This is a genomic window from uncultured Algimonas sp. (assembly GCF_947498175.1).
Classification (GTDB): domain Bacteria; phylum Pseudomonadota; class Alphaproteobacteria; order Caulobacterales; family Maricaulaceae; genus Litorimonas.
This window is the reverse complement of sequence record NZ_CANMJB010000004.1, coordinates 111339-169009: the sequence shown is the minus strand read 5'-3', so window position 1 is coordinate 169009 and position 57671 is coordinate 111339. Positions and strand designations below refer to the sequence as shown.

General features: G+C 63.8%; 53 protein-coding genes and 1 riboswitch (2 of these 54 cut by a window edge). Of the genes, 38 read left to right on the top strand and 15 right to left on the bottom strand.

Annotation, left to right across the window (positions count from 1 at the left end; all coding sequences use genetic code 11):
• Positions 1–1050, top strand: partial view of a DUF2254 domain-containing protein gene (locus Q0718_RS07835; protein ID WP_298915970.1) — the 3' portion only. The gene continues 291 nt to the left of window position 1, outside the view; only the last 1050 of its 1341 coding nucleotides appear in the window; its start codon lies beyond the left edge, outside the window; it ends in the stop codon at positions 1048–1050.
• A gap of 9 nt (positions 1051–1059) precedes the next feature.
• Here Q0718_RS07835 and Q0718_RS07830 read toward each other — a convergent pair whose 3' ends face one another.
• Positions 1060–1434 (bottom strand): response regulator, encoded by a 375-nt coding sequence (locus Q0718_RS07830; RefSeq protein ID WP_298915967.1) that lies wholly within the window; start codon positions 1432–1434, stop codon positions 1060–1062.
• A 151-nt stretch (positions 1435–1585) separates the two neighbouring features.
• Here Q0718_RS07830 and Q0718_RS07825 point away from each other — a divergent pair, with 151 nt between their 5' ends.
• A complete protein-coding gene (locus Q0718_RS07825; RefSeq protein ID WP_298915964.1) occupies positions 1586–2086 on the top strand; it encodes a CreA family protein in 501 nt (166 codons plus the stop codon).
• 250 nt (positions 2087–2336) lie between these two features.
• On the opposite strand, the gene Q0718_RS07820 is transcribed toward Q0718_RS07825, so the two are convergent.
• On the bottom strand, positions 2337–3371 hold the full coding sequence (locus tag Q0718_RS07820; protein WP_298915961.1) for a hypothetical protein: 1035 nt from the start codon (positions 3369–3371) through the stop codon (positions 2337–2339).
• Between the two features lie 251 nt (positions 3372–3622).
• Here Q0718_RS07820 and Q0718_RS07815 point away from each other — a divergent pair, with 251 nt between their 5' ends.
• Complete coding sequence (locus tag Q0718_RS07815) at positions 3623–3796, top strand: PLDc N-terminal domain-containing protein (RefSeq protein ID WP_298915958.1); 174 nt, start codon at positions 3623–3625, stop codon at positions 3794–3796.
• 50 nt (positions 3797–3846) lie between these two features.
• Positions 3847–4224, top strand: coding sequence for a hypothetical protein (locus Q0718_RS07810; protein ID WP_298915956.1), 378 nt, complete (start codon positions 3847–3849; stop codon positions 4222–4224).
• A gap of 145 nt (positions 4225–4369) precedes the next feature.
• On the opposite strand, the gene Q0718_RS07805 is transcribed toward Q0718_RS07810, so the two are convergent.
• Together Q0718_RS07805 and Q0718_RS07800 are read right to left on the bottom strand one after the other, a co-directional pair.
• Positions 4370–4816, bottom strand: coding sequence for a DUF4112 domain-containing protein (locus Q0718_RS07805; RefSeq protein ID WP_298915953.1), 447 nt, complete (start codon positions 4814–4816; stop codon positions 4370–4372).
• Positions 4817–4898: 82 nt separating this feature from the next.
• Positions 4899–5315, bottom strand: coding sequence for a hypothetical protein (locus tag Q0718_RS07800; RefSeq protein ID WP_298915950.1), 417 nt, complete (start codon positions 5313–5315; stop codon positions 4899–4901).
• A 151-nt stretch (positions 5316–5466) separates the two neighbouring features.
• Here Q0718_RS07800 and Q0718_RS07795 point away from each other — a divergent pair, with 151 nt between their 5' ends.
• The 19 genes from Q0718_RS07795 to Q0718_RS07705 all read left to right on the top strand — a co-directional run bounded on the left by Q0718_RS07795 (position 5467) and on the right by Q0718_RS07705 (position 26156).
• Positions 5467–5781, top strand: coding sequence for a PRC-barrel domain-containing protein (locus tag Q0718_RS07795; protein WP_298915947.1), 315 nt, complete (start codon positions 5467–5469; stop codon positions 5779–5781).
• A 97-nt stretch (positions 5782–5878) separates the two neighbouring features.
• Positions 5879–7141 carry a putative DNA modification/repair radical SAM protein gene (locus tag Q0718_RS07790; protein ID WP_298915944.1) on the top strand — a complete coding sequence of 421 codons (1263 nt, stop codon included), beginning with the start codon at positions 5879–5881 and terminating at the stop codon, positions 7139–7141.
• Between the two features lie 8 nt (positions 7142–7149).
• A complete protein-coding gene (locus tag Q0718_RS07785) occupies positions 7150–8589 on the top strand; it encodes a UdgX family uracil-DNA binding protein (RefSeq protein WP_298915941.1) in 1440 nt (479 codons plus the stop codon).
• A gap of 23 nt (positions 8590–8612) precedes the next feature.
• On the top strand, positions 8613–8987 hold the full coding sequence (locus tag Q0718_RS07780; RefSeq protein WP_298915939.1) for a DUF983 domain-containing protein: 375 nt from the start codon (positions 8613–8615) through the stop codon (positions 8985–8987).
• A gap of 113 nt (positions 8988–9100) precedes the next feature.
• Positions 9101–9225: riboswitch (SAM riboswitch) on the top strand.
• A gap of 65 nt (positions 9226–9290) precedes the next feature.
• The gene (locus Q0718_RS07775) at positions 9291–10250 is read left to right on the top strand and encodes a homoserine O-succinyltransferase (protein WP_298915937.1); all 960 of its coding nucleotides are present in this window, start codon (positions 9291–9293) and stop codon (positions 10248–10250) included.
• On the top strand, positions 10247–11386 hold the full coding sequence (locus Q0718_RS07770) for a PLP-dependent transferase (RefSeq protein WP_298915934.1): 1140 nt from the start codon (positions 10247–10249) through the stop codon (positions 11384–11386). Before Q0718_RS07775 ends, Q0718_RS07770 begins: the two co-directional genes overlap by 4 nt.
• A gap of 305 nt (positions 11387–11691) precedes the next feature.
• Positions 11692–13371, top strand: coding sequence for a dihydroxy-acid dehydratase (locus Q0718_RS07765; RefSeq protein WP_366523851.1), 1680 nt, complete (start codon positions 11692–11694; stop codon positions 13369–13371).
• Between the two features lie 172 nt (positions 13372–13543).
• Entirely contained in the window at positions 13544–14563 is a 1020-nt protein-coding gene (ilvC, locus tag Q0718_RS07760) for a ketol-acid reductoisomerase (RefSeq protein WP_298916555.1), read from the top strand.
• A 283-nt stretch (positions 14564–14846) separates the two neighbouring features.
• Positions 14847–16586, top strand: a complete 1740-nt coding sequence (gene ilvG, locus Q0718_RS07755; protein ID WP_298915930.1) for an acetolactate synthase 2 catalytic subunit — start codon at positions 14847–14849, stop codon at positions 16584–16586.
• Positions 16587–16588: 2 nt separating this feature from the next.
• Positions 16589–16894 carry a hypothetical protein gene (locus Q0718_RS07750; protein ID WP_298915928.1) on the top strand — a complete coding sequence of 102 codons (306 nt, stop codon included), beginning with the start codon at positions 16589–16591 and terminating at the stop codon, positions 16892–16894.
• Entirely contained in the window at positions 16887–17192 is a 306-nt protein-coding gene (locus Q0718_RS07745) for an ACT domain-containing protein (protein ID WP_298915925.1), read from the top strand. Before Q0718_RS07750 ends, Q0718_RS07745 begins: the two co-directional genes overlap by 8 nt.
• The gene (locus Q0718_RS07740) at positions 17189–17407 is read left to right on the top strand and encodes a hypothetical protein (protein WP_298915922.1); all 219 of its coding nucleotides are present in this window, start codon (positions 17189–17191) and stop codon (positions 17405–17407) included. Before Q0718_RS07745 ends, Q0718_RS07740 begins: the two co-directional genes overlap by 4 nt.
• Positions 17404–18951, top strand: a complete 1548-nt coding sequence (locus Q0718_RS07735; protein WP_298915919.1) for a 2-isopropylmalate synthase — start codon at positions 17404–17406, stop codon at positions 18949–18951. The genes Q0718_RS07740 and Q0718_RS07735 overlap by 4 nt, the downstream gene beginning before the upstream one ends.
• A gap of 163 nt (positions 18952–19114) precedes the next feature.
• Positions 19115–20509 (top strand): 3-isopropylmalate dehydratase large subunit, encoded by a 1395-nt coding sequence (gene leuC, locus Q0718_RS07730; RefSeq protein WP_366523850.1) that lies wholly within the window; start codon positions 19115–19117, stop codon positions 20507–20509.
• A 168-nt stretch (positions 20510–20677) separates the two neighbouring features.
• Positions 20678–21274, top strand: coding sequence for a 3-isopropylmalate dehydratase small subunit (gene leuD, locus Q0718_RS07725; protein ID WP_366523849.1), 597 nt, complete (start codon positions 20678–20680; stop codon positions 21272–21274).
• Between the two features lie 72 nt (positions 21275–21346).
• Positions 21347–22438: a 3-isopropylmalate dehydrogenase gene (gene leuB / locus Q0718_RS07720; protein WP_298915913.1), complete on the top strand. Its 1092-nt coding sequence runs from the start codon at positions 21347–21349 to the stop codon at positions 22436–22438.
• Complete coding sequence (gene ilvA / locus Q0718_RS07715; RefSeq protein WP_298915909.1) at positions 22428–23945, top strand: threonine ammonia-lyase, biosynthetic; 1518 nt, start codon at positions 22428–22430, stop codon at positions 23943–23945. The genes leuB and ilvA overlap by 11 nt, the downstream gene beginning before the upstream one ends.
• A gap of 196 nt (positions 23946–24141) precedes the next feature.
• The gene (locus tag Q0718_RS07710) at positions 24142–25395 is read left to right on the top strand and encodes a YadA-like family protein (protein WP_298915906.1); all 1254 of its coding nucleotides are present in this window, start codon (positions 24142–24144) and stop codon (positions 25393–25395) included.
• Positions 25396–25658: 263 nt separating this feature from the next.
• Positions 25659–26156: a hypothetical protein gene (locus Q0718_RS07705; protein WP_298915903.1), complete on the top strand. Its 498-nt coding sequence runs from the start codon at positions 25659–25661 to the stop codon at positions 26154–26156.
• 27 nt (positions 26157–26183) lie between these two features.
• On the opposite strand, the gene Q0718_RS07700 is transcribed toward Q0718_RS07705, so the two are convergent.
• The 8 genes from Q0718_RS07700 to ahcY all read right to left on the bottom strand — a co-directional run bounded on the left by Q0718_RS07700 (position 26184) and on the right by ahcY (position 35222).
• Positions 26184–26618, bottom strand: coding sequence for an HIT family protein (locus Q0718_RS07700; protein ID WP_298915900.1), 435 nt, complete (start codon positions 26616–26618; stop codon positions 26184–26186).
• Between the two features lie 362 nt (positions 26619–26980).
• Entirely contained in the window at positions 26981–28195 is a 1215-nt protein-coding gene (locus tag Q0718_RS07695; RefSeq protein WP_298915897.1) for a GNAT family N-acetyltransferase, read from the bottom strand.
• Positions 28143–28691 carry a hypothetical protein gene (locus Q0718_RS07690; protein ID WP_298915894.1) on the bottom strand — a complete coding sequence of 183 codons (549 nt, stop codon included), beginning with the start codon at positions 28689–28691 and terminating at the stop codon, positions 28143–28145. Before Q0718_RS07690 ends, Q0718_RS07695 begins: the two co-directional genes overlap by 53 nt.
• 38 nt (positions 28692–28729) lie before the next feature.
• A complete protein-coding gene (gene ptsP, locus Q0718_RS07685) occupies positions 28730–31018 on the bottom strand; it encodes a phosphoenolpyruvate--protein phosphotransferase (RefSeq protein WP_298915891.1) in 2289 nt (762 codons plus the stop codon).
• 142 nt (positions 31019–31160) lie between these two features.
• Complete coding sequence (gene rimM, locus Q0718_RS07680) at positions 31161–31694, bottom strand: ribosome maturation factor RimM (RefSeq protein ID WP_298915889.1); 534 nt, start codon at positions 31692–31694, stop codon at positions 31161–31163.
• Positions 31695–31745: 51 nt separating this feature from the next.
• The gene (locus Q0718_RS07675) at positions 31746–32420 is read right to left on the bottom strand and encodes a methyltransferase domain-containing protein (RefSeq protein ID WP_298915887.1); all 675 of its coding nucleotides are present in this window, start codon (positions 32418–32420) and stop codon (positions 31746–31748) included.
• Between the two features lie 95 nt (positions 32421–32515).
• Entirely contained in the window at positions 32516–33715 is a 1200-nt protein-coding gene (gene metK / locus Q0718_RS07670; RefSeq protein WP_298915884.1) for a methionine adenosyltransferase, read from the bottom strand.
• 97 nt (positions 33716–33812) lie between these two features.
• A complete protein-coding gene (ahcY, locus tag Q0718_RS07665) occupies positions 33813–35222 on the bottom strand; it encodes an adenosylhomocysteinase (RefSeq protein WP_298915881.1) in 1410 nt (469 codons plus the stop codon).
• Positions 35223–35359: 137 nt separating this feature from the next.
• Between ahcY and Q0718_RS07660 the strand changes: the two genes are divergently transcribed.
• The 13 genes from Q0718_RS07660 (at position 35360) to Q0718_RS07600 (ending at position 49509) form a co-directional block, all read left to right on the top strand.
• A complete protein-coding gene (locus tag Q0718_RS07660) occupies positions 35360–36364 on the top strand; it encodes a glycosyltransferase family 2 protein (RefSeq protein WP_366523848.1) in 1005 nt (334 codons plus the stop codon).
• Between the two features lie 27 nt (positions 36365–36391).
• Positions 36392–37183, top strand: coding sequence for an SDR family oxidoreductase (locus tag Q0718_RS07655; protein ID WP_298915878.1), 792 nt, complete (start codon positions 36392–36394; stop codon positions 37181–37183).
• 5 nt (positions 37184–37188) lie between these two features.
• A complete protein-coding gene (locus tag Q0718_RS07650; RefSeq protein WP_298915875.1) occupies positions 37189–38946 on the top strand; it encodes an alkaline phosphatase D family protein in 1758 nt (585 codons plus the stop codon).
• Positions 38947–39209: 263 nt separating this feature from the next.
• The gene (locus Q0718_RS07645) at positions 39210–39647 is read left to right on the top strand and encodes a tRNA (cytidine(34)-2'-O)-methyltransferase (RefSeq protein WP_298915872.1); all 438 of its coding nucleotides are present in this window, start codon (positions 39210–39212) and stop codon (positions 39645–39647) included.
• Positions 39648–39656: 9 nt separating this feature from the next.
• Positions 39657–40598, top strand: coding sequence for a hypothetical protein (locus Q0718_RS07640; protein WP_298915868.1), 942 nt, complete (start codon positions 39657–39659; stop codon positions 40596–40598).
• Positions 40595–40990 carry a nuclear transport factor 2 family protein gene (locus Q0718_RS07635; protein WP_298915865.1) on the top strand — a complete coding sequence of 132 codons (396 nt, stop codon included), beginning with the start codon at positions 40595–40597 and terminating at the stop codon, positions 40988–40990. The genes Q0718_RS07640 and Q0718_RS07635 overlap by 4 nt, the downstream gene beginning before the upstream one ends.
• The gene (hemF, locus tag Q0718_RS07630) at positions 40987–41844 is read left to right on the top strand and encodes an oxygen-dependent coproporphyrinogen oxidase (protein ID WP_298915862.1); all 858 of its coding nucleotides are present in this window, start codon (positions 40987–40989) and stop codon (positions 41842–41844) included. Before Q0718_RS07635 ends, hemF begins: the two co-directional genes overlap by 4 nt.
• A 215-nt stretch (positions 41845–42059) precedes the next feature.
• A complete protein-coding gene (locus Q0718_RS07625) occupies positions 42060–43211 on the top strand; it encodes a hypothetical protein (RefSeq protein ID WP_298915859.1) in 1152 nt (383 codons plus the stop codon).
• 192 nt (positions 43212–43403) lie between these two features.
• On the top strand, positions 43404–45068 hold the full coding sequence (locus tag Q0718_RS07620; RefSeq protein ID WP_298915856.1) for an AMP-binding protein: 1665 nt from the start codon (positions 43404–43406) through the stop codon (positions 45066–45068).
• A gap of 1 nt (position 45069) precedes the next feature.
• Positions 45070–46008 (top strand): NAD(P)-dependent oxidoreductase, encoded by a 939-nt coding sequence (locus Q0718_RS07615; protein ID WP_298915852.1) that lies wholly within the window; start codon positions 45070–45072, stop codon positions 46006–46008.
• Between the two features lie 46 nt (positions 46009–46054).
• Entirely contained in the window at positions 46055–47197 is a 1143-nt protein-coding gene (locus Q0718_RS07610) for an alkane 1-monooxygenase (RefSeq protein WP_298915849.1), read from the top strand.
• Positions 47198–47234: 37 nt separating this feature from the next.
• Entirely contained in the window at positions 47235–47786 is a 552-nt protein-coding gene (locus Q0718_RS07605; RefSeq protein WP_298915846.1) for a DUF1993 family protein, read from the top strand.
• 181 nt (positions 47787–47967) lie between these two features.
• Positions 47968–49509 (top strand): DEAD/DEAH box helicase, encoded by a 1542-nt coding sequence (locus tag Q0718_RS07600; RefSeq protein ID WP_298915843.1) that lies wholly within the window; start codon positions 47968–47970, stop codon positions 49507–49509.
• Here the strand turns inward: Q0718_RS07600 and Q0718_RS07595 are convergent.
• Positions 49506–53117 carry a mechanosensitive ion channel domain-containing protein gene (locus tag Q0718_RS07595; RefSeq protein ID WP_298915840.1) on the bottom strand — a complete coding sequence of 1204 codons (3612 nt, stop codon included), beginning with the start codon at positions 53115–53117 and terminating at the stop codon, positions 49506–49508. The two genes, Q0718_RS07600 and Q0718_RS07595, sit on opposite strands and share 4 nt — an antisense overlap.
• A gap of 64 nt (positions 53118–53181) precedes the next feature.
• On the opposite strand from Q0718_RS07595, the gene Q0718_RS07590 reads away from it, so the two are divergent.
• On the top strand, positions 53182–54999 hold the full coding sequence (locus Q0718_RS07590; RefSeq protein ID WP_298915838.1) for an ATP-binding cassette domain-containing protein: 1818 nt from the start codon (positions 53182–53184) through the stop codon (positions 54997–54999).
• A 43-nt stretch (positions 55000–55042) separates the two neighbouring features.
• Here Q0718_RS07590 and Q0718_RS07585 read toward each other — a convergent pair whose 3' ends face one another.
• On the bottom strand, positions 55043–55654 hold the full coding sequence (locus Q0718_RS07585) for a YceI family protein (RefSeq protein WP_298915836.1): 612 nt from the start codon (positions 55652–55654) through the stop codon (positions 55043–55045).
• 44 nt (positions 55655–55698) lie between these two features.
• Between Q0718_RS07585 and Q0718_RS07580 the strand changes: the two genes are divergently transcribed.
• On the top strand, positions 55699–56505 hold the full coding sequence (locus tag Q0718_RS07580; protein ID WP_298915834.1) for a PPK2 family polyphosphate kinase: 807 nt from the start codon (positions 55699–55701) through the stop codon (positions 56503–56505).
• A gap of 3 nt (positions 56506–56508) precedes the next feature.
• Here the strand turns inward: Q0718_RS07580 and putA are convergent, their stop codons facing one another.
• On the bottom strand, positions 56509–57671 hold the 3' portion of the coding sequence (gene putA, locus Q0718_RS07575) for a bifunctional proline dehydrogenase/L-glutamate gamma-semialdehyde dehydrogenase PutA (RefSeq protein ID WP_298915832.1). It continues 2239 nt past the right edge of the window; only the last 1163 of its 3402 coding nucleotides appear in the window; its start codon lies beyond the right edge, outside the window; the stop codon is at positions 56509–56511.

Sequence of the window (57671 nt, the reverse complement as noted above, 5' to 3'; positions counted from 1 at the left end):
ATCGGCAACTTCATGCGCGACCGGGCCAATCAGGTCACGCTTGGCATGTTCCTCGCGACGTTCCTTTATTGCATGGTCGTGTTGAAATCCGTTTCCGAAGAGATCGTGATCGACAGTCAGAGCACGGTCGGCCTCTCCCCCAGCCTGTCGGTGCTCGTCGCGCTCATCCTGACCGTGATCAGTGTCGCCGTGCTGATCTTCTTCGTCCACCACATTCCGGAAACTCTCAATGTCGGCACGATAACCGGCAAGGTTTCCAAGGGATTGATCGGCCAGATCGAACTCGGCCGTTTTCCTGGCGGCCAGGATCTGGAAACGACCAATTGCGAACCGCTGGGCAATCCGTTCGATCCCGATCTGACACAGACGGTCCGAAGTCCGGCATCGGGCTATATCCAGGCGATTTCCCTCAAGGGCATGATGGAATGGGCGGAAGAGGAAGGATACAGGCTCAGGCTTTTGAAAGTTCCCGGCGACTTCGTCATGGAAAGCGACGGTCTGGTCGAAGTGATGGCCGATGACAGCCAAGCAGCGTTCGACACCGAGGCGTTCCGCGACGAGATCTCGCCGGAGATCTGGTCGTTCATCGCCACCGGCCGGGAACGGACCGTGCACCAGAACCTTCTATTCCTGGCCGACGAATTGGTCGAGATCGCCAGTCGCGCCTTGTCGCCCGGCGTCAACGATCCGTTCACGGCCGTTAACTGCATACACTGGTTCGGCCATATCGGATTGGCCATGATCAACGCACCTGCAGCGCAGGATTGCGTTCTCGACAGCTCCGGAACGCCCCGTATCTGGGCGCGGTCGGTAGGCTTCGAAAGCCTATGCGCCACGCTGTTCGGACAATCGCGCCAGTACATTTGCCAGGACGAGAATGCCGCGCGCGAAACGCTTGAAGTCCTTTACCACATGAAGCGCCGGGCAACGGAGGCAACCGAACCGGTTCTGGACAAACACATCGAGCAGCTGAAAACCGCGATCCGGGAATCCGGCCTGGGCCAAGCCCAGAAAGCCCGCCTCAGGGGCGGACCGCCGTTCGGATATTAAGACCGCAGCCTAGTGTTGCGTGAGGCTTCTGACGTTGTTGACAAGGTGTTTCGGACGGAACGGCTTGGGGATCACTTTGTAGTCGTCTGCCATGTCGGCCAGAACGACCTCGCGGGTCTGGCCCGAGATGAACAGGAATGGGATCCCCGTCTTTTGCAACAGCTTGGCGATCGGGATTGAGGTCTCGTCGCGCAGATTGAAGTCGAGCAACACGATGTCCGGCGCGTGACGGTCGAGCAGGTCGAGCGCCTCGTCCACACGACCGGCACAGCCGATCACGTCGAAACCGGCCGCATCCATGACGCTTTCGATATCCAGCGCGATGAAAGCGTCGTCTTCGACGATGAGCACTTGCTGCTTTTTCGTGACCTCTAGGGTTGCCATGACCGTTCTAAAACCTTCCGCATATACAACGTCATCAAGCCGGAACATGTTCCTGAAGCTGACACATAATAGCGGAACGGGATTAACAGTTTGGGCGTAAACATCCCTTTGGGCGATTTTGGGCAGATGATCGCCTGCGCAGGAGACACGAATGTACAGACGGATCCATGGCACCCTCATATACGGCGCCGCAGCCGCGTTTCTGCTGTCCGCCTGCGGCGGTGGCGGCCAGCAGGTCGCGGAAATCAACAATGACTGGACCGGCAACGAGATCAAGATCGAGTCGCTCCAGGACGAAAAGGTCTCCGGCGTCACTTGCCACATGGCGCATTTCGACCGCGGCGTGATCGACAGGTTGCGAAAGGGCGATTGGTTCGAAAATCCGTCCAACGGCTCCATCGATTGCAGCGTGACGGGACCGATCGTGATCGGCGACATCGAAACCGGTCAAAAGGGCGAGGAAGTGTTCCGCCAGAGCCAGTCGATCATCTTCAAGAAGCTGACGGTGCGCCGGATCTACGACTCCGACAATGACAGCTTGGTCTATCTCGTCTATTCCAGACGCATCGTGGACGGCTCTGCCAAGATGAGTATCGCCGCCGTCCCCCTGCATGGTGAAGAAGTGAGCTGGACAGGCAGGCGACCGGGTTAAGCCGCAAGGCCAAGCGAGGTCGGTCTCAGATGAAATGAAAAGCCCGCCATGCAGGCGGGCTTTTTCGTTTTAGCGGAACGCGGAAGTTTCGACGCCTATCGTGTCACGCGTTTTTTGCCCGTTTTGCCGGATTCGCCTTCCAGATACTGTTTCACGGCGAAGGACAGCGCTGTGGCGACGACGGTGCGGAGAATGAAACGGAACATGAGGCAATAATCCTTTTGAGCGATCTGAGGAATCTTCGTCTATTCTACGGACGGGAGCGCTGTGTAGTTCCCGACCCCGCATCGGCATGTTCCCCGGCCAGCAAGGCGACCAGTCTTTTTTCCGGCCGGTCCAGCCCATTGGGCGCCAGACGCAGATCGATGTCGTCCAGCAATGACTTTCGCGCGGCCTCTCCGAGGTCTGCCAAGGCGATCACGGCCGGATGGATGTAGCTGTTGCGCGCGATGGTCGCGGAATTGTGCAGCTTCTCCGCCGCTGCCTCGCTCATCATCTTGATGGTCAGGCCGTTTTGCGCCGCGACGGCCGTGTCGAGGGCACAGAGCGTGCCGTGCCATGTGCGGAAGGTCTTGGCCGTGAAACCGGCATCGTCCGTGGCCTCCGCGATATAGCGGTTCACGTCTTCGGAATGGACGGGATAGGTTTCGTCGTCCTCACCCAGACAGGTGAACAGCACCTGGCCGGGTAGATCGCCGATCCGTTCCAGGACCCGGGCCAGAGTCCGGTCCTTGACTTGCTTCCGCACGCGCTTGCCCCCCTTCGCCCGGAAGGACAGGCGCAGGCGCGGCCCATCGAAGCGTACATGCCGCGAGCGCAAGGTCGCTGCACCGAAACTGCCGTTCTCGTCGGCATAGCGTTCGGTCCCGACACGCAAGGCGGCCATGTCGATCAAGCGGACCAGCGCGGCACTGACATGCGCCCGGTCCGGACGGTTGCGGCGCAGATCGGCCGCGACCTGCCGCCTGAGGCGCGGCAAGGCGCGCCCGAAACTCTCGAGCCTGTCGTATTTCTGGCGGTCCCGGAACGTCCGCCAGTCTGGATGATAGCGATATTGCCGCCGCCCGCGTTCATCCGTCCCGGCCGCTTGCAGATGCCCGTTCGCGTCGCGGCAGATCCATACATCCTCATAGGCAGGGGGAAGCCCGAGCGCCTGGATCCGGGCCAGCGTCTTTTCGCAGCGGATCGGCTTGCCGGCATCGTTCAGATAGGAGAAGCCGCGCCCGCGCCGACGGCGCGAAAAACCGGGTTCGTCCTGGCTGGAATGACGGAGCCTGCTGGGCATTGCGGACATTCTGGCGAGCCCCTCACGGCGAATTGCGCAATGGCGTCTGCTCGCCAGCGAATGCTCTATAATCGTATGGTTTGGAAACACGTTCCCGAACTGCGACAAGATTACCCGGTCAAGCACTCTTGCCAGGTCCGATCGTCCACAAAAGCGAAAATGTTTTTGGGAACGCGCCCCCAGCAAGTGAGTTGTGTAGAAGCAAGGCAATTCGGCCTCGCCGTCAATAGCGTGACGAAAGGAGCTACCTGATGTTAGAAGGCATTCTCGGCCTGATACACGTGATCGTGTGGATCTGGGCCGCCATTAATATCTGGCAGTCTGCAGCATCGACACTGGCGAAAGTCCTCTGGACTCTCTTCGTGCTGATCGCTCCACTCGTTGGCCTGATCGTCTGGTTCTTCATCGGACCCAAAGCCAATTAGGGCGTCGCCTAGAGCGAGCCTAACCTCCACTCCAAACAAGGAAACCCATTATGACTGATTTTGACAACAAGACCGACGACGATATCAAGGTCTATCACCGCGAAGACACCGAAAAGAAAAGCATTGCCGGTTGGGTCATCGGCGGCCTGGCGCTTCTCGCCATCGGTGCCGCACTCATCTACCTGACCGATATCGACCTGACACAGACGGCTGAACTGCCGGAAGTGAATGTCGAGGGCGGTCAGATGCCAGCTGTCGACCTTGATGTCGCCGATATCGATCTCGGTAGCGAAGAGGTGACTGTCGAGGTTCCGACTGTCGACATCGATCTTCCCGAAGAGGAAAACGAGACCGACGACCTGGCCGATGACATCGAAGTCGATGTCGATGCCGACGTTGACGTCGATGTCGAGAATGAGCCTCGCTAAGCTCAGCCTGAATGCGTCGCCACGCAACGACCAAGAACCCGCCATCTTCGGATGGCGGGTTTTTTCGTGGTTGCACATCATGAGTGAGCGGAGACGGGCGCCCCGCCGGTCCCGGCACGTGCATGCCAAGGGTTTCGGACGGCACTCAGTCGTGATCTATGATTCCGACAGCGACGCGTTCCTCGGCCCAACGCTGTTCCGTGACGCGCCGGAGCAAAGCTGCATTGCGTAGATTGCCGCGCCAGCCAATATCAAAGAGGTCCCCGATCACGGGGACCAATCCGATTAACCAATCGACGAAGATGTTGCCACCCATCGTGACCATGTGCCGTTTCCGGGCCTTCAATCCGATACCGTGGCTGGCAATGTAACCGGCGATGCCCAAGCTGACCGTATCGCCGATGCCCGGCACCAGCCCGACCAGCGTATCGACGCCCAACGGTATGTTCGTTCCGGGCACGTTGAAAGCCGCATCCATGGTCTTGGCCAGGGATTCGACGCGCTCCAGTTTGACGCGCTCGGCGGCATGACGTGCCAGGACGGCTTCCTGGTCTGCCAGGGTCGGAGGTCGGTTATCGGAATATGAGGTCATGACGTCTTCCATAGCTGGTTTCCGGCATAAAAAAACGGGCCCGTTCGCACGGGCCCGCGAAATCAAGTCATGTGTGCCGCTTCTAGCGAGGCTCGACGACCACCTTGTTGGTGAACGTCATGCCGCGATGTGTGATTTCGTAGGTCTCGACCGCATCGACCATGAGTGTGGGATCCGGCAACTCCTCGACCGGGACAAGGTGGTTGATGAACAGATCGCCGTCATTGTCCTTGACGATATAAGCATCGGTCGTCTGCATCGCGAGCGCGCCGAGAACCGCCGTGGTTTCGGCGTCGCGGTCGATTTCGACGAGCGTCAATTGTCCGACCTGGCCATCCGCGTCGAGCGTCTGGACGGTTCGGGTCGTGGTCGCCACAACCGTTTCCGGCTTGTTTTTGTCGACCTTCACCTTGTCCCCATCCATCGTTCCGGCGTTCGCTGCGCCGGCCAGAAGGGCGGCGGATGCGAAACCGAGTGTCGTGCGGGCCAGAAAGTTCATGTCGTCCTCATATGATTTTCGTAATCTACTGACAATCAAACGCCCGCACCCCCGACTCGTTCCGACCCGTACCCGAGCCGTTGGATCCGGATACAGGGATGATCCGTATCATGGTGTGGGAACCGCCCCGTCGGCGGGGAGTTGTTCGCTCGTGAAAGAGGGTTCCGACATACCGGCCAGACGCCTGACCTCCCTGCAGGAGACGGGCATGCGCATCGTTCCCAGTTCGGGCGCGTACGAACCCGTGTCGGACTATTTCCTCGTCGACGAAAGTCTGGATCTGCGCGGTCGCCAGATCCTCGCCGAGGACGGCAATACCGAAATTACCGTCAAGGACATGCTGGTCGACCCGGATACGGAACGGGTCGCCATGATCGAACTGTCGGATGGCCGCCGCCTTCCCATCGAACATGTCAGGCTCAAGGGCAGCTACGTTCAACTGACGGGCAATCACCTCGCCGAATAGTGTTCGGGCCGGTCTCGGCCGATCTTTGACCGGTTTAGGGCGCGACATATGTGCTTCGTCGTCTTGCGCCCGTTCCCGTTTTGTTTCATGAAAAACGGTGGCCCGTAAAACCCTCATCGACAAGCTTGCCATTCTCGCGGACGCGGCGAAATACGATGCATCCTGCGCCAGTTCGGGCACCGCGACACGCAGCTCGCTCGGCAAGAACGGAGCGAAGGAGGGTCTGGGATCGACCGAGGGCATGGGTATTTGCCATGCCTACGCGCCGGACGGCCGTTGCATCAGCCTGCTGAAGATCTTGCTGACGAATTTCTGCATTTTCGACTGCCGCTATTGCGTGAATCGCGTCAGCTCCAACGTCGAACGCGCCCGTTTCACGGTGGACGAAGTCGTCCGGCTCACGCTCGATTTCTACAAGCGCAATTATATCGAAGGGCTGTTTCTGAGCTCCGGCATCATCCAGTCCCCCGATTATACGATGGAACAAATCGTCGAGGTCGCACGCGTTTTGCGCGAGGATCACAATTTCCGCGGCTACATCCATCTGAAGACGATCCCCGAAGCCGATCCGCTCCTGATCCAGAAAGCCGGCGAGCTCGCCGACCGGGTTTCGATCAATGTCGAATTGCCCAAGGAAAGTTCGCTGGAGCATTTCGCGCCGGAAAAATCCCAACCGGTCATCCGCAAGGCCATGGCGGGTGTGAAGGTTCGTCTGGACGATGTGCAAGACGCGCGCGATAGCCGCATTCTGCGCAAGGCCAAGGCGCCCGTCTTCGCACCGGGCGGCCAATCCACGCAGATGATCATCGGCGCGGACAAGAGCACCGACAGCGACATTCTCAAGACATCGACCGATCTCTACTCGGGATATGGATTGCGGCGCGTCTATTACTCCGCCTTTTCGCCGATGCAGGATGCATCGCTCGACCTGCCGCCGGTCCGTCCGCCCCTGATGCGCGAACACCGGCTCTACCAAGCCGATTGGCTGCTGCGCTTCTATGATTTCGAACGATCGGAAATCGACGCGGCGACGACGGACGGCATGCTCGATCTCGACATCGATCCGAAATTGGCCTGGGCGCTGCGGCATCGTGAAACCTTCCCGATCGATGTGAACCGCGCGCCGCGTCACCTCATGCTGCGCATTCCGGGTCTGGGTGCCAAGACGGTGGACCGGTTGATCGAAGCGCGGCGGATGACGGCGGTCCGGCTCACCGACCTGACCAAGCTCACCAACACGGTGCGCAAGGCCATGCCATTCATCCAGACGGCGGATTACCATCCGGGCGGCCTACTCGACACGACGAATCTTCGCGCCCGCTTCGCGCCTGCGCCGGAGCAGCTGGCGCTCGCTCTCTAGCGCCTTTCATGGTTCATACGATCACACTCGACGCCCATGCCGATTTCGAGGCGTGGAAAGTGCAGGCGCGCGATCTCTGCGCCGCACGCATTCCTCCGGGCCAGGTCCGCTTCGCGCCGCCCGACCGAGACGACCCCATTCTGGATCTCGGCATGATGGCGCTGATGAACAATCGCCGTAACGTCGTGACTTCGCGCGATTTCATGGACCGGGCCGAACGGGTGGCCTGTCATAGCGACCCCGAACGCTATGACCGTCTTTATCATCTGCTCTGGCGTCTGCAGGCGCAGCCGAGCCTGATGCGCAACACGGTCGATGACGATGTGCGCTGGATGGTCGAGGCCGACAAGGCGATCCGCCGCGACCGCCACAAGATGCACGCCTTCGTGCGCTTTCGCAAAGTCGGTGACAGCGAGACGGGGCGCGAGCGTTTCATGGCCTGGTTCGAACCCAGCCACTACATTGTCGATCTGGCCACCCCTTTTTTCACGCGCCGGTTTCCCAACATGGATTGGGCGATCGTCACGCCCTTCCGGACCGCCGTCTGGGACGGCGAGGCGCTCCGCTTCGAGCCCGGCGGCACCCGGGACGACGTGCCCGACGAGGACGTCGTGGAGGAGCAATGGAAGACCTATTTTTCGTCCATCTTCAATCCGTCGCGTCTGAAAGTCGCAGCCATGACGGCCGAAATGCCGAAGAAGTACTGGAACAACCTGCCCGAGGCCGCCCTTATTCCCTCATTGATCCAGACCGCAAAGACCCGGGAGAGAATGATGATGGACAGCCTGAACCACGAGCCCAATCCCATCGCCGAGAAGGCGACCTACCAGCCCGACCAGACCGACGAAGACCTCAGCCCGCCGGACATCGCCGCCTTATGGGAGCAGGTCGAGGCCTGCCGCCGCTGCGATCTGTGGGAAGGCGCGACGCAGGGCGTGGCCGGGGTCGGCCCGGACAATGCCCGCCTGATGATCGTCGGCGAACAGCCCGGCGACAAGGAAGACCTAGCCGGCGAACCCTTTGTCGGCCCGGCCGGACAGATTCTGACCCAGGCGCTGGAGGAAGCCGGCCTGTCGCGCGAGACGTCCTACGTCACCAACGCCGTCAAACATTTCAAATACGAGGTGCGCGGCCAACGCCGCATCCACAAGAACCCTTCCGTTTCGGAGATCAAGGCCTGCAATGTCTGGCTGGAGCGCGAAATCGAACTGGTGAAGCCCGACATCGTTCTCTGTCTGGGCGGATCGGCCGCGCGTGCGATCAACGGACGCCCCGTCAAGGTCGGTGAAAATCGCGGCCGCGTGCTGGAGCGTCCCGACGGCCTGAAATTCTTCATCACCTCGCACCCGTCCTACATCCTGCGGGTCCAGCGCTACGAGGACGCGCCGACCGCCTACCCGCAAATGGTGGCGGATCTGCGCAAGGTCGCCGCGCTGTTGGCAGCCTAGGCCGAACCCCCTATGGCCCGCACATGATCGAAGGCCCCAAACCGACCGGCCCCTTGCGGCCCAAGCTCTGGCGCGGATTGAAGATGTCGTGCCCGAATTGCGGTGAGGCCAAGCTCTTCCGCGCCTTCCTCAAACCCGTCGAGCACTGTGCGTGTTGCGGCGTGAACTGGGGCGAGGTGCGCGCCGATGACGGCCCGGCCTGGGCCTCGATGCTCGTCGCCGGACATCTGACGGCACCGGTCTTCCACTGGATCGTATTCCGCGAAGACTGGCCGGTATGGGCGTCCATCACGGGTGTCAGCCTGTTTCTGGCCGCACTCTGCGTTCTCTTGCTGCAACCCATGAAGGGTCTGTTCATGGCCATCATCTGGGACAAGGGAGCGCCCACGTCAGGCTAGCCCATTGATTGGCGTTCTCGCGAGGAGGCCCGAAGACCGCAAAGCAGACCGTCGCCAACCAGCCTGTCCAAACGAAATCTTGACCCGTTCTTTCCCGCCCGCCATAGCCTTCCCACTCATCAAGACCGGAGCGAGGGACAAGGCCCGATCCTCTTCGCAGGGGGCGACCTCCGGGGCAACCGGCGATGGCGACATCGCAACAGGTGCCACGTCCTGCGGGTTTCCCGGAAGATGAGAGCGCGCCCAGCCCGGGCGGCCTCCCCTTCCTCTCGCATGGCCGCGCACCGCATCGGGAGGCGGTCCGTGCAGGCTCGCGACATCGAAACGACCCTCGGCGACTGGATGTTGTCGCGCGGCTGCGCGATGCGCGGCGATGTCGTGCGAGGTCGCCTCTATGGGCCCGATGGGTCTGCGCTCGTCATCGTGCTCGGCGGGATTTCGGCGACGCGGCACGTTGCGGACGGCCCGCCCAAGGATCGGGGTTGGTGGTCGCGACTGGTCCGGCGCGGCGGTGCGGTCGATCTGAACCGCGTGCAGGTCCTTGGCCTGGATTTCGCGCCGAACGATGGCGGGCTGGACTGTCCGGAAACCATCACGACAGCAGACCAGGCCACACGGCTCAAGGCTTTGCTGGACGCTCACGATCTGGGCCCGGCCCGCGCCGTCATCGGCAGTTCCTATGGCGGCATGTGTGCGCTGGCCTTCGCCCGCGACTATCCGGACGCCGTGGAACGTCTTTGCATCATCGGCGCGGCCCACAAACCCTATCCGATCGGCGTGGCCTGGCGCGGCATCCAACGGCGCGTGGTGCGATTGGCGCTCGACGCCGGACGCCCCGAAGCGGGCCTGAAACTGGCGCGCGAACTGGCCATGACCACCTACCGCACGCCCGAGGAATTCGCCGACCGGTTCGCCTTGGAAGAAACCGGCACGGCTCCCGTAAGTTTCGACATTTGCGACTATCTCGGCAGCCGCGGCGACGCATTGGCCGCGCATATGGACGCTGCGCGTTTCCTGGCCCTGTCCGAGTCCATCGACCTGCACCGCGTCGAACCGGAAACCATCGACACGCCGACCCTGCTGATGACCGCCATCTCGGACCAGCTCGCTCCCCTGCCCGACATGCGCGAACTGCGCGACCGCCTGGCAGGCGACAGCGAGCTGTTCACCTTCACCTCCCTCTACGGTCACGATGCGTTCCTCAAGGAATATGACGCGATGGAGCCGCGACTGGCGGCGTTCATGAAAGACATCTGGACATGACCTCCCCCACCACCAAACTCGTCCAGTCCGGCATCGCCTGGGATCCGGCTTACGGCGCGGTCGTGCCGCCGCTCTACCTGTCGTCCACCTATGTCTGGCCTGAAGCCGACGTGGCCTCCAAGGGGCCTTACGATTACGGGCGGACGAACAATCCGAACCGTGACCTGCTGGCCAATGCGCTGGCGGAACTGGACGGCGGGGCGGGCGCGGTCGTGACCAGTTCCGGCATGGCGGCGATCGATCTGGTGCTGAACCTGCTGCCGTCCGGCGCGCATGTCGTGGCGCCGCATGACTGCTACGGCGGCACGCACCGGCTGCTCGCCGCCCGGCACGATCAGGGAAAGATCCGCTGCGACTTCGTCGACCAAGGCGATCTGGACATCGTCCGCGCCATTGTGACTCCCGGCACGGATCTGGTGATGGTCGAAACGCCCAGCAATCCGCTGATGCGACTGACAGACGTGGCGGCCGTCTGCGACCTTGCGCGGGAAGCGGGCGCCCTGTCCGTCGTGGACAATACGTTCCTGACCCCCTTGCGCCAACGCCCTCTGGAGCTGGGCTCGGACATGGCCGTGCAATCGACGACCAAATATCTCAACGGCCATAGCGATGTAGTCGGCGGCGTGGTTGTGGCGAAGACGGACGCGCTGACCGAACGGCTGGCTTGGTGGGCCAACGCCGTCGGCCTGACCGGATCGCCCTTCGATGCCTATCAGACGCTGCGGGGCCTGCGCACGCTGGCGCTGCGCGTGAACGCGGCCGAGGACAACGCCAAGGCCATCGTCGCCTTCTTGCGGGCTCACGAGGCCGTCACGGATGTCTACTATCCGGATGCCGGACTGGCCACGCAGCAGCAATCCGGACCCGGTGCCATGCTGTCCTTCCGAGTGGATGGTGGGGCGGATGCGGCCGCATCCGTCATGAAGCGCATTGCGCTGTTCCGACTCGCTGCCTCCTTGGGCGGTGTCGAGAGCCTGATCTGCCAGCCCGCCACCATGACCCATCGGGGCATGGCGCCCGAAGCGCGCGCCGCCGCCGGATTGGATGAAAGCCTGATCCGGATCTCGACGGGCATCGAGGCAGAGGACGACCTGCTCGACGCGCTGGAGAAATCCCTTGCCTCCATACGACCCTGATCGAGGCATGAAATCATGATTGCTTGGGAAATTCCACAAATCCGTAGTAGATTTTTTCCTTGAGCCGATGCGCGGTTTAAGGTTTAAGGTTTAAGGCTCCCATGAACCCGTTTCGCGAAGACGAGCCCAGAGTGAAGGTCGAAGCCCGCATCCAAGGGATGGGCATCGAGCTTATTCTGATTGCTGGTCTAGTCGTACTCCTCATCGGGGTTGCGAACGGGTTGTAGGCAGTTTTCACAGGCCGACGAACAACCCGCCCATCCGAGGCGGGTTTTTTTATGCGTTCGTTGCGCCCCGATGCAGGAATGACCATGAACAAGCGATCTGATGCGATCGTCAAAGGCCGGGACCGCAGTGCGGCGCGCGCCATGCTGCGCGCATCCGGCATGACCGACGAAAGTTTCGAAGGTCCGATCGTCGCGGTCTTCAACACCTGGACCAATATGGGCCCGTGCAACATGCATCTCGACCAGCTGGCGGTTCCGGTCCGGGCGGGCATCCGCGCGGCGGGCGGGACGCCGGTCGACTTCAACTCCATCGCGGTCAGCGACGGCATCACCATGGGCAGCGACGGGATGCGCGCCAGCCTGATGTCTCGCGAAGTCATTTGCGATTCCATCGAGCTGGCCGTGCGCGGTCACTCGCTCGACGGCGTCATCATCCTGGTCGGCTGCGACAAGACCATACCGGCGGCGGGCATGGCGCTCGCCAGAATGAATGTGCCCGGTGTCGTGCTCTATGGAGGCTCGATCATGCCCGGTCATCATGACGGCAAGGATCTGTCCGTGCAGGACGTCTTCGAAGCTGTCGGCGCCTGTGCCGCCGGGATCATCGACGAGGACGAACTGAAAGACATCGAGAAAGCCGCCTGCCCCGGCGCGGGTGCGTGCGGCGGGCAGTTTACGGCTAATAGCATGGCGATGGCCATGACCTTTCTCGGCCTGTCGCCCATGGGCACGAACGACATTCCAGCCATCCACGAGGACAAGACCCGCGCCGCCTATGACGCCGGCATGTGCGTCGTGGACTGCGTGAACGAGAACCGCCAGCCGCGCGAGATGATCACCAAAGAGTCGCTGATGAACGCGGCGATCGCTCTGTCGGCCACGGCGGCCTCGACCAATGCCATCCTGCACCTGCTCGCCATCGCGACGGAAGCGGGCATCAATGATTTCGAGATCGACGCCTTCGATCATGTCAGCCGCACGACGCCCGTCATCGGTGATCTGAAACCCGGCGGGCGCTACATGGCCGCGGACCTCTACACCGCAGGCGGATCGGGCCTGATCGGCAAACGCCTGGTCGCGGATGGGCGGATCCAGGATCAGAAGACCGTCACGGGTCGCACTTTGTTCGAAGAGATTGAGGCGGCATCGGAAACCAACGGTCAGGACGTGGTTCGCAGCTTCGACGACCCCGTCAAATCTCGCGGCGGCTACGGTATTCTCTATGGCGATCTGGCACCCCAAGGCTGTGTCGTGAAACTGGCAGGCCACGGCGCACTGCATTTCGAAGGCCGCGCCCGCGTGTTCGAGTCCGAGGAAGCGTGCTTCGAAGTCGTCCAGAACAATGGCATTCACAAGGGCGACGTCGTCATTATCCGCAATGAAGGTCCGCGCGGCGGACCCGGCATGCGCGAAATGCTGGGCGTGACGGCCGCGCTGGTCGGGCAAGACCTGGCCGATCATGTCGCGCTCATCACGGATGGCCGCTTTTCCGGGGCGAGCTACGGCTTCGTCATCGGTCACGTCGCCCCCGAAGCCGCACATGGCGGCCCGATTGCCTTCGTCGAGGAGGGCGACCTCATCACTATCGATGTGGAAGCCCAGACCATCAATGTCGACGCCGATCTCGCCGCGCGCGCAGAAGGGTGGAAACCGTCTCCGCCGCGCGACACTTCCGGCGCCTACGCCAAATTCGCCGCTCTCGTCGGCTCTGCGTCCAAGGGCGCGGTGACGAGCTTTCCTTTCGGAGATGCATCGTGACCGCGTATTCGATCTTCCCTTCTCCCCGGCGGGGAGAAGGTGGCCGCAGGCCGGATGAGGGGGTTGCCACGTCTGGCGCCCTCCGATCGTCCAACACCCTCACCCGCCCTTCGGGCACCCTCTCCCTCCAGGGAGAGGGGTCAGCTTTCTTAAACAGGATCCACTCATGAGTATCGAAATTTTCTATGACGCGGATTGCGACGTCGACATCATCAAGGGCAAGCGCGTCGCCGTGCTGGGCTATGGATCGCAGGGCCGCGCCCATGCGCTGAACCTGAAGGATAGCGGCGTCGATGTCGTCGTTGGCCTGAAACCGACCTCGGCCACCAACAAGAAGGTCAAGGCCGACGGGCTGGAGTCCGTCGCCACGTCCGATGCCGTCAAGGGTGCCGATGTGGTCATGGTCCTGACACCGGATGAATGGCAGGCGCAGATCTATCGCGAGGACATCGAGCCCAACATCAAGGAGGGCGCGACGCTGGCCTTCGGTCACGGTTTCGCCATCCATTACGGCCAGATCGTCCCGCGCCGAGACCTCGACGTCATCATGGTCGCGCCCAAGGCGCCCGGCCATACGGTGCGCAATGAGTTCGAGCAGGGCCGCGGTATTCCCGACCTGATCGCGGTGGCCCAAGACGCCAATGGCGGCGCGGCGCTGGAAACGGCCAAGTCCTACGCGTCCGCCATTGGCGGTGGCCGGACAGCGATCATTTACACCACCTTCAAGGACGAGACCGAAACCGATCTGTTCGGCGAGCAGGCCGTGCTGTGTGGCGGCGTCGTCGAACTGATCAAGATGGGCTACGAGACCCTGGTCGAAGCGGGCTATCCGCCAGAGCTGGCCTATTTCGAGTGCCTGCACGAGACCAAGCTGATTGTGGACCTCATCTATGAAGGCGGCATCGCGAACATGAACTATTCCATCTCCAACAATGCGGAGTTCGGGGAATATGTGACCGGTGAAGCTGTCGTGAATGAAAGCTCTCGCAAAGCGATGCGTCAGGCCCTGAAAAACATTCAGGACGGCAGCTACGCTAAGGAGTTCATCATGGAAGGTGCGATGGGCTACCCGTCCATGACCGCTCGCCGCCGCAACATGGAAGCCCATTCCATCGAGCAGGTCGGCGGGAAGTTGCGCGAGATGATGCCGTGGATCGCGGCGAACAAGATCATCGATAAGGATGTGAATTAGCCCTCATGCCCAGCCGTATCACCCCCTCAGACCGCTTCGCGGCCAGCTCCCCCCTCAAGGGGGCATGGAGCGTTAAGCAGACATCCCTTTGGATGTCTGTAGCGGAGTTGCCGAAGCGCAATGCGCTTCGGACCGCACAGCGAGGCCGTGCGGCACTGCGCTATCGGCCGTCCACAGGACGACCGATCAAAGACGCTCCGTGCCCCTTAAGGGGGAAGGTGGCCGAACGCAGTGAGGTCGGAAGGGGTGACGAAACCTCAGCCTCGCAAAGCGAGACAATCTCATGACCACAGCCACGAAATTCGAGAAGCAGGCCACCGAGGTCTATTCCGACCGCGATCCGAAATCCGGCGCTCAGCTTCTGTTGGAAGCGATCGAGCGCGAAGGCGTGGACATCATTTTCGGCTATCCGGGCGGGGCGATCATGCCCGTCTATGACGTGCTTCCCAAGACGTCCCTGACCCATATCCTCTGCCGTCACGAACAGGGCTGCGGCATGGCGGCCATCGGCTATGCCCGCGCGACCGGAAAGACTGGAACGGCCTTGGCGACCTCCGGCCCGGGCGCGACGAACCTCGTCACCGCCATCGCCGACGCCTATCTGGACAGCGTTCCGGTCGTCTTCATCACCGGGCAAGTGCCGTCCGATCTGATGGGCACGGACGCCTTTCAGGAAGTCGACATTGTCGGCATCACCATGCCGATCGTGAAGCATAGCTACATCGTTCGCGATCCGGCCGACATTCCCGGCATGGTGCGCGAAGCCTATTTCATCGCCGCCGAAGGCCGCCCAGGCCCGGTTCTGATCGACCTGCCCAAGGATGTCGCCAACGCCGTCACGACGGAGCGTCACCGCTGGCGGCCCTATCCGAAACAGAAACCCGAAATGGGCACGTCGGACAATATCGCCAAGGCCGAAGCGCTGATCCGTCAGGCCGACAAGCCGCTCTTCTATATTGGCGGCGGTATCGCGCAGGGCGACGGTGTCGCGGAATTGCGAGAGCTGGTCGAACGCACGGAAATTCCAGTCGTCTCCACCCTAAAGGGCCTCGGCTCCCTGCCATCGGATCATCCGCATTATCTGGGAATGCTGGGCATGCACGGGCTGAAGGCGGCCAACTATGCCGTGCAGGAATGCGACCTGCTGATCGTGGCGGGCGCGCGGTTCGACGACCGGGCGACCGGCAAGCTCGACACGTTCGCTCCGCACGCCAAGGTCATCCACATGGATATCGACGTGGCGGAGAATTCCAAGCTGCGCGCGACGGATGTGTTTCTCGACGGGAGCCTGAAGAAGAATCTCGCCGCGCTCGACCCGTTCAGAAACGAGCCTTACGAGAAGGCGCAAGTGCAGCCATGGCGGGACCTGTGTTTTTCGCGCCGCACGCAACATGAATGGGATTATGACGGCGCGCAGGAAAACGCCGCACCGGGCGTTTATGCGCCAAAGCTCCTACACGATCTGTCACGCCGCGCGCCCGAGAGCGCCATCATCACCTGCGATGTCGGCCAGCACCAGATGTGGGTCGCGCAGCATTGCTATTTCGACGACCCCAAGGACCACATCACGTCGGGCGGCCTCGGCACGATGGGTTTCGGCCTTCCGGCTGGATTGGGAGCGAAGCTCGGCGCGCCGGACCGCACCGTCATCACGGTCTCCGGCGACGGCTCGATCATGATGAACATCCAGGAGCTGCAGACGCTGCACCGCTACGGCATCCCGCTCAAGATCGTGCTGCTCGACAATAGCGCGCTCGGCATGGTGCGGCAGTGGCAGGAAGTCTTCTTCGACCGCAACTTCTCCGAAGTGAATCTGGACGACAATCCGGAGTTCACGAAAGTCGGCGAGGCGTTCCGCATCGAGAGCTTCCTCGTGCGCACCGCCGACGAAGTCGATGCCGGCATCGACCGTTTGCTAGCGACGAAGGGCCCCGTCCTGATGCACGTCAAGATCGACCCGAACGAGAACGTCTGGCCCCTCGTCCCTCCGGGGCGGTCCAATGCGGATATGATGGAGCGGTAGAAATGAAAAAACTTAGCTACACACTCGAAATCTGCGGCTGGTTTCTGATCGCGTTCACGCTCATCTGGGCGTTCGGAAACATGATTACCACGATGAACATCTCGATGAGCACGACCGAACCCACTGTGTGGGACCGGCTAGTGCGTCTTGGAAGCTTGTTTGGATATGTTCTCGAAGGGCTGATTCTCGGCCTTGTCGCCATTATCATCGCCCGATTGGCCCGCCATCCAAACGCTTCATCCTTGAGCGCAATGGCAGTGCGCATGATCCGGTCGGCACGAGAGGTGACGGGAAAAGTCGATGACTGAACTCCAACGCGACAAGACCTTCGGACCCTCCGGCGTGTCCGGCACGCTCAAGGTCGTGCTGCACGACGTGTCCGGCACGCTGATCCGCGCGCTCGGGACGATCGAGCGGCGGGGCTACGACTATCGCGACGTGCATTGCACGCAGCGCGTGGACGGGGATTTCGACTTGCTGGTGCGGATCGAGGATATTGGCGGGCCGCGCAATCTGGATATTCTCTGCCGCCAGTTGGAGCGGCTCTACAATGTGGTGAGCGCAGAAAAGGTCGGGCGGCGCAAGCGGGCGGAGCGAGCTGGATGATTACGCGAGAATACATTCTCTACATCGTGATCGCCTTACAAACGGCAGGGCTCTTCGGGGCCGCGTCTTTTACTATTGCCTGGCTGACAGGCGGTGGCCGACCTTGGGGTCTGATGGCCGAGTTGGGCGGCATCGTTCTCGTCATATGGGTTTCGGTTTCCCACTTGATGCTACTGCGCCGCTACAAGATTTTGAGGGCGGAACGCATCTCATGACCCCCGCCGTCAAAATCTTCGACACCACTCTGCGCGACGGCGAACAGGCGCCCGGCTTTTCCATGTCGGCCGGGCAGAAGCTCGCCATGGCGGAGGCGCTGGAGGGGTTGCGCGTGGACGTGATCGAAGCGGGGTTCGCCGCCGCGTCGCCCGGCGATTTCGAGGGCATCAAGGCCATCGCGGAAGCCGTGCAGGACGTCACCGTCTGCTCGCTCGCCCGCTGCAACGACGGCGATATCCGAGCGTCGGGCGAGGCGATCCGGCCCGCCAAGTCCGGCCGCATCCACACCTTTATCGCCACATCCCCGCTGCACCGCGAATTCAAGCTGAAAATGGACAAGGACGAGATCGTGCGTCGCGCGACGCAAGGCGTCGAACTGGCCCGCCAATATACGGACGACGTCGAATTCTCCTGCGAAGACGCGATCCGGACCGAGCGCGACTACATGAAACGCGTCTGCGAGGCCGTGATCCGCGCCGGCGCGACCACGATCAACATGCCCGACACGGTCGGCTACACCACGCCCGAAGAGATCGGAGACCTGTTCCGTTTTCTGACGACCGAAGTCGAGGGCGCGGACACGGTGATCTGGTCGGCTCACTGCCATGACGATCTGGGCCTCGCCGTCGCCAATTCGCTCGCCGCCATTCGGGGTGGAGCGCGGCAGGTGGAATGCGCGCTGAACGGCATCGGCGAACGCGCGGGTAATTGCGCGATGGAGGAAGTCGTGATGGCGCTCCGGACCCGGAAGGATTTCTTCGGACTGGACACGAATGTCCGCACGGAAGGGCTCTATGGGGCATCGAAGCTGCTCTCCGCCATCACGGGCCAGATGGTGCCCCGTAACAAAGCCATCGTTGGCAAAAACGCCTTCGCGCACGAGTCCGGCATTCACCAGCACGGCGTGCTGGCGAACCGGGAAACCTACGAGATCATGAAGCCTGAACATGTGGGCGTCAGCACGGACAATCTGGTGCTGGGCAAACATTCGGGACGGGCGGCATTGAAAAACCGGGCGAGCAAACTCGGCTTCACCCTGTCGGACAACCAGCTCCAATCCGTCTTCGTCGCCTTCAAGGAACTGGCGGACGCCAAGAAGGAAGTGTTCGACAGCGACATCGAGGCGCTTATGCTGGGCGAAGCGGTCGGACAGAGCGGCCCGTGGGAGATCGAAAGCCTGTCCGTCTCCGCCGGATCGGACGCCGACCGCATGCCGGAGGCCCGCGTCATGCTATCCCACGCGGACGGCCGCCGCGAGGAACATGTCAGCCGCAGCAAAGGTCCGATGAACGCTGTCTTCGACGCGATCAGCCAGATCACCGACACGCCGATGCAGCTGGAGCATTACAGCGTGAATTCCGTTTCAGGCGGCGAAGACGCCATGGCCGAAGCGACCGTGCGCGTGGCGACCGAATATGAGAGCTATCAAGGTCGCGGTGCCAGCACGGACACGGTGCTGGCCAGCGCGCAGGCGTGGCTCGACGTCATCAACCGGATCGAGCGGCGCGCCGTTCGGCAAGGCAAACTGGCGGCGCAGCATTGATGAAACCTCTCAACGCACTTGACTATTTATGGTCGCTCTCGTCCGCAGCCGCATGTCTGCTTTATATATATACGGCATATTCCTATAGGGTCGTCCAAATTGCCTGCGTAGGTTTCTGTCTCGGAATCGGCTCCATTCCGTTTCTCAAAACGGCCCGGTGGAGTTGGCAAAAGTGAAGACCCTCTTCGACAAGATCTGGGACGCGCATGTCGTCACGCCCGAGAGCCGCGCCAATCCGGCGACGCTCTACATCGACCTGCACCTGATCCATGAGGTCACTTCGCCCCAGGCCTTCACCGTGCTGCGCGAGCGCGGTCTTCCGGTGCGCCGTCCGGACCGGACGCTGGCGACGATCGATCATTCCACGCCGACCCTGAAGGACGAGACTGGCGAGCCGCTCTATGTATCCGAGCAGTCCCGCACCCAGGTCGCGACCTTGCTCGCCAACACTGCCGCGCACGGCATCGAGACCCATGGCTGGGACAGTGACGCGCGCGGTGTCGTCCATGTGATGGGACCGGAGCTGGGCGCGGTTCAACCAGGCATGACCATCGTCTGCGGCGACAGCCACACCAGCACTCACGGCGCGTTCGGCTCTATCGCGTTCGGCATCGGCACCACGCAGGTCGGCCACGTGCTCGCGACGCAGTGCCTTCTGATGCGCAAGCCCAAGACCATGGCCATCGAGCTGGAGGGCGAGCTGTCCCAGGGCGTGACGCCCAAGGACGTGATCCTGGCCATCATCGCCGAAATCGGCGTCGGCGGGGGTACGGGCTACGCGCTGGAATATCGCGGACGCGTGTTCGAACAGATGAGCATGGAAGGCCGGATGACGGTCTGCAACATGTCCATCGAGGCGGGCGCGCGCTGCGGTCTGATCGCGCCGGACGAGACGACCTATCGATATTTGCGCGGACGGCCGCATGCGCCTGAAGACTACGACGCCGCCGTCGAACGCTGGCGCGCACTGAGGACCGACGACGGCGCGACCTTCGACAAGACCGTCCGCATGGACGCGTCCGCCATTCGTCCCATGGCGACCTACGGCACCCATCCGGGCCATGCCGCCCCTGTCGACGACCTCATCCCAGACGTTTTCGGCGAGGCGGACGAAAGGGCCCTCACCTACATGAAGGTCCGCTCCGGCGAGCGCCTGTCCGCGCAGAACGTGGACCGTGTCTTCGTCGGGTCCTGCACCAATGGGCGGCTGGAAGACATGCGTGCGACGGCCGATGTGCTGCGCGGCCGGGTCGTCGCCCCCCATGTGCGGATGATCGTCGTGCCGGGGTCCGAAAGTGTGAAAGCCTCTGCCGAAGCCGAAGGGCTGGACCGGATCGTCCGGCTAGCGGGCGCGGAATGGCGAGAGCCGGGATGCTCCATGTGCATCGCCATGAATGGCGACAAGGCGGAACCCGGCGAGCTGGTCGTGAGCACGAGCAACCGCAACTTCGCCGGACGGCAGGGACCGGGCGCGCGGACCGTGCTGGCCAGCCCGGAAACGGCGGCGGCGAGTGCGGTGGCGGGATATGTGACGAGCGTGGCGGGGTTGGAAGAATGAGCGCCCTCGTCCTCGCGATGTTGATCATGGCCCCCAGCCTTGCAATCTTTGCTTTCCTTCATTTCATGATCCGGGTGGAGGAAGACAGTGCGAGGGACGAGCGGCGCACACGGATGCACCGCGCTCGAACCGCGCGCACTCTCGCCCGGCGGCAGGAGACATCGCGTGATTGAACCCCTCACCACACTCACCTCCCGCACCGTCGTCCTGCCGACCGAGAACATCGACACGGACCAGATCATTCCGGCGCGTTTCCTGTCCGTCACCACGCGCGACGGACTCGGCGTGCATGCCTTCAACGACTGGCGCTGGGCCGCCGACGGCAGCCCGACGGACCACCTGCTGAACACGCCGGACGCACAGGCCAGCCGGATCCTCGTCGGCGGGCACAATTTCGGCTGCGGGAGTTCGCGCGAACATGCGCCCTGGGCGCTGAGCGATTACGGCTTCCGCGTCGTCATCAGCTCCGAAATCGCGGACATCTTCCGCAGCAATGCGGTCAAGAACGGCCTGCTGCCCATCGTGATCGATCCCCGCGCCCATCGCTGGCTGCTCGACCATCCGGGCGCCGAAGTGACGGTCGATCTGGGCGCCCGGCAGATCCGCCTGCCCGGCAATGGCGGCACCTACGATTTCGAGGTGGACGACTTCTCGCGTCACTGCCTGATGCAAGGCGTGGACGAGCTCGGATATCTGGAACAGCAAAGCGACGCGATCGCCGCGTTCGAAACCAGAAAAGAGGATTCCTCATCCCGGATCCGATGACCCTTGCGGATCTTGGGTCCGTGGACCGGAGTCCGGGGCAGGGTCGTCGAACCCGGGATGAGACGAGACATTATGGCTGACATCGAATTCACCTACCTTCCCGGCGACGGGATCGGGCCTGAAGTCGGCGCTGCGGCGCTCGTCGTGCTGGAGGCCGTGGGCGACCGGTTCGGCCATGGCCTTTCGCCCGACCACCAGCTGATCGGCGGAGCCGCCATCGATGCGGGCGAAGCGCCGCTGCCGGATGCCACCTTCGCATCCTGCCAGCGCACCGGCGCGATCCTACTCGGCGCGGTGGGGGGGCCGAAATGGGATCATCTGCGCAACGAAGCCCGGCCCGAAATCGGCGCGCTGCTGCCCCTGCGCAAGCGACTGAACCTCTATGCCAACATCCGGCCCTGCAAGCCTTATGCGGCGTTGCTGGACCGCGCCCCGCTCAAGCGCGACCGGTTGGACGGCACGGACTTCATCGTCATGCGCGAACTGACGGGCGGCATCTATTTCGGCGACAAGGGCCGCTTTCTGGATGCGTCGGGGCGCGACACGGCCTATGACGAATGCCGCTACACGGTGGCGGAAGTCGAACGCATCGCGGTCAAGGCCTTCGACCTGGCCATGACCCGCCGCCGCAAGATCACCAGCGTGGACAAGTCCAACGTGTTGGCCACGTCCCGCCTGTGGCGTGAAGTGGTGGACCGCGTCGCCGCCGACTATCCGGATGTGGAGCTGGAGCATCTGCTGGTCGACGCCATGACCATGCACATGCTGACGCGCCCGACCGATTTCGACTTGGTGCTGACCGGGAACATGTTCGGCGACATCCTGACGGACGAAGCCTCGGTCCTGTGCGGATCGATGGGCGTCATCCCGTCGGCCTCGCTCAGCGACATGAGAGGCGACGGCTACGCGGTCGGCCTGTTCGAGCCGATCCACGGCTCCGCCCCGGACATTGCGGGGCTGGACCGCGCCAATCCGCTCGCCATGATCCTGTCGGCGGCATGGATGCTACGGCTATCCTTCGGGCTGGATGACGAAGCGGACGCCGTGGAGCAGGCCGTCGAGGCGACGCTCGATGCGGGCGACGTCACGGGCGATCTGGGGGGATCCCTGTCCACGTCCGATGTCGGCGCGCGCGTCGCGGAGCGAGTGCGTCATGCGGCATGAAATCCACGATCTGCGCGCCCGCATCGACGCCGCCAAGGTTTACGCTCTGGCCCGGCGCACCCCGTTGCAACATGCCCCGCGCCTGAGCCGGGAGCTGGGCCGCCGCGTCCTGCTGAAACGCGAGGACATGCAGGACGTGTTCTCGTTCAAGATCCGCGGCGCGGCCAACCGCATGGCAGGTCTGGGCGATATCGCCCGCGACCGGGGCGTCTGCGCGGCCAGCGCGGGCAATCACGCCCAGGGCGTCGCCATGAGCGCGAGCCATTACGGGATCAAAGCGTTGATCTTCATGCCGGTCACGACCCCGCCCATCAAGATCGCCGCCGTCGAGGCGCTGGGCGGACGCATAAAGCTGGTCGGCGACACCTACGACGAAGCGTGCGAGGCCGCCTTGGCCCATTCCGGGAAGGCCGGCGCGGTCTTCATCCATCCGTTCGACGAACTGGACGTGATCGCCGGGCAAGGCACGGTCGCCAAGGAGATCTTCGAACAGGCGGCCCGGCCGGTCGGCGCCGTCTATGTCTGCACGGGCGGCGGCGGGCTGGTGTCCGGCATCGGCGCCTATGCCAAGGTGGTCTCACCGAAGACGCGCATCATCGCTGCCGAACCCGTCGGCGCGGCCACGTTGAAGACGGCCTTCGCCGCCGGGCAACCGGTCGCGCTGGACCATGTGGACGGGTTTGCCGACGGGGTCGCGGTCCGGCGGTTCGGGTCGCTGACCTTCGATTTCTGCCGCGATGTGGTGGACGATTGCGTGACCGTCACGAACGACGAGATCTGCGCCGCCGTACGCGACATCTTCGAAGCCACCCGCACGGTGGTCGAACCGGCAGGCGCGCTTGCGCTGGCGGCGCTGCGCCGCGACGTCATGGACGGCCGCGCGCCGGACGGCGATTGCGTCGTGACCGTGTCGGGCGCGAACGTCAATTTCGACCGGATCGGCCACATGGTCGAACGCGCCGAACTGGGCGCGGGCGAGGAAATGCTGTTCTCCGCCGTCATCCCGGAACAACGCGGAGCTTTCCGTGCCTTCGTCGAGGCGCTCGGCCACCGGGCGGTCACGGAGTTTTCCTACCGCTACCATGACGCGGATGAAGCCCATCTGCTCGTCGGGCTGAAGATCAAGAGCGGCTCGGAACGCGAGCAGGTCATGGGTGCGCTGGGCGAGGCCGGAGTCACGGCCCGCGACCTGTCCGGCGACCGCCTGGCCAAGCGTCACCTTCGCCATCTGGTCGGTGGCCGCCCCCAGAGCGATCTGCCAGAAGCCGTCTACCGCGTCGAGTTCCCGGAACGCCCTGGCGCGCTTGGCCAGTTCCTCAGCGCGCTGGATGCGCGCTGGAACATCAGCCTGTTCCACTACCGCAACCACGGCGCGGCCGAAGGCCATGTGCTGTGCGGTTTCCAGTTGCCCAAGGGTGACAAAACGGAGCTGGAAGACAGTCTGGCAGCCATCGGTTTCCCGGTCTGGGAAGAAACCGAAAACCCTGCGACCGCCTTGTTCCTGTAAGGAAATTTTCCCGTCCTCGATGCCTTCGATATAGCGCGCCCGCCACCACTTTTAGGACGAATATGGATGCAACCTTGAGACGTTTCTCCGAGTGATCTTAAAGGTTTGTTCATTATAAAACCTTGCCGAAATTGACAGGAGCACAGTGTCTCATCAGGGGGCGCCGCCGGGGGGCATACTCATCTGGAGACATGAGATGTCCGAACTACCGCGTAAGATCGTCCGCAAGACGGCCTTTTCCATATCCGCTTTCAGCCTGGTCACCGCGCTCATGATGCCGTCGGCCGCACATGCCCAGGATTCCCTGGTCGGCGCCTGCACGGGCGTAAGCCTGCCACCCTCGGTTGTCACAGAAATACTTGGGCCCGTCGTGAACGGAGTGGTGACGCCGACTGAAGACAGGGTCAACGCCCTGATCGCGGCTCTGGGCGGACTGCCAGGGGCCGGACCCGCTCTCGCCCCGCTCAACATCGATGCAGGCGCTCTGTTGGCTGCAGCCGCCGCTGGCGAGCCGGTCACCTTGCAAGCCTTGGCGACCGACGGCACGGTCGTTGGGCCGGAAGACGACTGCAACCTCACCGCCGACACGCTGCGGCTCGACGACCAGGGCGGCATCTCGATCGGCGGCAACCGGATCACCGGTCTGGGCCAGAACGGCGAAACCGCCACGGCTGGCGGGCTCGATTCCGTCGCGCTGGGCAATAACGCCACGACCTCGGCGGGTGCGGACGGCGCGGTCGCGCTCGGCACGGGTTCGTCGGCCACGGCGGCCAACAGCGTGGCGCTCGGCAACGGTTCCGTCGCGGATCGCGGCCCCCAGACCGGCGTCGCCGCACCCGGCACCGCAGGCACGTTCGACACGGCCGGCTCCGTGTCCGTCGGCTCGGTCGGCGCGGAACGCCAGATCACCAACGTCGCGGCCGGAACACAGGCCAGCGACGCGACCAACCTGCGCCAGGTCCAAGGCCTGGTCGAAGAGGCCACCGCTCTGTCGATCCAATATGACAGCGCTGCGCAAGGCCGCGTGACGCTGGGCGGGGCTGGCGGCACGACCATCGGCAATGTCGCGGACGGCACGGCGCGCAGCGACGCCGTCAATCTCGGCCAGTTGCAGGACGGCATGTCCACGACGCTGGCCCAGTCCCGCGCCTACACCGACCAGCGTCTGGAAGAACTGGGCTTCGGCATGGAGTCGCTGGCCGTCAGCCTGGAGGAAGTACGCGAAGAAGCTTTCGCCGGCACGGCGGCGGCGCTGGCCGTCTCGGGCATCCCGCAGACGATCACGCGGGGCCGGAACATGTTCGGCGGCTCGATCGGCCATTATCGCGGCGAGACGGCGTTTGCCGTCGGCTTTTCCAGCGCGTCGGAAAGCGGAGTCGTCAAGATCGGCGGCACGCTCGACACGAACGGCTATGCCGGAGTGAGCGCCGGCGCCGGCATCTCCTTCTAGACGCAGGAGACATGCCCGCTTTCGACGGAACGCAGCGCTCGGCGCTGCGTCCTTTGTCCAGGGTTTTCCAACCCAATACCTTGCGTGGTGTCCGCGAAACCCTTGAGCTTGAATGCCTCGTTAAGAACTGTGTCAGTGCTTTCACGCAGGCGTCGCCGAAGATTCAAGGGATTGCCGTCCGCCTGTCATGGAGCTCGACTATCGGCCAGCGCGAACGCACCGCCCGGTGCAAACCGTCATCGCGCCTTACCGGAGACCGTCCCATGACCCGCACCTTCATGGCTTCCCTGCTTCTTGCCGCTACCGCCCTGCCCACGGCCGTCATCGCCCAAACGCCCGACAATATCGGGATCGACCGCGACGATGTCCCCCCCGCCGTCTGGCGCACCGTGCGCAGCGTCGCACCGACTGCCGCCTTCACCGAGTTCGGCTACGAAATGGAAGACGGTGTGAAGGTCTTCGAACTCGGCGCGCGGGACGCGGACGGGCTGCATCTGGAACTCGACGTGCTGCCCGACGGTACGCTGGAGGAAATCGAATGGGAGACGCCGCTATCGCAGGTCCAGACGCCCGTCCTGGTGGAATTCCGCCTCAGCCATCCCGACGCCACGCCGCAATATGTCGAACGCTCCATCCGCCCCAACGGCCACACGGTCTACGAGATCGAAGGCCGCACGGCGGACGGCGAACTGATCGACTTCGAGGTCATGAATAATGGTCGCCGCCTGATGGTGCTCAACGCCGTTTCGGCGGCAGGCTAGGACCGATCCGGCAAAGGCCGCCGCTAGTCAGGCAAGTGCGGCGCGGATCATCTCGGCAAGGCGGTTCAGGTCGTCCCGGTCGGCCGTCTTCCCCCGCGCATGTTCCGCCATGTCGGAGGCCTCGTAGCGCGGAATGATGTGGACGTGGGTGTGGAAAACGGTCTGCCCCGCCGGGGCGCCGTTGAATTGAGACACGATGATCCCGTCCGGATCCAGCGCCGCATCGACCGCTTTGGCGATGCGTTGGACCAAGCCGAACATGCGCCCCAGATCCTTGGGCGTGACCTCCAACAGGTTGCGCGAGGCGGCCTTGGGCACGACCAGGCAATGGCCGCGCGTCTGCGGGAACGCATCCATGAGGGCGACGGCGTGATCTTCCTCCACGATCATGGCGGCGGGCATCTCCCCGCGCAGGATCTTCGCGAAGACGTTTTCGGGGTCATAGGTGCCGGATAGGGACATGAGGACCCGCGTAGGACGCGCGAGCGGCGGGGACAAGAGGTTGCAGGGTGACCATGCCGAACGGCAGGCCGATCATTCGTCCTTGCCCGGCATCGCCGCAGGTCGCGCACCTCATGGGGCCAAGCCGAAAGGCCGCCCTCAATACAGGCGCCACATGTCGCCTAACGTGTCCTGTGGACCTGCGGGCATGGTCCCCGACCTCTTCCACGCTTGCGCCCCGCCGGACCTCGATGGCCGGTCGAACGGCGGAGCGTGCCTGATTCACGAAGGACGTGCTAAGCGCGCCTTTTTCAATCCGTTCCCCCTCTATCACGTTTATGGCGTAGTCCGCCTCCCTCGCAAGCTAGAAGGGGCACACTCTATCAGTCACGCGAAGCGTGGCCGCCTTTCCGGAACGGCACGTGTCGCTCCAACGCTTTCACGTCCCAGTCCACCGCTGCGCGTTCGCGCTCCAGATAGTTGCCGATGGCCTCGTGCAGGCCCGGATGGGCGATGTAGTGGGCGCTGTGGGTCGCGACCGGCTTGTAACCGCGGGCGAGCTTGTGTTTGCCTTGCGCGCCCGCTTCGACGCGCGGCAGGCCGCGCTCCAGCGCCGCGTCGATCGCCTGGTAGTAGCTCAGCTCGAAATGCAGGAAGGGCTTGTGGACCAGCGCGCCCCAATAGCGGCCGTAGAGCGCGTCGGAGCCGATGAAATTGAGCGCGGCGGCGACGGGTTGGTCGTCCATGAACGCCATGACGAGTAGCACATCGTCGGCCATGGTCTCGTGGAGGCGCGCGAAGAACTCCCGGTTCAGATAGGGCCGTCCCCATTTGCGCGACCCCGTGTCGAGATAGCACCGGTAGAAGGCATCCCAATGGTGGGGTTCCAGGTCGTCGCCCGTCAGGCGCCGGATCGTCACGCCGTCCTGGGCGCGGGCGCGTTCCTTGCGGATGTTCTTGCGTTTGCGCGAGGCCAGACTGCCGAGGAAGGCGTCGAAATCGGCGTAGCCGCGATTGACGAAATGGAACTGCCGATCGGTGCGGTGGAGCAATCCGGCGTCGTCGCAGGCCGCGCGGTCGGCCTCCGTCAGGAAAGTCAGATGCACACTGGAACAGTCGAGCTGATCGACCGCCTGCACCATCGTCGCCAGTGCGGCCATTCTTCCGTCCAGGCTGTGGCTCAGCAGGCGCGGACCCGTCGCGGGCGTGAACGGGACAGAACATTGCAGCTTGGGATAATAAGGCAGTCCGGACCGTTCCAGCGCGTCCGCCCAGCCATGGTCGAACACATATTCGCCCTGGCTATGCATCTTGGCGTAGAGCGGCGCGGCGGCGAGCGGCACGCCGTTTTCGTCCTCCACCCAGACATGACGCGGGGCCCAGCCGGTCTCCGCCGCGGCGCAGCCGGACGCTTCCAGCGCGTGCAGGAAACGGTGGGTCAGGAAAGGATGCGCACCTGGCGGGATCAGCGCGTCCCAATCGGCCGCCGCTACGTCCGCGATGCGCGGCAGCAGTCGCGCCGTCGCCGCGCCTTGCGTCGCGGGATCAGTCGGCGGCTGTGAAATCGATCGCTCCGTCGCGCAGTTCGGTGATGTCAACGCAGCTCTCGCCCGTGTCCACGACGCGACAATTGATCTGCCCGCCTTCGATGGCCAGTGCGTTGGCGCAATCCGCGCCGGGCAGGATGATCTGCGCCGTGGCGACCGTGCCGGGCCCGGCCGTCTGCGGAAACATGTTCGCGCCTGAACTTTCGCCGTTGCCGGTCACGTCGAAGGCGAACAGCCCGGCGGTGACAGCCGCGTCCGTGCCGTTGGCCACGTCGATCATCAGCAGGCAGGCCGCGTCTTCGGAGACAAGGCGGTCCACGGTCAGGACGACGCGGCCGTCGGCATCCATCGCCGCCGCCGCATCGGATGCCGCTGGCTGCGCATCACCGGTCGAAACGATCACAGGCGCTTCGGGCCGGGTCGCGAGCTCCACCGCGTCCGGCCTCTCTTCGACTTCTGCCCCGCAGGAGGCCAGGCCCATGGCCAGCGCCAAGGCAAGACCTGGGACGGAGGCGAACTTCAGGGGCCGGATCGTTTGAGACGTCATGGGAATCCTTACGCGCGGGAACTCGGAGGAGTTTCGTTCTAGACGGGCACGCCAGTGTCGAGACAGAACGCCCGCACCGTGTCGCGCAAGGACGACAGGCGCGTCGTGACCTTGATGTTGGGCAGGATGAGGTCGCGCAGCGCCCTCGCATCCAGCGCCATGATCGCGCTTTTTACCGGGCCGATCCCGGTCACCGGCATGGACAGCGTATCGAAGCCCAGTGCGACGAGGCAGGCCGCCTCCAGCGGACGTCCGGCGATCTCCCCGCAGACGGAGACCGGTGTATCATTGATCCGGCAGCCGTCCGCGATGAAGGACAGGATCGACAGGGCGGCGGGCGAGAGCGGGTCGTAGCGGTCGGCCACGCGCGCATTGTCGCGGTCGGCGGCGAAGAAGAACTGCATCAGATCGTTCGCCCCGACGGAGACGAAATCCGCCACGTCGCAGACCTGGTTGACCTGCCAGGCCAGCGCCGGCGTTTCCAGCATCACGCCGACTTCGACCTTGGCCGGCAGCTCCTGGCCCAGCCGCTTGGCGCGTTCGATCTCGCGGTCGAACAGGGCGCGCGCATCGATCATTTCCTGCACGGTCGTGACCATGGGGAACATGACGCGCAAGTGCCGTCCGGCCCCGGCCGCGACCAGCGCGCGCAGTTGGTACCGCATCAGGCCCGGACGATCCAGGCCGATGCGGATGGCGCGCCATCCGATCGCCGGGTTCTCTTCGGGCACGGGGTCCATATAGGGCAGGATCTTGTCGCCGCCGAGATCGAGCGTGCGGAAGGTGACGGGCCGGTCGCCCGCCGCGATGATCGCCTTGCGGTAGAGGTCCGTCTGCTGACTCAGTCTCGGCATGAAATCGGACACCATGAACTGGAATTCGGTGCGGAACAGCCCGATCCCGTCCGCCCCCGCCTGATCGAGTTGCGGCAGATCGACCAGCAGGCCGGCATTGAGCATCAGATCGACTTCCGTCCCGCATTGCGTGACCGCGCGGCGGAAGCGAAGCTGGTCGTAGGCGCGGCTCATCTCGCCGCGAATGTTCAGCCGCATCTGGAAGCCGCCCAGCTGCGTGTCGAGCGGGCGCAAGTGAACATACCCCTCTTCGGCATCGACCAGCACGTCGTCGCCCGTCTCCACCCGGTCGAGCACGCCGGCCGCGCGGCCCACCAATGGCAAGCTCAACGCGCGCGCGATGATCGAGGTGTGCGACGACATGGTGCCTTCCTCCAGCACCAGCGCGGCGAGCTTGTCGTGATCGTAGTCGAGCAGTTCGGCCGGGCCGAGATCGCGCGCGAACAGCACCGCATCGTCGGGGATCTGCGGGGCGGCCGTTTCGCCCGACAACAGGCGCAGCATGCGGTTGGCCAGGTCTTCCAGATCGCCCAGCCGAGCGCGCATATAGGGGTCGCGCACCTTCATCAGGCGGGCGCGCTGCTCGTTGCGGGTGCGTTCCACGGCGGCTTCGGCGGTCAGGCCGGAGTGGACGGCCTCACGCAAGCGGCCGACCCATTTGCGGTCATAGGCAAAGGTGCGGTAGACTTCGTAGATCTCCTTGGACGCCCGCGTCAGGGTCGCGGTTTCGCCCGACACCATGACGTCGACATGGGCGCGCAGGCGGGTGATCGCGTCTTCGAGCCGCAGCTCTTCCTGCGCGATGTTGGACGCCAGCAGGTTGGCCGGCGCGACGGGCGGGCGGTGCAGCACGGCATGCCCGCGCGCCAGACCTGGCGCGAACGCCTTGCCGGAGATCGTCTCCGGTTTGGTCTGGGTCAGCTGGATGCCCTTCAGGGCCGCCTTCTTGCCGCCGATCCGTTCGTCGTCGACGATGATTTCGGCCAGCACCATGGCGACCGTCAGCAGGTCCTCGACCTCGTCTTCGGAGAATGTGCGCGCCTCCTTGCTTTGGACGACCAGCACGCCGAGCGTGCGTCCGCCGCGCAGGATCGGCACGGCGAGGAAGGACTTGTAGGGATCTTCGCCCGTTTCCGGCCGGTATGAAAAGAGCGGGTGGGACGGCGCGTCGGCCAAATTGATGGGCCGCGCCGTCAGCGCGACATGGCCGACCAGCCCTTCGCCGGGCTTGAGCCGCGTGCGGTGCACCGACGAGCGTTTCAAACCCTTGGTGGCCGACAGTTCCAGCTCCCCGCCCACATCGCCCTTCTGGCGCAGCAGGTAGATCGACGCCACGTTGACCCGCATGGACGACGTGATGGCGGTGACGAAATCGTCAAGCCGTTCCTGGACCGACTCCGTGCCTTCCATCGCCGCGCGGATGGCGCGCATCAGTTTGGGCGGGGTGGTGACGATATCGGGATTGACGCTCATCCCGGCCAGCCTAGCGCATCGAAGGCGCGCTTGTCAGGGCGAAAGCACGGAGACGCGTTAATTCTCGCTCATGGACAAAATCGGGGCGCCCCGCAGAGCCGCAAACGGGACATTGCAAAATGCCTGCGCGCAGCGCAGGCCTCTACTCCGGAGGCGCCCCATCGCCGCGGGCCTCCTCGGCCTCTTCGCGCACAATGACGAGGCGTCCAGCGGCCAGATCGACGCTCGGCGCATGGGCTTTCGTGAAGGGGTGATAGAAGCTCGGACCCGATGGCGGCTTGATCTCCAGCGTGTCGCCGGCGCCGAATTCATGCACGGCCTGAACCTCTCCCACGACCGCGCCGTTCTGGTCCTCGACCGTCAGACCGACCAGATCGGCATAGTAGTATTCCTCGTCCTCCGGCTCCGGGAGCGCGTCGCGCGGCACGTAGAGCTTGGTCGATTTCATCGCTTCGACCTGTTCGCGGGTGAACTTTTCGGTCACGGACAGCGAGAAGAACTTGCCGACCGGCCGGGCGGTCTTGGGCGTGAAAAGACGCTCGCCGCGTTCGTCCAGCAACGGCCCGTAAGCCGCGAACGCGGCCGGATCGGCGGTGAAGGCCTTGACCTTGATGTTGCCGTGGACGCCGTGCGCGCCCGCCACGGCGCCGACGCAGGTGAGGTGGGGTTTGGACATGGGGCAGGCCGCTACAGCATGGGCGCGCGGGGCGCGACATCTTTTGCGGTCTCACCCCACCGCGATGAGCGATTTCGTCAGCCCGATGAAGCGTTCGCGCTTCTGTTCGGCGTCCGGGAACAGCTTCCGGAACAGGGTCTTGTCCGGCAGGTTGATGAAGTCCGCTTCGAACAAGGCCTCGCCGTAATCGGGGATGGGCGTGTCGGAATAGCCGACCTTGTGCTTGTGCGTGATCGCCGCGCGTGTCGGCGGCGGCAGCCAGGCCAGGATCGGTACGCCGTAATGCGGCTCGATCGGGAACCACAGATAGGGCGCCTGGACATAATAGCGCTTGCCGATACGGCGCGTCTCGGCGGCGAACCGGCCCATATTGGCGAGGCTGCCGACATGTTCGATCACGCTGTTGGAATGGACGATATCGAAGCTGTCGTCTGCGAATTGCGGCATGTCGCACCCGTCGCCGACGACCGTGGTCAGGTCCAGCCCGTCCGTCTTCTGCGCGAAATTCGTCAGTTCGTCCTCGAAATTGACGAGCGTGATCGACACGATCGGTCGCAGATCGTCCGGCAGATAGTCCCAATAATCCCGGCGCCCACCGACATCCAGGATCGTCACCTTGGCTTGCGCCGCGGCGACGCTGCGGATGATGCGCTCTACATGCCGGAACCGCCGCTTGCGCAGGCGGTAGCGGAAAGATGCCGGGTCGGTCGCGTCGGGGCGTTTCATGATCGGGTCTCCAACAGGATCGAATGTCCCACGGGGTAACCGCACAACGCTAAGACCGCGTTGGAAGACGCGGTTAACGGACCGCGAAGACGCGCCTAGAGGCGCGCCTTGATCTCGTCCACCAGATCGGTCTTCTCCCACGAAAACGCGCCGTCCGGTCCGGGCTCGCGGCCGAAATGGCCGTAGGCGGCGGTCGGCGCGTAGATCGGCTTGTTGAGGTCCAGATGGGTGCGGATGCCGCGCGGCGTCAGGTCCATGACCTGGCGGATGATGGTTTCGATCCGGTCGCCCGTGACGGGGTTGTTGTCGTCCACATTGACGTAGATCGAGGTCGGCGCGGCCACGCCGATGGCATAGCTGACCTGGATCTCGACCCAGGGCGCGACTCCGGCCGCGACCAGGTTCTTGGCCAGATAGCGCGTGGCATAGGCGGCCGAGCGGTCCACCTTCGTCGGATCCTTGCCGGAGAACGCACCGCCCCCATGCGGCGCCATGCCGCCGTAAGTGTCCACGATGATCTTGCGGCCCGTCAGGCCGGCGTCTCCGTCCGGCCCGCCGATCACGAACTTGCCGGTCGGATTGATGTGCCAGACCGTCTGGTCGGAAATCCAGCCGACGGGCAGCACGTCTTCGATATAGGGTTGGACACGCTCGCGGATGTCGGCCGAGGTCAGGTTTCCGTCCAGATGCTGGGTGGAGAGAACAATGGCATTGGCGCCGACGGGGCGGCCATTGTGATACTGCACCGTGACCTGGGACTTGCTGTCCGGGCCGAGCCAGTCCTGGCCTTCTTCCTTACGCGCCTTGGCCAGCCGTTCAAGAATCTTGTGGCTGTAATGGACCGGCGCCGGCATGAGCGCGCCCGGCACGTCGAGGCTGGCATAGCCGAACATGATGCCCTGGTCGCCCGCCCCGTCTTCGGCGTGCAGGCCCGTGCCCGTATCCACGCCTTGGGCGATGTCGACGGATTGCGGATGCAGCAGCACCTGCACATCGCAGGTCTCGTGGTGGAAACCGTCCTGTTCGTAGCCGATATCCTTGATGGCTTCGCGTGCCAGCGCTTCGATACGGTCGGGCGTGATCGTGTCGGGACCGCGCGTTTCGCCGGCGATGACGACCGTGTTGGTCGTGGTCAGGGTCTCGGCCGCGACGCGGACCTGCCACGGGTCCATGCCGACTTTGAGGGCTTCGCGGAAATAGAGGTCGACGATCTCGTCCGAGATGCGGTCGCTGACCTTGTCGGGATGGCCTTCGGAAACGGACTCGGAGGTGAATTCGTAGGATTGGCGGCTCATGATGGGCTCCAGGATTTTAAGGCTCTGCGCTTTTTGTTTTTATCAGGGCCTGGATGGTTTGGATCGACCCCGGCAATGAATGCCGGGGTCGGCATTTTTAGTAGCGGTAATGCTCCGGCTTGAACGGGCCCTGTTGCGGGACGCCGATATAGTCGGCCTGTTCCTTGGACATTTCGGTCAGCTTCACGCCGATCTTTTCCAGATGCAGACGGGCGACTTTCTCGTCCAGATGCTTGGGCAGCATGTAGACTTCGTTCTTGTATTTCGGCGTGTCGCGCTTTGAATCTTCCCATAGTTCGATCTGCGCCAGCACCTGATTGGTGAAGGACGCGCTCATCACGAAGGACGGGTGGCCGGTCGCATTGCCGAGGTTCAGCAGGCGGCCTTGGCTCAACAGGATCATGCGGTTGCCGCCCGGGAAGGTGATCATGTCCACCTGGTCCTTGATGTTGGTCCATTGGTGGTTCTGCAGCGCGGCGACCTGAATTTCGTTGTCGAAGTGGCCGATGTTTCCCACGATCGCCATGTCCTTCATCTCGCGCATGTGCTCGATACGGATAACGTCCTTGTTGCCGGTCGTGGTGACGAAGATGTCAGCGTCCTTGACCGTGTCTTCCAGCGTCGTGACCTCGAACCCGTCCATCGCGGCTTGCAGCGCGCAGATCGGGTCGACTTCGGTGACTTTCACGCGCGCGCCTGCACCCCGAAGCGAGGCCGCTGAACCCTTGCCAACATCGCCGTAGCCGAGCACGACAGCGGTCTTGCCCGCCATCATCGTGTCGGTCGCGCGGCGGATGCCGTCCACGAGGCTTTCCTTGCAGCCATATTTGTTGTCGAACTTCGACTTGGTGACGCTGTCATTCACATTGATCGCGGGGAACGGCAGACGGCCTTCGCGCTGCAATTCATAGAGCCGATGAACGCCCGTCGTGGTTTCTTCGGACACGCCGACAATGTCGTCGCGCGTCTTGGTGAACCAGCCCGGCGAGGCTTTCATACGCTTCTTGATCTGCGCGAAGATGGCGGCTTCCTCTTCGGAGTCCGGCTCGCCTTCGATCAGTTCCGGTTCGCCGTTTTCGACCCGCGCGCCGAGCAGGACATACAATGTCGCATCGCCGCCATCGTCGAGAATGATGTTCGCGCCCTCAGGGAACAGGAAACTCTTGTCCAGATAGTCCCAATGCTCTTCCAATGTCTGCCCCTTGATGGCGAAGACCGGAACGCCCGATGCCGCGATGGCGGCGGCCGCATGGTCCTGCGTCGAGAAGATGTTGCACGACGCCCAACGCACATCCGCGCCCAGCGCCGTCAGTGTCTCGATCAGCACGGCGGTCTGGATCGTCATGTGCAGCGAGCCGACGATGCGCGCACCAGCCAAAGGCTGGCTCTCGCCGAATTCCTCGCGCAGGGCCATCAGGCCCGGCATTTCGGTCTCGGCGATGTCGAGCTCCTTGCGACCATAGTCGGAGAGGGAAATGTCTTTGACGACATAGTCGTGTGCGCTCATGGCGGAAAAGCTTTCGATCGATGGAGGTGCGGACCTGATAGACTAGCGCCCGAGACATAACAATTCCTTTATATGTCACCGACTCATGTCGAACGGGCGGGATTGTGCCGCGCGACCGGCGCGATTAGGAGCGCCCCATCGACACCGCATCCGACATTCCGTTCTTTTCCGTCATCATCGTCAATTACAACGGCGGCGACTATCTGCGCCGGGCCGTCGCCGCGCTGGCCGCGCAGGATTTCACCCGTTTCGAAGCCTTCATCGTGGACAATGGCAGCACGGACGGATCGCTGGCCACCCTGCCGGAGCTGGACGCACGGTTCACGGTCATCGAAGCGGGCGCAAATCTGGGTTTTGCGGCGGGCAACAATCTCGCGGCCCGGCGGGCACGCGGCAACTGGATCGTGGCTCTGAACCCCGACGCGTTCGCACGTCCCGACTGGCTGCGCGCCCTGCACCGCGCCACGACCCGGCATCCTTTCGTCACCATGCTCGGCTCGATGCAGATCACAGCGGACAGACCCCCCGGAGCCGCGCCGACCTTCGACGGCACGGGCGACGAATATTCCATCTACGGCGTCGCCTACCGGGCTGGCTACGGCCAGGCTGTGCGCACCGTTACGGAAGACTTTCCCGTCTTCGGGCCCTGCGCCGCCGCTGCGGCCTACCGTCGCGAGGCGTTCGAGGCCGTCGGCGGGTTCGACGAACGCTTCTTCTGCTATCACGAGGATGTCGATCTGGCGCTCAAGATGCGCCGGCTGGGCGGCCGGGCCGTGCAAGTCCACGACGCCGTCGTCCACCATGTCGGCTCCGGGATCACCGGCACGGCGTCCGATTTCGCCGTCTATCACGGCACGCGCAACCGCCTCTGGACCTGGTTTTCATCCATGCCGCTGGGTCTGATGATCGGTCTGTTGCCGGTCACTCTGGCCGCCAATCTGGCGCTCCTGCTCTGGAGCGCGGTCCGGTCCGGGCGGTTCCGGCCGACCGCGCGCGGCCTCTGGCACGGCCTCAGGGGTGCGCCAGCCATGATCCGCACCCGCCGCGCCTACCCCAAGGGCAGCCGCGCCCTCTGGCCCGTTCTCGTCAAGCGTCCCTCGCGCCTGACCGGGCGGCTGAACCGGGTCCAGCCTCTTCCCTAAACCTGTCGCGTCTCATATGACGCGCGCATGCGCGATCCCCACTCCCCCTTCACCTACGATCTCTCGGACCGGGTGGCGCTCGTCACGGGCGCGTCGTCCGGGCTGGGCGAACGCATGGCCAAGGTGCTGGCCGCGCACGGGGCGAAGGTCGCGCTGGCGGCACGGCGCACGGACCGGCTGGCGGCCCTGAAAGCCGAGATCAAGGATCATGGCGGCACGGCGATCGCCGTGGAGCTAGACGTGAGCGACGAAGCGCAGACGCTCGAAGCCTATGACCGGATCGCGGGCGAACTGGGCGCCGTGGACACGGTCGTCGCCAATGCCGGCATGGCGCGCGACCGGGGCCGGGCGACCGACAATCCGGTGGAAGATTTCCAGGCCACCTTCGACGTCAACATGAAGGGCGCGTTCCTGACAGCGCGCGAAGGGGCCAAGCGGATGATGGAAAACGGATCGAGAGACTCAGAGCGCGGGCGCATCCTCATTATCAGTTCCATCACCAGCTACGACGTGTCGCCCAACATGCCGTTCTACGCCGCCTCCAAGGCGGGCGTGTCGCAGATGGGCCGGGTGCTGGCGCTGGACTGGGCGCGCATGGGCGTGAACGTCAACATGATCGCGCCGGGCTACATCCAGACCGAGATAAACGACGGGATGTTCGACACGCCCTACGGGCAAGCCTTGCTGGCCCGCTGGCCGCGCCGCCGCGTCATCGACGCCGACGCACTGGACGGGGCCGTTCTGTTCCTGTGTTCCGATGCGTCGCGTCAGGTCACCGGCACGGTCACGACCATCGACGACGGCCAGACTCTGGGCTGACGGCAATGGACGACAGGCACAAATCCGGCATCCGCGCCACCCGGCGCGATGCGCTGGCCCTGCTGGGCCTGGGCGGGGCGACCGCGGCCTGCGCGCCGTCCGTCGACCTGGCCCGTTCCGGCGAGGCGGCCGCCACCGGCACGTTCGAGCACGGGGTGGCGTCGGGCGACCCGCAGGCGGGGTCGGTCATCCTTTGGACCCGCGTCACCCCGCAGGAGAGCGGGCGCGTTCCCGTCGTCTGGGAGATCGATACGGATCCGGCCTTTGCGAACCCGGTGCGCGGCGAAACGGTCGCGCGAGCGGCGCGCGATTTCACCCTCAAGGTGGAGGCGACCGGATTGAAGCCCGGCACGACCTACCATTACCGGTTCCGCACCGGCGCGGACGTTTCGCCGGTCGGCCGGACGCGGACGCTGCCGAACGGCAGCCCGGACGATCTGCGCTTGGCCGTCGTGTCCTGCGCCAATTACGAGCACGGCTTCTACAATGTATACGACCTGATCGCCCGGCGGCAGCGATCCGGCGCGGCGGATTACGACGCGCTGATCCATCTGGGCGACTATTACTACGAATACGGGGCCGACACTTACGATGCGCCCGACAAGCCGCCGAACCGCCATCACGAACCGCCGCACGAAACGGTCACGCTGGCCGACTACCGCACCCGCCACGCGCAACACCGCCGCGATCCGAACCTGCAGGACGTCACGCGCCTGATGCCGATGATCGCCCTGTGGGACGATCACGAAACCGCCAATGACAGCTGGCGCGGCGGCGCGCAGAACCACGATCCCGGCGAAGGCCCGTGGGAAGCCCGCAAAGAGGCGGCCTTGCGCGCCTATTACGAATGGATGCCGGTGCGCGAACCCGTGCCCGGCCGGGCGCGCGAGGCGTTCTACCGGTCCTTCCAGTTCGGCGACCTGTTGAGCCTGGTCGCCATCGAGACGCGGCTGACGGCGCGCGCCGCGCCCTTGATCATCGAGGACTATGTGGACCGGGTCGTGAGCGATGTGGACGCTTTCCGAGCCGATTATCTGAACGATCCGGACCGGCGCATGCTGGGGGCGGAACAACGCGATTTCATCGTGGACATGTTCGCGAAGTCCAAGCAGTCCGGTGTGGCGTGGCGCATGCTCGCCAACCAGGTGATCCTGGGCCGGGTGATGACGCCGGATTTCACCCCTTACGTCACGCAGGAAGCGACGGACGCCATCGAGAAGGACTGGCCCGGCATCCACGATTTCCTGACCTTGTCCAAATATGGCCTGCCCTTCTATCCGGACAGTTGGGACGGCTACCCGGTCGCGCGCGAACGTCTGTTCGCCGATCTGGACGCGGCGGGGGTGAACGACCTCTTGGTGGTGACGGGCGACGCGCATGAATTCTGGGCACTGGATCTGACGAAGGACGACGCGACGCCGATGGGCGCGGAGTTCGTGACCAGCAGCGTCTCGTCCAAGACGCTGACCGCCTATCTGGGCGACGCGACGGCGCAGCATAATCTGCTGATGACACGCGAGAACGAGGATGCGCGCTACTACTCCGCCCTTCGCAACGGGTTCATGGACGTCGAACTGGGCCGCGAGAACGCGCAGATCTCCATGTTTGCCGTCGATAACGTCAACAGCCGCGATTACGGCAGTTTCCGCCAGGCCGCCTTCCGCGTCACAAAGCGCGACCGGGACGGCAAGGACAGCCTGCGCATCGGACGGCCGCGAGGCCTGAACGTCAAGCAGCGGGCGCTGTTCATGGGGTTGGGTTAGACCGCGAAGCCGGTGGCGCGCGGACGTCTTCGAGATCGCGGTCCACGTCGGAGTTTGCGAGAAGGCGAGCTTGCCGGGCGAGATGATCATGGATTCCTTCTCTCCGGGATTGGGTGTGCCTTGAAGGATCGGATGAGGGAAAAGGGCGGCAGGCCGTCGGAATGATGCCGCGACCGCCGCGTCCTTCTCATCCGGTCCTGCGGACCGCCTTCTCCCTCTGGAAGGAGGAAGATTTTCTTTCGTTGCCCATCTAGAGCTTCCCCATGCAGATCGCCCTCCACACCCCCGGCATCGCCGCCAACTTCGGCAACATCCTGCGGTCCTGCGCCTGTTTCGGCGTGCCTCTGTCCGTGATCGAACCGACCGGCTTTCCGCTTGCCGCCAAGGATGTCCGCCGGGCCGCGATGGATTACGGGGCGGATGTGGACCTGATCCGCCACGCCAATTGGGACGCGTTCGCGCCACTGTCCGGCCGGACCGTCTTGTTCACCACGCGCGCCGCCCAGCCGCTTCAGGATTTCGCCTTCGCGCCGACCGACCGGTTGGTCTTCGGCAACGAGTCCTCCGGCGTGCCGGACGCAGTCCACGAGGCCTGTGACGCCCGCGTCGTCATCCCGATCCGGGGCCGGTCCCTCAACCTGTCCAACGCGGTCGCCATCGCCCTGTTCGAGGCCTTGCGGCAGACAGGCGGCCTGCCCTAGGAGGCGCGCGTGCTAAGCAAGACTTACAAGTTCGAATTGCCGGACGACCCGGTGCGCTGGACCTTCCGGGTCAAGGACCGGCTTTTCCCGTTCGAACGGACATTCCGGCTCACCAGAGACGGGCAGACCGTCCATGAGGAAACCCTCGGCTCGACAGACATAGCGATCAGCGGAGCGAATTGCGTCCGCGTGCCGGAACACGATCTGGAGATCGAATACGGCGCCGTCGATCTTCTGCGGTACGGCACCGTTGCGCGCCGTGGGCAAAAGATCGTCTGGCGCAGTACGGACAAGCCGTTCCGCGAGCCCGGACGGTTCGACGAGACACTGGAGATATGGAACGCCGAAGCCGCCGATCCGCCGAACCCAAGTCCCGAACAGCGCGCCCGCGCCGAACGGCAGAAGGCGCTGCAGCCGTCGCTCTATGTCGATCTGGCCTTCGGGCTGGCCTTCTTTTTCGTAGCGCGCGAGTTCGGCCTGGTCACGGCGGCCCTGACGGGCGCGGGCGCGACTTTCGCGCTGTTCCTGATCAACCCGTTCGTGCGGTGGGATCTGCTGGGCGGGTTCGCCGCCTTCGGCGCGGCCATGGCGTTGATCAGCGCGGGGCTGGCCTGGGGATTCCAGGACGACCTGGCGATCAAGCTGCGCGGCACGGTCATGGCCTTGATCGGCGCGGCGGCCGCCCTGTTCGATGCCCTTGTCCTGAAAGGCGGCTATCTGGGCAAGCGCATGGCGATGTACATGGAGGGGCTCGGCCCGATCGACCCCCGGCGCGCGTCTTTCGCTCTGGCGGGCGCGACCTTGCTCATCATGGCGATCGACACGCCGCTCGCCTTCATTCTGACGACGGAGCAGTGGATCTGGTACAATGCCTTTCTCGACATGTTGATCGCCCTGCCGATCATCCTCGGCGCCATGTATCTGGCGCGCGACAGAGGGACCGGATCATGACCGACCCGCTTGCCCGCTGGCATGCCTATATTGACGCGCCCACGCCGGACGCATTGAACGCTCTGCTGCACGACGACGTCGTCTTCCATTCGCCCGTCGTTCATACCCCGCAGCGCGGCAAGGCGCTCACCTTCGCCTATCTGTGGGCGGCGAGCGAAACGCTGGGCTCTGACAGTTTCGAATATCTGCGCGAGGTGGTGGACGCCAACACCGCCGTGCTGGAATTCCGCACCGAAATGGACGGCATCGCCGTCAACGGCGTGGACATGATCGAATGGGACGAAAGCGGCCTGATCACCGATTTCAAGGTCATGGTGCGACCGCTCCAGGCCATGGACATCGTCCACCGGAAGATGGGCGAAAGGCTGGCCAGCATGAAAGCGTCGCGATGACCGACAGACAGGATATGGCCTCGGCCTGGTTCCGGGACCTGCGCGACCAGATCTGCGCCGAGTTCGAGGCGCTGGAACGCGAAGCCCCGGCCGATCTCTATCCGGGCGAGCCCGGCACGTTCGAGTACACGGATTGGCAGCGACAGGTCGAAGACGGCGGCGGCGGCACTGGCGGCATGCTGCGCGGGCGTTTCTTCGAGAAATGCGGCGTGCATGTCAGCATGGTCAAAGGCGAATTCACGCCCGAAATGGCCGCCAGCATCCCCGGCGCGGCGGACGATCCGCGTTTCTGGGCGGCAGGCATCAGTCTGATCGCGCATCTGCGCAATCCGCGCGTTCCGGCCGTGCACATGAACACGCGCTACATCGTCACCACACAGGACTGGTTCGGCGGCGGGGCGGATCTGACGCCCACTTTGCAGGCGCAGCGCACCCAGGACAATCCGGACGCGGTGGCGTTCCATGCCGGGATGCGCGCGCCCTGCGAGGCGCACGGCGTGGACTATGTCCGCTTCCGCGATTGGTGCGACGAATATTTCCACCTGCACCACCGCGACGAACCCAGAGGCATTGGCGGCATCTTCTACGACCGCTACAATAGCGGAGATTGGAAGGCCGACTTCGCCTTCACCCAGGATGTCGGCCGCGCCTTCCTGTCTACCTACTCGGCAATCGCGCGCGGCCGGATGAGTGAGCCCTGGACCGAGGCGGAACGCGAGGAACAGCTGATCCTGCGCGGGCGCTATGTCGAATTCAACCTGCTCTGGGACCGCGGCACGACCTTCGGCCTGAAGACCGGCGGCAATGTCGCGACCATTCTCAGCAGCATGCCTCCGATCGTGAAGTGGCCGTAAAACTACACTTGACTATAGCACATATATAAAAGTTGCGCATATTTTAAAATTGATGCAGTTATGGTTTGATATTAAGCATTCGCGAGCATGTAGTGTCCCAACTTTTTACTGGGCAGAAGCCCCGACTGATTCCTAGTAATAAATCAGACGAAGACAGGGCGACCTCCAGTTTCCTAGCTGTGTTCATTAGCGTCTTTGCATTTAGGCAGGCACTCATGAAGTCTATCGGGCGCTCTGTTAGAAAATCTGGAAACGACATACAAGCTGAATTGCATCCGTCATTTCGTGGCAAATACTCCAACACCGATATTCCTGATGGCATGATTCAGCATAAAAGGGGCGATGCAATTTGGCGAGCTGCTGTAGAAGTCAAGGTAAAATCAAGCGACCTCGATCTGCCGCAACTTGAACGCTATCTTAAGCAAGCTAGCGAGCATGGATTTAATGCACTGGTTACAATATCAAATGAGATGTGCATATCTCCAGATCGACCGCCTCTTCGACTAAAGACTTCAGACAGAAAGCTTAAAGATATTGAACATTTCCATTGGTCATGGTCGGCTATACGTCATCAAGCTATGAATCTACTAGAAGACGACAACTTTGATGATGAGGGCCAGCGTTACATTCTCTCAGAATTTGTCAGATTTCTTCAAGACTCTGCTACAGGCGTAGAAGGCTTTAAGCAAATGGGAAAGCATTGGAAAGAGCTGGTTGAAGATTTACGAACACGTGCAGCAGGAACACCTCAAGAGTTTTTTGAACAAGCTGTTTCAGATTGGCATCAAGAATGTGCTGATTTATCTTTTCAGTTATCTAGTTGCCTAGGTCAGCGCGTAACACAAGTTCTTTCAAAAACGACGAAAACTAGAGAGGCGAGACTCGACAAAGATGTTGAGCACCTAATGAAAACCGGAGACCTTAAAGCTGAGTTTGATGTTGGAGATGGCAACAATTATTTATCGATTTGCTTAGAGATTGATCAAAGAACATTACGAATTTCTAAAAGATGCGAGCTCCCAAAAAATGTCAAAACTCCTCACAAACGGATAGAGCATTTTATTCGTAAGATTGCTGGCAAGGATGAAGAAGCCGAAGATGGGCAGCATGAGGGAATGCGAATAAGCGTGAAATGGCCTTATGTCTCTAACATGACAAGCACTACACTATTTGATGCTATGCAGGATGTTTCAAATGGCGAATTGTCAAAAAACCGGCTAATAAACAACGATAAGGATACGGTTCAATACGTTGAGTTACAGTATTGCCCAATTGGTGTTGCAAGCAAAGTCAGCAGCCGGAAAAGTGTTATAGATCTTGTGGAACAGAGCTTGTCCCATTTCTGTGACCATTATCTGGAAATCTAATTCTCTTAAGCCTTTTGTCACATAGCGTTATCGAAACGAACTGATGGAAGACAACGCTTTTCTATCTCTACGCATCACCCTACAGATAGCCATACCCATCTGCACCGATTGTCCTTGCCCTCGCCCCGCCCGCACTGGCAATCCTCATATCCGAGAGGCCGATAACGGCCCGGTGATCGTGGGAGAGTGGAGATGGCGGAGCGGGCTTGGTTGAAAGTTCACGAGGCGTTGGGCGCGGTGCCGCCCGACTTCCAGGACCTGCCCTTCGGCGGCTATGTCGAACGCCATGCCCGCAACAATCCGGACGCCGTGGCTCTGCGCTTCATGCAGTCCGCGACGACCTATGGCAAGCTGGACCGGCTGGCCAACCGCTTCGCCAATGTACTGGCCGGACTGGGCGTGGGGCGCGGGGATGTGGTCGGGCTGCACATGCCCAACATTCCGCAATACGCTGTCGCTGTCGCCGCCCTGTCGAAGCTGGGCGCGATCGGATCTGGCGTGTCGCCTTTGCTGGCTCCGCCGGAGCTGGCCCACCAGATCGACGATGCGGGCATCTCGCTGCTGGTCACCCTGTCGGACTTCGCGCCTGCCTTGGCCGCCATGCCACATGTGCCGGACGGTCTGGAGCACCTCATCAGCGTCGGGGCGGGCGACACGCTAGGCGCGCCGGACATTGCGCCGATGGACCTGGCGGGCGTGGACGGCCATACGTGGCAGAATCTGACGGCGGAGGCGCCGGACACCTTCGCCCAGGTCGATGTCGACCCGCACGACACCTTCATGATCCAGTATACGGGCGGGACGACCGGCCGGCCCAAAGGCGCGGAGTTGAGCCATCGCAACGTGATGCACAATCCGCGCATGGTCGCCGCGCTCGACCCGGATCTGGAAGCCTATGCGGAGCGCTACGCCTCCGCCTTTCCCTTCTTCCATATTGCGGGTCTGTCGATGATCTGCAGCGCCGTGATCCACGGCGCGGAATTGTTCCTGTTGCCCGATCCGCGCGACGTGGATCATTTCGTGGACATGATGCGGGCTCATCCGCCGACGATCCTGGCGGGCGTGCCTGCGCTCTACGACATGCTGCTGGCCCATCCGGGCTTTGCGCAAGTGGATTGGTCGCGATTGAAAGTGGCGAAATCCGGCGCCGCGCCGCTGACCCGCACGACGTATGACAAACTGTCCGCGGTGATCGGCGCGAACAAGATCGCCGACGTATTCGGCATGACCGAAACCGGCCCTTGCCACATCGCCCATCCCGTCAGCCGCTACAAGCTGGGCAGCATCGGCGTGCCCATGCCCGGAACCGACCTGAAGATCATGGATGTCGAAACCGGCACGACCGAGATGCCGGCCGGCGAACCGGGCGAGATCGTCACCGCCGGACCGCAGGTGATGCGCGGCTATCTCGGCCTGCCCGGCGAGAGCGCGCGAGCCCTGCGCGAGATCGAGGGGCGGCGCTACATGTTCACCGGCGATGTCGGATATCTGGACGCGGACGGGTACGTCTTCCTGTGCGACCGCGCCAAGGACATGCTGGTCGTCGGGGGGTTCAAGGTGTTCTCCGTGGAAGTCGAGGACAAGCTGAAGGCGCATCCGGACGTGGCCGAGAGCGCCGTTGTCGGCGCACCGGACGAAGCGCGTCCCGGCAACGATATCGTGCACCTCTTCGTGCAGCGCGCCCCGGACAGCGCGGGCTCAGACCGTGATGCGAAAGACCGCATCCGCGACTGGATCCGCGCCAACATGGCCCCCTACAAGGTGCCGAAACATATCCATGTCGTGGACGCGATCCCGCTGACACCCGTCGGCAAGATCGACAAGAAAGCCATGCGCGCGCAGGTGAGAGACCGATAGAATGAACATAGCGCCGCCCGGCTCCGTCGTCATCTTGGGCGAGGATGCGAACGATATCGCCGCGCATCTTTCGCCCGCCCTGCCCACTCTCGATGTGCGGATCGGCGGACCGGCACCGGATGCGCCCTACGCCGTGATCGGGTTCGCGCCCGGTGAGGCGATCGCCGATTACGGTTCCGCCGACTGGATCCACATCAGCGGGGCGGGTGCGAACGGCATGCTGGGCGCCTTGTCCGACACGGCTTCGACGCCACCTGCGCTCATCACTCGGACCGTCGGTCGGATGGGGCGGCAGATCGGGGAATATGTGCTGTCCTACCTGCTGGCCGACGCGCAAAGACACGCGGTGCGGCGGCGGCTGCAGCGCGACCATGACTGGGACGTGGCGGCCGGAACCCCGGACCTGATCGACGGCAAGACGGCGCTGATCCTCGGCACGGGCGGGATCGGGTCCGGCGTGGCGCTGGTGATCGGCGCGCTCGGTGTGAACTGCACCGGGGCCAGCCGCAGCGGACGGGCGCGCGATCCGTTCGCGCAGGTCGTCGCGATGGACGCCCTCCCTAAGAGGCAGGAAGCCGATTTGGTCGTCGGCGCCTTGCCGCTGACGCCGGAGACGCAAGGCCGCATCGACGCGCGCGTTTTCGACCGTCTTGACAGCGCGTTGTTCGTGAATGTCGGGCGCGGCGCAACGGCCGATATCGACGCGGTGACGGCCGCGCTGGCTGCCGGGCGATTGCGCCATGCCGTGCTGGATGTGGTGCCGACCGAACCCCTGCCGCCCGGCAGCCCGCTCTGGGATCATCCGGGCATCACCATCACGCCGCACGTGTCGGGCCTGACCTTGCCCGACGACACGGCCGCAGCCTTCGTCGCGGCCTACCGTGCGCTCGAAGACGGGCGCAGACCGGACCTCGTTGTGGATCCGGAAGCCGGTTATTGACAACATTATCAGCAATTGTATGGTAGGCTTGCAAAGGAAGACCATCATGACGACCGCCGCGCCGCTGCACGCCCGCCCCTCCGCCAAACGCCATCTCTGGCTGATCTCGCTGACCTATCCGACCGTGCCGCTGCTCGGTCTCTGGCTGGCGCTGAGCTTGGACCAGCCCGCCTGGGTCTGGCTCACCACGGCTATCGTCTTCGGCCTGGCCCCCCTGCTGGACCATTTCATCGGCGACGACGAAGACGACTTGCTCGGCCTGATCGAGGACGAAGCCTCGCAGTCGCTCTTCTACCGCTACATGGTCCATGGCCTGCTCCCGCTGATCTATCTGACCTGGTTGCTGGGAGCTTGGGCGGCGGCGACCCATAGCTGGCCGGTCTGGGCCTATGTCGGATTGGGCATCGGCCATGGCTGGGGGCTGACCTTCGCCATCAACAGCGCGCATGAAACCGGTCACAAGCCGGACAGGCTGAGCAAATGGGTCGCCTTGCTGATGCTCGCCCCGTCCTTTCTCGGCCACTTCCGGGTCGAACATAATACGGGCCATCACAGCGACGTCGCCACGCCGCGCGACCACGCCACGGCGCGCTTCGGCGAAAGCTACTGGGCCTTCATCACCCGCGAAGTGCCCGGCGCCTGGGAACGCAGTTGGCGCATCGAGTCCAAGCGCGCCGCGCGCAAGGGCTATTCCAGATGGTCGCTCAAGAATGAAGTCGTCCAGACCGTGCTTATGCAGGTCGTCATCTGGGGCGCCGTCATCGCCTGGCTGGGCTGGGCCGCCCTGCCCTACATGATCATCGCCGCCGCGATCTCCACGACGGCGCTGTCGAGCCAGAACTACCTGGCCCATTACGGCCTGCTGCGCGACAAGCGCGCGGACGGGAAATACCTGCCCGCCCGGCCGCAGCACAGCTGGAACACGAACAGCCTGGTCACCAACATCACCAGCTACAACCTCGCCCGGCACAGCGACCACCACGCCAACCCGTCGCGCCACTACCAGTATTTGCGCAGCTTCGACGACGTGCCGACCCTGCCTTACGGCTACGGCGTCATGTATCTGCTCGCCTACGTCCCGCCCCTCTGGCGCCGCGTCATGGACCCGCTGGTGCTCGCCCATGTCGACGGCGACATGAGCAAGGTGCTGACGAAGGAGTTGGCGATTGCGGAAGGGGCGAAGCGGTAATAGACCGGGCCGACGACCCGTCCCGGAGATCGCTTTCATGACTGACGCCTACGCTCTGCTTGTCCCGACCTATCGGAACATGCTGAAAGCCTTGTCGGCCTGGCTCGATAAAGCGGACCAGGAAAGCCCAACGGAGACGGCCCAGGCGCATCTCTCCGCACGCCTGATCGATGACATGCTGCCATTATCATCGCAGATCGCCTTCGCCTGCTTGCAAGCCCAGGAACCGGTCCATAGGTTGCGCAACGAAGCCCTGCCCTCACATCTTGAGGTCTTGGCCGAAACTGGCCGGAATGCGGGAGACAGACCCGGCACGCTTCAAGAGGCACAGAAGAGGATCGGCAACGCGGTGGCGTTTCTCGACACGTTGTCACCGGACGCCTTGGCGCTGCGTGACGACTTCACCGTCACGCTCGACCTTCCCAACGGCATGACGTTCGATCTCTCGGGGCCGGATTACGTGCGCGATTGGGCGCTGCCGCAATTCTATTTCCACCTGAATACGGCCTACGCCATATTGCGTAAGGAGGGGGTGGAGCTCGGAAAGGCCGATTACGTTCCACACATGTTTGCCTATCTGCGGTCATAGCCGAACGTCGGATCGCATCGACGACCGGACAGACCCGTGCTCTATGCGGCCGGGGACGAGTCGTCCAACCGTGGACTCGCGTTGACAAGTCTCGTCTGCGCGCCCATGTGCGCTGCTTATCCGGGCCGGATTTGTAGCGCCAACGATGAGCGGCTAACGGCCCCTATTCAATCGGAACATCATGACATCTTTTTCTGAGCTCAAGCTCGCCGAGCCGCTATCGCGCGCGCTCACCACATTGGGCTACGACAGCCCCACCCCGATCCAGAAACAGGCCATCCCGCATCTGCTAGACGGCCGCGACCTGCTCGGCATCGCCCAGACGGGCACGGGCAAGACGGCCGCCTTCGCCCTGCCGTCGCTGGACTGGATCTTCACCGAGGCCGGCGATCCGCCCAAGCGCGGCGCGCGCGTCCTCGTCCTGGCTCCGACCCGCGAACTGGTCGGTCAGATCTATGACAGCTTCGTTTCCTACGGCCGGTTCATGATGGACCTGTCCGCGGCCAAGGTGGTCGGCGGCGTATCCATCAACAACCAGATCAAGAAACTGGTTTCGGGCAACGACGTGCTGGTCGCGACGCCGGGACGGTTGATCGACCTGCTGGATCGCAAGGCGATCACGCTCAAGGACGTCGAAATCCTGATCCTCGACGAGGCCGACCAGATGATGGATATGGGCTTCATCCACGCCCTCAAGAAGATCATCCCCCTGCTGCCCAGTGAGCGCCAGACCCTGTTCTTTTCCGCTACCCTGCCGCCCAAGATCAAGACGCTGGCGAACCAGTTCCTGACCGATCCCGTCAGCGTTACCGTGTCGCCGCCCAATACGACGGCCGACAAGGTCGAGCAGTCTCTGATCTTCGCCAAGAAGGACGAAAAGCCGATGCTGCTGGCCGACACTTTGCTGCAGCCGGATGTCGAACGCACGCTCGTCTTCACCCGCACTAAGCACGGCGCCGACCGGGTGGTGAAACGCCTCGCCCAGAACGGACTGCGGGCCATCGCCATCCACGGCAACAAGAGCCAGGGCCAGCGGCAGCGCGCGCTCGACGCCTTCAAGAGTCGGGCGGTCGACATCCTCGTCGCGACCGACGTGGCGGCACGCGGGATCGACATTCCCGGCATCACCCATGTCATCAACTACGAAATCCCGAACGTGCCGGAACAATATGTCCACCGGATCGGACGCACGGCGCGCGCGGAAGCGGAAGGCCGGGCCATCGCCTTCGTCGCGCCGGACGAAAAGCCGTATCTGAAAGATATCCAGAAGCTTCTGAAAGAGACCATCCCGGTCGAGCCGATGCCTGCCGACATGGCGGCGCGGATCAAGGCCATCGAAGCCCGGGACAAGGTCGACCGGGTCGATCTGACGCCCGATCAAGCCCGGACGGGCCGCGGCAAGTCCGGAAAGAAAAAGGACAGGTCGCGGGGCAAGAAGCCGTCCGGCGGCAGTCGGCCCGGGTCCGGCGGCCGGTCCAAGAGCCGCAACCCGGCGTCTTCGTCCGCCCCGTCCGAGCGTCCGGCAGCACCACGGGAAGAGCGCGCCGCGCGCACGGACGATCAGGGCTACCGTCGCCGCAAGTCCGCCCCGAAACGCGGATCCGACGCCCCGAAGCCTGCCGCGCAAACCGCCAAACCCGACCAGTCGCGCAGCACGACACGCCGCAAGGCTCCGAGCCGAAACGATGGCGGCAACCGCCCGCCGAAGCGGCGGGGCCGCTAGCTCTTCGTCTTGGCAGACGGTTTTTCCGCCGGCGGTTTTTTCGCCGGCGTTTTCTTCGCCGGTGACTTCTTCGCCTCCGCCTCGATCTGGGCATCCAGGCTGGAACCCTGACCGGGTCGTGCCGGGGCGACCGTCTTGGACTCGATGCCCAGCGGCATGTCCTGCGACCGGATATGCAGGTCGCGCTGTGGGAACGGGATCTCGATCCCGGCCTCGGCGAGGGCCTTGTTGATCTCCGTATGCAAGGTGTGGCGCACCGGGAAGCGGTCCTCGAAATTGCGCAGGAAGACCCGCACTTCGAAGTCCAGCGAGCTGTCGCCGAAGCCCAGGAAGAAGACCTGCGGCGGCGGAGTTTCCAGAATCTTGTTGTTGGACTTGACGATGTCCATCATGATTTCGCGCGACCGGTCCGTATCCGACCCGTACGCCACGCCGACATAGACGATGACGCGCGTGACCGAATTGGACAGCGTCCAGTTGGTCACTTCCTGGCTGATCAGGTTTTCGTTCGGAATCAGGATTTCGCGATTGTCCAGATCGCCCAGCGTGGTCGCGCGGATCTTGATGCGCGTGACCGTCCCGGAATTGTCGCCGATCGTGACGAAATCGCCGATTCGGATCGGGCGTTCGAACAGAATGATCAGGCCCGACACGAAATTGGCGAAGATCTTCTGCAGACCGATGCCGATGCCGAGCGACAGGCCACCGACGACCCATTGCAGCTGGCCCCATTGCAGGCCGATCCGTTGGAAGGCGAACACGATGCCCGTCGCGATGATGATGTAGCCGAGAATGGTGACGACGGCGTAACGCGCACCCGCATCGACGCCCATCCGGTTGAGAATGAAGATTTCCAGGAAGCCCGGTAGGTTGCGCGCCGCGATGATGGTCAATACGGCGATCACCACGGCCTGCAACACGGTCCAGAGCGTGATGCTCCGGGTGATCTCCTCGCCCGTATCGGAATTGACGTCGCCCGTGCCGATCTCGCCCAGCTGGAATCCGTCGAATATCGTCAACGCCGGCAGCAGGCCGGACCAGATGAACCAGAGCATGGCGGCCAGTCCGATCACGACCAGCGTCTTGAGCAGCTGCGCGGATTGGCGGCTCATGGCGGACACGTCGATCGCGTCCGTGTCGACCGGCGGCGGGGCGGGCATGTCCTCGCCCCGGGCTTCGGCGTCCTGCTGTTCCTGGCGTGCCTTGATCTGCGCTTCGCGCCGTTCGACCGCCTGGCGGTACTTGATCTGGCGCTGCGACACGGTGATGGCGCGCCGCACCGCACCGTAGAGGACGTAGCTCAGCAGCAGCACCCACAGGCTGGCGAACAGGCGGACAAGGATGTCGTCGGCGCTGTCATACCAGCCCGCCCCCGCCATCAGCGCCGCGAAGACCGGCAGGCCGATCGCGAAGACCGCCATCGGCACGCGGTAGCGGGTCAGGACGTTATTGTCAGACACGGCGGACGCATAGCTGTCGCGGGTGCGCCACAGCACCATGAAGAAGAAGGCCGCCAAGGCGGACGCGGTGACGATGAAAACGGCCAGCGAGAAGCCTTCGTAGATATTGTCGCCGCGCATGTTGGACATCACCGCCAGCAGGAAGGACGTCGTTCCCACGACCGGCAGGAACCAGCGCAGATTGTCCTGCACCGAATGGCGCAGCGATTTGTGCAGCTTGAAATGGGCGCCGAAAACCGACCGGTCGCGGTCGAAATAGCGCCAGGACACGATGATCAGTGAAAACAGCGACAGATAGCCGAACCCGTCCGACAGGCCGTCGACCAACAGGTCCGGATTGTCCGATGCCCCGAACAGGATCGACAACAGTCCGAAGATGAGCGGCCAAGGCAGCGCCATGACCAGGCAGGCGCCGATCACGGCCGGCGTGTGCCAGAGACTGTCCTGCTTGACCCGGCCGACATCGTCGGCGCGGTGCTTGATGTCCTGCCAGAGCGGAACGCGCAACCGGTACGCCAAAGCCACCGCCAGACCGAAGAACAGCACGACCGGCCAAAGCCGCCTGGCTTCGTCCAGCAGGACGACCGCCGCCGTGCGCAGTTGGGTCGGCGAGAACAGCTCCGTCGCCCCGCGCACGACTTTGCCGGGCCAGTCGAGCCCGATGGCCGGAACGCTGGGCACCCAAAGCAGGTTTTCATCCAGCACGGTCCGCAGCTCTTGGGCCCGCTTGGCGAGTTCGTTCTGCGCGGTCTGCAATTCGGCCACGGCGTTGATGCGGCCCGTCGCATTGGCCGAAATCTGGCGCAGGAAAGCGCGGCGCTGTTCGGCGAGTTGTCGAATGGCGGATGCCTCGCCGCGCGATAGCGCCCCCAGCGCCGGATTGGCGCGGCGCGCGGCCTGCAACAAGGACTCCGGATCGACGGCGCCGACGGGCATGTCGCGCAATTGTTCCTGCGCCACGACGCGCTGGCGCGTCAGTTGCGACAAAGCACGCTGCGTGTCTCGCAGATCGGCGCGCAGCTGCGGGGCCGGCGTGAGCTGATTGCCCAGACGGCGCAAGGTCGCCCCCGCTTCGCGGTCGAGCTGGCCGAGGCTGACCAGTTCGGTCGCCGCCGTCAGGTCGTTCTGGACGTTGGCCGTCGCCCCGCGCACGGCGGCCAGACGGCGGGACGTGACGGATTCGTCGCGCGCCATATTCGTCAACACGTCCGCAAGGCGCAGGTTTTCCCGTGCCATCTGCTCGATGAGCGGATGGGTCTCGTCCAGGCTGGCGACGAAGTCGCGCATGCGCTGGGCCTGCTGCGTGGCTTCGACCACCTTGCGCTGGCCCGTCATGTCCTGCAGCGCGAGGATTTCCTCAGTCAGGGCTTCGGCGCGCAGTTCCGCCAGATTCCGTCGCGCCGTGACGATTTCCTGCCGCACGGGCAGGCTGGCGATCTCGGCTTCGAGCGCGGCGATCTGGCGGCGCAGGAAATATTCGCGCGCGCGCAGCGCCTTGCGCCGCGCCTGTCCTATCCGGTCCAGCTCGCCCGTGCCGAGCGCGGTCAGGGCCGCGCTGACTTCGCCCAGCTGCGTGCGCGCCTGGTTGAGTTCGCGCGGCGCCGCCGTCAGCCGCGCGCCGATGTCGGAGGTCTGCGTGCGGTAGCCTTCCAGTTCCGCCTGCAGGACTCGCAATTGGCTTTCCTTGGCCAGCAGGGACTGTTCGGTCGCGAACATGGCGGCTTCGCCGACCAAGGCGGCATCCGTGCTCAGGGCGGGACGTTCGCGCAATTCCTGCTGCAGGACGTCGATCTCGTCGCGCAAAGCGGCCAGCGTCGCGCGGCCGGTTTCGACATCGCTGTTGAATTGCGCGGCAATCTCGCTCTGTTCCGCCGCGCCTTCGAGACGTTCCAACGCGGCCGTCAGGGACGTGCGCAGCTGTTCGGTCTGCTCTGCCGTCAGCGCGTCGTCGCCTTCAGGGTCGGCGGCGTCCAGCGCCTCGATCTGGGCGCGCAAGGACTGGGTGGTGAAGTCTGGCGCCGTGGTCGCGGCGGGAGCATCCTGCGCCGTGGCGGCGACCGGAATGAGCGTGAACAGGCTCAGCATCGTCCAGATCAAGGCCAGACCTGTCGCCGTCAATCCGGCGCGGATATGCATCGACCCGTTCATGAGGGCTGTTTTCGGGCTTTCGCGCGCATTGTAAAGCGAAGAGCGCGCCCATATGCGGTGCCGCATGGCCGAACCGCCCCTGATTTCCATCCAGTCCGCCGCCCTGACCTTCGGCGGCACGCCCTTGTTGAGCGCAGCCGACCTGTCGGTGTTCGCCCGCGACCGGGTCTGCCTGGTCGGGCGCAACGGATCGGGCAAGTCCACATTGATGAAGATCGCCGCCGGCCTGGCCGAACCGGATAGCGGCGACATCATCCGCCAGCCGGGCGCCAATGCCCGCTATCTTGAACAAAGCCCAGACCTGTCCGCTTTCGCGAGCGTGCGCGACTATATCGAAGACGGGCTGGTCGGCGCGGAAGGGTTCGACCTCAGCGCGGGCGGGCGCGTCCCCTATCTGCTGGACGCGCTTGGCCTCAAGGGCACGGAAGACCCGGCCACCCTGTCGGGCGGGGAGCGGCGCCGCGCCGCGCTGATTCGCACGCTCGCGCCGGAACCGGACGTGCTGCTGCTGGACGAACCGACCAACCATCTGGATCTTCCCGCCATCGAATGGCTGGAAAGCGAACTGTCGGCTTCGCGTTCGGCCTTGGTCCTCATCAGCCACGACCGGCGCTTTCTGGAAAACCTCTCGCACCGCGTCGTCTGGCTCGACCGCGGCGAGACGCACACGCTCGACAAAGGGTTCGCCCATTTCGAGGACTGGCGCGACGAGATGCTCGAACGCGAGGCGCTCGACCGGCACAAGCTGGCGCGCCAGATCCACCGCGAGGAACATTGGGTCACGCACGGAGTGAGCGGACGGCGCAAGCGCAATGTCCGCCGCCTGAAGGAACTCGGCACACTCAAATCGACGCTCAAAGATGCCACGGGTCCACAGGGCAATGTATCCATCACGGTCAGCGAGGCCGACAAGTCGGCCAAGCTCGTCGTCGAGATGAAGGGTGTGTCTTTCGCCTATGGCGACCGGCCCATCGTGGATACGCTCGATCTGCGGATCATGCGCGGCGACCGTCTCGCCGTGATCGGGCCGAACGGGTCGGGCAAGACGACGCTGCTGAAACTCATGACGGGCGGGCTGGAGGCGCAGTCCGGCACGATCCGGCTGGGCGAGAACCTGGAACCGCTGGTGATCGACCAGGCGCGGGCCGGGCTCGACCCGGAGATGAGCCTGCGCGACGCGATGGGCGACGGCAACGAGTCCGTGATCGTCAACGGCAACCCCGTCCATGTCATGCGCTACATGAAAGACTTCCTGTTCCGGCCCGAACAGGCGACGACCCCGCTGCGCGCCTTGTCCGGCGGGGAACGGGCGCGGGTGCAACTGGCCAGGGGATTGCGCCTGCCGAGCAACCTGCTGATCCTGGACGAACCGACCAACGATCTCGACTTGGAAACGCTCGACCTGTTGCAGGAAATGGTCAGCGACTATCCCGGCACGGTCATCCTGGTCAGCCACGACCGCGACTTCATCGACCGGCTCGCCGCCCGCACGCTGGCCTATGAGGGACCGGCGGACTGGCGGATCTATCCGGGCGGATATTCCGACATGACCCGCCAGCGCGGCCAGGGCGTGCAGGCGCGGCGGAGCGATGAGGGCAAGGCGCCGAAGAAGGCGGCATCCGCCAAACCGCGCAAAGGCCGCGAGGCTAAGATGTCCTACAAGGAGACCTTCCGGCTGGAACGATTGCCTGGCGAAATGGACGGGTTGCGGTCGCGCATCGACGCGCTGAACGCAGAACTGGCCGATCCGGAGCTCTATGCGCGCAATGCGGCCCGCTTCGCCGAAGCGTCGGCGGCGCTGTCAGAAGCCGCCGATGCGCTCGACGCGGCCGAGCTGGAATGGCTGGAGCTGGAGGAAAAGCGGGAGTCGCTGGAGGAATAGACCGGCTTTCCCCTGAAATCTTGCCTCTGCCCGAGGAAGAAAGTCATTCCTGCTTCGACCGATCAGCCACCACCCGGATGTCCAGCCGCACCTCGCGCCCGACATGTTCGTCCGTATTCCATGGGTCCGCGCCGATGTTCCAGCGGGTCCGGTCGAGCGGGACGGTCGCGGTCATGACGGCGCGGTCGCCGGTTTCTTCGAGCGTGAATGGGAAAGAGAGCGGCAGGCTCCGACCTTTGAGGGTGAGCGTGCCGTCGGCGACGAATTGACCTCCGTCGGCGCGGATCGCATCCGTCTCGAACATTGCGACCGGGAAGTTTCGCGCGTCGAGCCAGACGGCGCTGGGCGCCGTGCTGTCGCGGTCGGTCGAACCGCCTTCGAACGATGCCAGCGGAACGCGCACGACGACGCGAGACGTCTCCGGCGCGGCCGGGTCGAAGGCGATGTCGGCATCGAAATCGGAGAATTCGCCCGTGAAAGCTTCGCCCTCTTGGGTCGTGGTGAAGCGCAGATGGCTTTCTGCCGCCACGACTGCATAATTCGTCTCGAACGCCGAGCCCGCGCTGATAGGGTCCGGCGCGGAGGCGGTTTCGCCGCAGGCGGCGAATAGCGGGACTGCGGCACTGAAGAGAAGGGGCAGGATGACGGCGCGCATGGCGATGTGGTAGCGCGGAACGATCCGTCATCCAAGGACCTTCCATGCCGCATCCTGACAGCCCCTTCCTCGCCGTGCCCGGCCAGCCCTTCGATCTATCCGACCGGCCGACCGCCATGGACGCCTTCGAGAGCCGCAGCGAAGCCAAAGCGGTGGCGCGCAGTTGCGGCGAGGACATCGCGGAATTGGCGCACAAGCTCTACGCCCTGTCGGAGCCGAAATTGCTGATCGTGCTGCAGGGCATCGATACGGCTGGAAAGAACGGCACGACCAAGGCGCTGTTCCGGCAGACGCCGCCGCTCAATGTGCGCGTCGCGCCCTTCAAGGCGCCGACCAAGCCGGAACTGGCGCACGATTTCCTCTGGCGCGTGCACAAGGTCGTCCCGGGCCAGGGCGAAATCGCCGTGTTCAATCGCAGCCATTACGAGGATGTTCTGGTCGTCAAGGTCCGGGAGATCGCGGACGCCGAAACGGTCGAGCAGCGATACGGCCAGATCAACGACTTCGAACGGCTATTGGCGGAGACCGGCACGACGATCCTGAAATTCATGCTGCATATCAGCCGAGACGTACAGGGCGAACGCTTGCGCGCCCGTCTGGAGGATCCGGGCAAGCGCTGGAAGTTCAATCCGGGCGATCTGGACGACCGCGCCTTGTGGGACGACTATATGGACGCCTACGAGACGATGGTGCGGCGCACCTCGACCGAGCATGCGCCCTGGTACGTCATTCCGTCCGACGACAAGAAAACCCGCAACGCCCTGATCGCGCAGATCGTCCACCAAGCCTTAGAGGACATGGATCTGCACTATCCCGATCCGGGCTACCGGCCGGACGATTACGACATCTGAACGCTACTCCGCCGCGGCCAGCAGCTGCGCATTGCCGCCGGACGCCGTCGTGTCGATGCAGACATGCTCTTCGCGCACCAGCATCAGCGGGTCGTCCGAGACGATCAGCGGCAGGATCGGGCCGTCGCGTTCCGATAGCGCCACGCGGCAGGCACGCTGTTCGTCCTGCGTGCCCCAATGCATCGCGACGGCGAAACCGTCCAGCGTGCGCAGCGACCCGGGATCGGCAGCCAGCAGCACCGCGCTGTTGCCGTAGCTCTGCGCCAGTTCGGCCTGCGCCGCCCGGGCCGCCTCGCCCGGGCCCAGACACAGCACCTTGCCCTTGGCATAAACGGAGAGCTGGTTGTCCTCGCCCGTCGGCCCGGGAAGCTCCGTCGTGGAAAGCGGGTCGAGCCGTGCAGGCGGCGCCGCGTCGATGACGGCCTGCGGATCCGGCGTGGGCGCTTCCGGGATATCCACGCGGCGCACGTCCTGCTTCGTGAAACGCTCCACATAGTCGGGACCGCCCGCCTTCGGACCCGTCCCGGACAGGGCCGAGCCGCCAAAGGGCTGCACACCCACGACGGCGCCGATCTGGTTGCGATTGATGTAGATGTTGCCGACGCGAAGGGCGCGCTTGGTCTCCTCCACCCGGCCGTCGATGCGCGTGTGCAGACCGAAGGTCAGCGAATAGTCGCGCGCGTTCACGGCCTCGATGATGGACGGAATATCTTCCGCGTCGAAACGCGTGACATGCAGGACGGGACCGAAGACTTCGCGGGTAACGTCCTCATAGCCGTCCACTTCGATCAGGGTCGGCGGGACGAACAGGCCCTGTGCGGGCCCGTCCAGCTGGAACAGCGGATCGTGTTCGGCGATATAGTCGAGCAGGCCTCGTCGCGCCCGGTCGTCGATGACGGGGCCGACATCGGTCGACAGCGACCAGGGATCGCCGAGGCGAAGTTCCGCCATAGCGTCCTTCAGCAGCCGCACGAACGGATCGTAGATGTCGGACTGCACGAACAGCACTCTGAGCGCCGAGCAGCGCTGGCCCGCACTCTGGAAACTGGATGCGAGAATATCGGCCACCGCCTGTTCGGGCAGCGCGGTGCTGTCCACGATCATGGCATTGATCCCGCCGGTTTCCGCGACCAGCGGCGCTTCGGGCGCCAGATGGCGCGCCACGC

Coding starts and splice junctions, on each gene's coding strand:
- Q0718_RS07590 (WP_298915838.1), top strand. CDS start 53,182: ATGGCCGAACCGCCCCTGATTTCCATCCAGTCCGCCGCCCTGACCTTC.
- Q0718_RS07710 (WP_298915906.1), top strand. CDS start 24,142: ATGTCCGAACTACCGCGTAAGATCGTCCGCAAGACGGCCTTTTCCATA.
- Q0718_RS07585 (WP_298915836.1), bottom strand. CDS start 55,654: ATGCGCGCCGTCATCCTGCCCCTTCTCTTCAGTGCCGCAGTCCCGCTA.
- Q0718_RS07655 (WP_298915878.1), top strand. CDS start 36,392: ATGCGCGATCCCCACTCCCCCTTCACCTACGATCTCTCGGACCGGGTG.
- Q0718_RS07635 (WP_298915865.1), top strand. CDS start 40,595: ATGACCGACCCGCTTGCCCGCTGGCATGCCTATATTGACGCGCCCACG.
- Q0718_RS07765 (WP_366523851.1), top strand. CDS start 11,692: ATGACCATGAACAAGCGATCTGATGCGATCGTCAAAGGCCGGGACCGC.
- Q0718_RS07780 (WP_298915939.1), top strand. CDS start 8,613: ATGATCGAAGGCCCCAAACCGACCGGCCCCTTGCGGCCCAAGCTCTGG.
- Q0718_RS07740 (WP_298915922.1), top strand. CDS start 17,189: ATGATTACGCGAGAATACATTCTCTACATCGTGATCGCCTTACAAACG.
- Q0718_RS07815 (WP_298915958.1), top strand. CDS start 3,623: ATGTTAGAAGGCATTCTCGGCCTGATACACGTGATCGTGTGGATCTGG.
- Q0718_RS07770 (WP_298915934.1), top strand. CDS start 10,247: ATGACCTCCCCCACCACCAAACTCGTCCAGTCCGGCATCGCCTGGGAT.
- Q0718_RS07705 (WP_298915903.1), top strand. CDS start 25,659: ATGACCCGCACCTTCATGGCTTCCCTGCTTCTTGCCGCTACCGCCCTG.
- Q0718_RS07645 (WP_298915872.1), top strand. CDS start 39,210: ATGCAGATCGCCCTCCACACCCCCGGCATCGCCGCCAACTTCGGCAAC.
- Q0718_RS07805 (WP_298915953.1), bottom strand. CDS start 4,816: ATGACCTCATATTCCGATAACCGACCTCCGACCCTGGCAGACCAGGAA.
- Q0718_RS07820 (WP_298915961.1), bottom strand. CDS start 3,371: ATGCCCAGCAGGCTCCGTCATTCCAGCCAGGACGAACCCGGTTTTTCG.
- Q0718_RS07745 (WP_298915925.1), top strand. CDS start 16,887: ATGACTGAACTCCAACGCGACAAGACCTTCGGACCCTCCGGCGTGTCC.
- Q0718_RS07690 (WP_298915894.1), bottom strand. CDS start 28,691: ATGACGTCTCAAACGATCCGGCCCCTGAAGTTCGCCTCCGTCCCAGGT.
- ilvA (WP_298915909.1), top strand. CDS start 22,428: ATGCGGCATGAAATCCACGATCTGCGCGCCCGCATCGACGCCGCCAAG.
- leuB (WP_298915913.1), top strand. CDS start 21,347: ATGGCTGACATCGAATTCACCTACCTTCCCGGCGACGGGATCGGGCCT.
- Q0718_RS07675 (WP_298915887.1), bottom strand. CDS start 32,420: ATGAAACGCCCCGACGCGACCGACCCGGCATCTTTCCGCTACCGCCTG.
- Q0718_RS07615 (WP_298915852.1), top strand. CDS start 45,070: ATGAACATAGCGCCGCCCGGCTCCGTCGTCATCTTGGGCGAGGATGCG.
- Q0718_RS07580 (WP_298915834.1), top strand. CDS start 55,699: ATGCCGCATCCTGACAGCCCCTTCCTCGCCGTGCCCGGCCAGCCCTTC.
- Q0718_RS07735 (WP_298915919.1), top strand. CDS start 17,404: ATGACCCCCGCCGTCAAAATCTTCGACACCACTCTGCGCGACGGCGAA.
- Q0718_RS07785 (WP_298915941.1), top strand. CDS start 7,150: ATGGTTCATACGATCACACTCGACGCCCATGCCGATTTCGAGGCGTGG.
- Q0718_RS07605 (WP_298915846.1), top strand. CDS start 47,235: ATGACTGACGCCTACGCTCTGCTTGTCCCGACCTATCGGAACATGCTG.
- Q0718_RS07700 (WP_298915900.1), bottom strand. CDS start 26,618: ATGTCCCTATCCGGCACCTATGACCCCGAAAACGTCTTCGCGAAGATC.
- rimM (WP_298915889.1), bottom strand. CDS start 31,694: ATGTCCAAACCCCACCTCACCTGCGTCGGCGCCGTGGCGGGCGCGCAC.
- ahcY (WP_298915881.1), bottom strand. CDS start 35,222: ATGAGCGCACACGACTATGTCGTCAAAGACATTTCCCTCTCCGACTAT.
- metK (WP_298915884.1), bottom strand. CDS start 33,715: ATGAGCCGCCAATCCTACGAATTCACCTCCGAGTCCGTTTCCGAAGGC.
- Q0718_RS07830 (WP_298915967.1), bottom strand. CDS start 1,434: ATGGCAACCCTAGAGGTCACGAAAAAGCAGCAAGTGCTCATCGTCGAA.
- Q0718_RS07650 (WP_298915875.1), top strand. CDS start 37,189: ATGGACGACAGGCACAAATCCGGCATCCGCGCCACCCGGCGCGATGCG.
- hemF (WP_298915862.1), top strand. CDS start 40,987: ATGACCGACAGACAGGATATGGCCTCGGCCTGGTTCCGGGACCTGCGC.
- Q0718_RS07810 (WP_298915956.1), top strand. CDS start 3,847: ATGACTGATTTTGACAACAAGACCGACGACGATATCAAGGTCTATCAC.
- Q0718_RS07625 (WP_298915859.1), top strand. CDS start 42,060: ATGAAGTCTATCGGGCGCTCTGTTAGAAAATCTGGAAACGACATACAA.
- Q0718_RS07600 (WP_298915843.1), top strand. CDS start 47,968: ATGACATCTTTTTCTGAGCTCAAGCTCGCCGAGCCGCTATCGCGCGCG.
- Q0718_RS07610 (WP_298915849.1), top strand. CDS start 46,055: ATGACGACCGCCGCGCCGCTGCACGCCCGCCCCTCCGCCAAACGCCAT.
- Q0718_RS07595 (WP_298915840.1), bottom strand. CDS start 53,117: ATGAACGGGTCGATGCATATCCGCGCCGGATTGACGGCGACAGGTCTG.
- Q0718_RS07750 (WP_298915928.1), top strand. CDS start 16,589: ATGAAAAAACTTAGCTACACACTCGAAATCTGCGGCTGGTTTCTGATC.
- Q0718_RS07800 (WP_298915950.1), bottom strand. CDS start 5,315: ATGAACTTTCTGGCCCGCACGACACTCGGTTTCGCATCCGCCGCCCTT.
- Q0718_RS07620 (WP_298915856.1), top strand. CDS start 43,404: ATGGCGGAGCGGGCTTGGTTGAAAGTTCACGAGGCGTTGGGCGCGGTG.
- Q0718_RS07825 (WP_298915964.1), top strand. CDS start 1,586: ATGTACAGACGGATCCATGGCACCCTCATATACGGCGCCGCAGCCGCG.
- ptsP (WP_298915891.1), bottom strand. CDS start 31,018: ATGAGCGTCAATCCCGATATCGTCACCACCCCGCCCAAACTGATGCGC.
- ilvG (WP_298915930.1), top strand. CDS start 14,847: ATGACCACAGCCACGAAATTCGAGAAGCAGGCCACCGAGGTCTATTCC.